Here is a 41,892-nt window from a genome sequence, read left to right as displayed (position 1 = left end):
CTCGGGACCCGGGCCTCGGCCGCGCCCTCGGTGAAGGGCGCCTCAGATCCGGTCGTGCAGCAGGTCCTCGAGAAGGTGGACGAACACGTCGTGCGCCTCGATCTGCGTCCAGTGACCGGTCCTGGGGATGATGTGGAGCGTCGCGTTCGGCAGTGTCCTCGCGAGATACGTGCTCGACTCGACGGGGACGATGATGTCGTCGCGGCCGTGGACGCACAGGGTCTTGTGCGGCAGTGAGGTGAGCTCCTCGACCGTGAAGGCCGGCGGCTTCGTGCCGGGCGCGAACATCGCGGCGTGCGAGCGCTGCACATCGGCCCGCTCGATGTAGGGCATGCGCTCGGCGACGACGCGGTCGACCACCCCGGAGAGCGTGCCCGTGTCGAAGACGAAGGACGCCAGAAGCTTCTGGAGCTGTCCGGGCGTCGGGTCGGCGTAGAAGGTGCGCAGGTGCTCAAGACCGGGCGTGATGGGCAGGTCGGGAGCGCCGCCGGATCCCATGAGGAGCATCGTGCCGACCCGCTCCGGTCGGCTCAGGGCCATGCGGAGCGCGATCATCCCGCCCATCGAGTTGCCGATGAGGTGTGCTCTGCGCACGCCGAGCTCGTCGAGCAGGGCCCACAGGTCCTCGGCCTGAGAGAGGTTGAGCGGAACGTGCAGCAGGAGCCCGCGCCGGTGCCCGAGGAGGAGACGACCGCCCGGTCCGCCGACCGCATCCTGAAGGCCGCCGGCGAACTGGCCAAGACCCACGGAGTGGCCGGCACGACCATCGCGGCCGTGTGCCGGCGCTCGGGCCTGCCCGTCAGCTCGGTCTACCGGCACTTCGAGGACAAGGACGGACTCTTCGCCGAGGTGATCCGGCACAGCTTCGCCGAATGGCTCGTGACCGTGCCCCGGTGGGAGGCCGAGGACGGAACGACCCTCGGCGAAGGCGTCCGCAAGGTCCTGGGCGGCTCGTACCAGACCCTCGGCATGGTCCCCGACTTCATGCGCGTCGGCATGCAGGTCCTCCTCGAGAAGAACGACACCTACGCCAAGACCCGCCGCGCGTTCCTCGACTGCCGCCTCCAGGTCAAGCGGATGATCTCCGCCTGGGCACGCCGCGTCCAGCAGAGCGCCCCCGCGGACCGGGCCGACGACGTCGCCACCCTCGTCGTGGCCTTCGCCGACGGCGCGGCCGTCGGCTCGCAGATCTACCCCGGCTGGGACTCCGAGGAGTACTGCTGACCGACGCCCGGCCCGTTCCCCTCTGCCGCGGGCGCGGCTGGAGCTAGCATCGGGCCACGTGATCGTATGGCTCAACGGCACCCACGGCGCGGGCAAGACGACGACCAGTCCACTGGTGCAGCAACTGATCCCGGATTCACGGGTGTTCGACGCCGAGAAGGTCGGCGAGACACTCATGGACATCACCCCGGGGCTGCCCGAGACGGACAACTTCCAGCACTGGCCGCCATGGCGGCCGCTCGTGGTCGAGACCGCCCGCCGCGTACTCGACTACACCGGCGGCACCCTGGTGATCCCCATGACCGTCCTGGTCGAGGGGTACTGGCGCGAGATCAGCGCGGGCCTCGCCCGACACGCCATCCCGGTGCGGCACTTCGTCCTCCACGCCGACCAGGAGACCCTCCGCCGGCGCATCGAGGGGGCCACTCCCGTCCCCTCGCCCTTCCGCCTGGCACAGCTCGAGCCGTACGCCGAGGCGGCCCGCACGTGGCTGCACGGCGAGGCCGAGGTCGTCGACACCACGCATCTCACACCCGCCGAGGCCGCCCTCCGGATCGCAGAGGCCCTCGAGAGCTGAACTCAAGCCGCCGCCGGTCCGGTTGTCCGTGAAATCCCCCGGAATTGTCAGTGATCGGTAACAGACGCATCCGGCGACCGCCGTTCCTCGTCCCATCAGTTGGTCGGAAGGCGACCGGTGATCGGCGAGGAACAGCGGGAAGCGGGGCGGACATGGCGCGGCACGGTGGCGGGCGGGGCTGGTACGGCAGGCTGGCCGTGGCGGCAGCCGGGGTGACGGTACTGGCCGCGGGCGTCTCGGTGTGGAGCGCTCAGGCCGGTGTCGTGGACGGCGGGTCGCCCCGGCCGACCGCGTCGGCCACACCGGGCGGCGACGTCCGACCGGTGGAGATGACCATCGTGCACGCGTCGGACAAGGGATCACACGCGGTCAACATCACCATCGACGACGGACCCGACCCCGTGTGGACGCCGCAGATGCTGGACCTGCTCCGGGAGAACGGGGTGAAGGCCACGTTCTGCATGGTCGGAACGCAGGCGCAGGCACACCCGGACCTCGTGAAGAAGGTGGTCGCGGCCGGGCACCGGCTGTGCGACCACTCCATCTCGCACGACACCACCATGGACACCAAGTCCCAGGCCTACCAGTCGAAGGAGATCCTCGACGCCGAACGCATGATCACCGAAGCGTCCGGGGGCGTGCGGCCGATGTACTACCGGGCTCCCGGCGGGGCGTTCACCCCCTACAGCCGCAAGCTGGCCGCCTCCCGGGGCATGCGTCCGCTGGGCTGGAACGTGGACTCCAAGGACTTCGAGCGGCCGGGCGCGGACGCCATCGTCGCCACCGTGGAGAGGGAACTGCCCAACGGGCCGACGATCCTGTTCCACGACGCGGGCGGCGACCGCTCCCAGACCGTCGAGGCCTTGCGCCGGATCCTTCCCTGGCTCAAGGAGCAGGGCTACGAGTTCGGCTTCCCGGTGCGCTGAGCCGCGGACCTGCCGCTCGGCCCGCGGCCGGCGGCCGGTGCGAGTAGAAATTACTCAAAATGCGGAGCCGACGGGGAGACCGGGGCTGTCCCGGCCATTGTCAGTAGCGGGGTTTATGGTCCTCGCTATGATGAATCCGAAGGCAGCGTCCGCTTACGACGACGATCCGCACGAGCGTGCTTCGACAACAACCGGGGAACGGGTGACCTTGAGAGAGGTTCTCCGGCGTCGCGTGTCCGAGGAATTCGGCCGGCACGGCCGAAGCGAACTCACCGGCGGGGTGGGAAATACGCGGCAGTCGGGTGCAGACCGGCCCAGGGACGCGCAGCACGCCTTCGAATTGGCGCTGGAAGCGTTCCACCGCCGGCGGTTCGTCGTCCTGGTGGGGGACCGGCAGGTCGAGGATCTGGACGACGAGGTGGTTCTGTCGCCGGACGAGGACATCACTTTCCTGAAGCTCGTTCCTCTGGCAGGTGGCTGATGACCTCGCAACGAAATCCGGGCCGACTGGAAGCCGTCTCCCGATTCGCCATGGAAGGCGACACGTACCGCCTGGCGCGGGAACTGATGGACGCCGCGATTCTCGGGGAAATCGGCGAAGTCGGTGAACTCGACGACACTCGCCGGCTCTCCGACACACTGCTTTCCCTGTCGGATTTCCACGCGGCGAAGCTGGCCAACGACATGGTCCACCTCTACCGGGCCACAGTGATGCGGCAGTGGGTCCGCCGCGGCTGGTCCGAGCAGGACTGCCGGGGCCGCGAGCACTCGCTGTGGGACCGCATGGTGCGGTTGAAGGAGCTGCTGATCAGCGGCCTCCCCAGCGTCCGCTCGCTGGCTGGGAGGCTGCGCGAAGTGGACGGCATCGGGCGGAGCTTCACGTTGGACACCCCCCACACCCACGAACTGTGGAGGATCATCGAGAAGGACTCCGAGCTGGCGGCAGGCGCGATGCCTTCCCCCGCGTTCATCGCGACACTGCGCCGCACCGTACGGAAGAACGGCTACCAGCCCCGCGGCATCGGGCGCCTGAGCCAGGAACAGGTCAGTGATCCTCTCCTCAACCCGGGGGAGGCCTGGACCGACCACGTGCTCGGCGAGCTTCCCGGCCTGCACGAGAGCTGGCCGCCGCTGCTCCGGCACGCGCTGACCGCGACCGCGGTACGACCGACCGCCGACTGGAACGCGAGGGCGAAGGACCTCATCGAAGAGATCGGCCCCGAGACGGTTCACACCAAGGTCGTCTCCTGGCTCGGCATGCTTGACCGGCCACGCACGGTGCCCCTAGTCCACAACGGCACCGGCACCTTCCCCGGCATGCTCGACCCGTACAACGCGGTGGCCGTACGGGGTCTGGTCTGGCTGCTCGCGCTCACCCCGGAGAGCGCCGGCTCCGCACGTGTCCTGGGGCACCTGGTGGACTTCTGCGTGCGCAAGGTCCCGGGGCTGGGGCCGCGGCACCCGAGAATCGCGAACGCGGCCGTCCACACGCTCCGCGAACTCCGGGGAGAGGCGTCCCTGGGCGAACTGGCGCGGCTCTCCGCCCGCCTGACCGCCAAGCCCACGCTGAAGCTCGTCAACGCGGCGCTCGACTCCCGGGCCACGACCATGAGCGTGTCCCGGGAGGAGATCGAGGAACTGGCCCTTCCCGGCTACGGGCTCACCGGTGTGGGCCACGGCGAACACACCCTGGGCGACACCACCGCCGTGCTCTCGGTGCGCGACGGCAAGGCCTCCCTGACGTGGCGCGGCACGACAGGCCGCGTCACGAAGACCGCGCCGGCTCCGGTACGGCGCGACCACGCCGAAGACGTCAAGGCCCTCAAGGCGGCGGTCAAGGACATCGACAAGATGCTCCCCGCCCAGAGCACCCGGCTGGAACGCCTCTACCTCTCGCGCCGCACATGGACGTTCGCCGCCTGGTGCGAGCGCTACGCCGGCCATCCACTGCTCGGCACTCTCACCCGGCGCCTGCTGTGGAGCGTCGACGGCCTCACCTGCGGATACGCCGACGGCCAGTGGCGCACCCTCGACGACAGCCCGGTGCCGGCCGCACCGGACGCGCGCGTCGAACTGTGGCACCCCGTCGCCCAGGACCCCGACGACGTCCTCGCCTGGCGGGACTGGCTGCGGCGGCACGGCATCACCCAGCCCTTCAAGCAGGCCCATCGCGAGGTGTACCGGCTCACCGGGGCGGAGCGGCAGACCCGCGACTACTCCAACCGGTTCGCCGCACACATCCTGCGCCAGCACCAGTTCAACGCCCTCGCCGCCGCACGCGGCTGGCGCAACAGACTGCGCATGGCCGTCGACGACGTCTATCCTCCCGCCACCATCGACCTGCCCGCATGGGGACTGCGCGGCGAATACTGGATCGAAGGCATCGATGACGACGTCGCGGGTTCGGGAAGCTTCCTGACCGTCCGGACCGACCAGGTCCGCTTCTATCCGCTCGACGCACCCCAGAACCTCGCCCACGCCGGCGGCGGCGCCTACACCATGCCCGGCGAGCGCGTCGATCCGCTGCCCCTCGAACGGATACCCGACCTGGTCCTCAGCGAGGTCCTCCGCGACATCGACCTCTTCGTCGGCGTCGCGAGCATCGGCAACGACCCCACCTGGCAGGACGGCGGCCCCCAAGGACGCTTCCAGCACTACTGGAACGGCTACGCCTTCGGCGAGCTGTCCCAGCCGGCACAGACCAGGAAGGAGCTGCTCGCCGCCCTGCTGCCGCGACTCGGCATCGCCGGCCGGTGCGGCATCGACGGAAGGTTCCTCACCGTCCGGGGCGCCCTGCACACCTACCGGATCCACCTCGGCTCCGGAAACATCCTCATGAGCCCCGACAACACCTACCTGTGTGTCGTCCCCGCGTCCGGCAACGCCCTTCCCGTGGGCGACACCTACCTCCCGTTCGAGGGGGACCACATGCTGGCCGTCATCCTCAGCAAGGCGATCATGCTGGCCGACGACACCGCCATCACCGACCCCGCCGTCGTCGGCCAGCTCCAGCGTGGGGAGACACGGTAGCCGCGTTCGGAGCCGGCGGTTCCCGGATCCCTCCCGCCGCCCGCCGCACCGCTCAACGGCACGCCGGCGTCCCGGCCCGCCAGCACTCCCGCAGCACCTCCACCGCCCGCGTCAGCGTCCGCGGTGTCGCCGTGAACGGCAGTCGCAGATGTCGGGTGAGGGTGGTGCGGTCGGCGGCGAAGAGCGGTCCCGGGGTCACCGCGAGTCCGCGCGCGGCGGTCCTGGCCGCGAGGTCCGTCGCCCGCGTGCCGTCCCCCAGGTGCAGCCACAGGCTCAGTCCGCCGCCCGGGACGGTGTAGCTCCACTCGGTGCCGGCCAGCAGCGCGGCCAGATGGTCACGCTGGTCGCGCAGCTGGTCGCGCCGGTTCGCGAGGAGGTCCGGGAGCGGGTCGCCGAGGAGTTCGGCGGCGATGAGCTGTTCCAGCGGCGGCGGAGCCAGTTGCGCCTGGAGCGGATTGCGCCGCAGCTGCCGTACGAGGTCCGTGTTCGCCCTGATCCAGCCCACCCGCAGACCCGTCCACAGGGTCTTGCTCGCGGAGCCGATCTGGATCACCCGCGCCCCCGCGAGGTGCGGTTCGGTGCCGGGCGGGGTCCTCAGGTCCAGGTCGCGCATCGTCTCGTCGGCGAGGACGGTCAGCCCGTGGCGGTCGCCGAGCCCGGCGACCGCCCGCCGCGTCCGCGCGTCCATGTGGGCGCCGGTGGGGTTGTGGAAGTCGGGTACCACATAGGCCAGTTGGGGGCGGTGTTGGCGCACGGCCGCGGTGAGGCGCTCGGTGTCCCAGCCGTCCGTGGCCGAGACGGGCACCGGCAGCAGACGGACGCGGCGGGCGTGCAGCAGGGCGAGCGCGCCGGGGTAGGCGGGGTTCTCCACCACGGCGGGGCGCCGGCGGTCGGTGTGGAGGTGGTCCAGGAGCAGGGTGAGGGCGGCCTGGGCGCCGGAGGTGACGAGGATCTGCTCGGGCCGGGTGGCGAGGCCGGCGCGGGTGTAGCGGTCGGCGAGCAGCTCCCGCAGCAGGGGCAGCCCGCAGGTGGCGATGCCGGAGTCGACGAGCAGCGGCGCGCTGCGTTCGGTGGCGCGGGCGAGGGCGGTGAGGTAGGCGTCGTGCGGTGCGGCGGTGACGGCGAGGGTGAGGTCGAGATTGGCGTCGGCGGCGCCGCCCCGGTCCAGGGACCAGGGGCTGGTGCGCTCCGTGAGCCGGGGAGGCAGCCGTACGGTGCTGCCGCTGCCGTGCCGGGTGTGCAGCCAGCCGTCGTCGCGCAGCACGGCCAGCGCGGAGACCACCGTGCCGCGGCTGACTCCGAGGGTCCGGGCCAGTTCCCGCTCGGACGGCAGCCGGGTGCCTACCGGGAGCCGGCCGTCGATCACGGCCTCGCGTACCGCCGCCGCCAGGGTGCGGGAGAGCGGGCCCGACCGGATGTGCCAGTCGCCGAGCGCGGCGACGAATCCAGTGTCCACACGGCCAGTATGTCTGGTCCAGTTCTCCCCAAGTGGACCAGACATGTGGCTGCCTCCGCGTTCTACGCTGCGGGCATGCACCCCGCACTCGCCGATGATCTCTCCCGGCTCTCCGAACTCCTGCAGTCCGCCCGCGACTACGCGGCCCGTGAGGTGGCGGGGCTCGCCGGGCGGCCGGTCGCCGTGTCCGGCCGGGCTCCCGAACGTGCTCCGCTGCCCGCCGAGGGCGTAGGAGGCGCCACCGCCCTCACGCGCTTCGCCGAGCGGTGGGCGCCGGGCTTCTCCGGCTCGGCGGGCCCGCGCTACCTGGGCTTCGTCACCGGAGGCGCGACCCCCGCGTCGGTCGCCGGTGACTGGCTGACCTCGGCTCTCGACCAGAACATCTCCGGCGCGGGCGGTTCGTGGGCGCAGGAGCTGGAGCGGGAGACGGTCGGCTGGCTGCGCGAGCTGTTCGGGCTGAGCGAGGCGCACAGCGGAGCGTTCGTGACGGGCGCGACCGTGTCCAACACGATCGGGCTGGCGGTCGGCCGGGAGTGGCTCGGCGAGCGGCTGGGCGTGGACGTCTCCCGGGCCGGTGCGGCGGCGCTGGGCCCGGTCGACGTCCTCTCCGGCAGCCCGCACTCCAGCATCACCAAGGCGATGTCGGTACTGGGCATCGGCCGGGACCGGCTGCGGCAGGTGCCGCTGCTGTCCGGCAACCGGGAGGCCGTGGACGTGAGCGCGCTGGAGGAGGCGCTGGCCGGGCGGGACGGCCGGCCGGCGATCGTCGTCGCGAACGCGGGCACCGTGAACACCGTCGACTTCGACGATCTGCGCGCGATCGCCGCTCTGAAGGAGCGCTACGACTTCTGGCTGCACGTGGACGCGGCGTTCGGCGGCTTCGCCGCGCTGTCCCCCGAGTACGTGTCGCTGGTCGACGGCCTCGACGCGGCCGACTCGGTCTGCGTCGACCTGCACAAGTGGCTGAACGTCCCCTACGACGCGGCCGTGCAGTTCACCCGGCGCCGCGACCTTCAGGTGGCGGTGTTCCACAACGCCTCGCCGTACCTCGGGATGCCCGTCGGCGAGCCGGACTTCCTGCACCTGACCCCCGAGAACTCGCGACGGCTGCGCGCCCTGCCGGCGTGGTTCTCGCTCATGGCCTACGGGCAGGCCGGGCACCGGGAGATCGTCGAGCGGAACGTGGCCCTGGCCCGGCGTCTCGGTGCGGGCGTCGACGCCCTGCCCGGTCTGCGCCTGCTGGCGCCGGTCCGGCTCAACGTCGTCTGCTTCACGCTCGCCGAGGACCCGACCACGGAACGGGTGGGCGCGCTGGCGCAGGCGGTCGCCGAGTCCGGGGAGGCGTACGTGACGCCGACGGTGTACGGCGGGGTGCCCGGACTGCGGGCCGCGTTCAGCAACTGGCGCACCACCGAGGACGACACCGCGCGCGTGCTGGACGTGCTGGCGGCGGCCTCGGGCTGACCGCGGCCCGGCGGTCCTGCCCGCCGCCGGAAATGACCGGGGTGACGGCGGTCGGGGGCCGTCACCCCACCGGCACCACCCGGCCACGTCGCTCATTCACCTTGGGAGACCACATGGAAGCATTCGTCATCGGCGCTACGGGATACATAGGCGGCGCCGTCGTGGATCATCTGCTCGAGCGAGGCCACGACGTGGTGGGCCTGGCCAGGTCCACGGCATCCGCGCAGGCCCTGGAGGCGGCCGGGGTGAAGGTTCAGCCGGGTGAGGTCGGCCGCCCTTCGGAGTGGGTGGCACGAGCGGTCCAGGCCGACGCCGTCGTGTTCGCGTGGCTGGACCCCGTTCCGGACAGGTTCCGGGAGGTGGACACCGCCGCGGTCCGTTCGGTCCTGCAGGCGATGCAGGGCACGAACAAGGCCTTTCTGTACGTGACCGGCTCACTCGGCACCGGGAACACCGGGCCCGAGGTGGAAGTCGACGAGTCGACCCCCGACGATCCGCCCGCGTTCCTCTCCTGGCGGTCGGCGCTCGAAGGCGAGATCCGGCGGGCCGCCGAATCGGGGGTCCGCAGCGCGGTGGTCCGCGCGCCCATGGTGTACGGGCGCGCGAGCGGCTTCGTCGCGACCTCGCTGCTGGCCGACTACCACAGCAGTGGCCGGGTGCACTACGTCGGCGACGGGGACAACCTGCTTGCCTTCGTGCACGTGGACGATCTCGCCGCCCTGTGTGTCGGTGCGCTCGAACGTGCCCCCGCCGGTTCTCTCTATCTGGCGGGCAACGGAGAGAGCATGTCCTACCGGGATTTCTCCGTCATGGCGAGCCGTGCGCTCGGTGGCGGCGGGGAAACAGCCTCCCTGCCGGTCGAAGTGGCGTCCCAGGCGCTGGGTCCTTTCGCCGAGGCGCTGACCTACTCCCAGCGGCTGTCCAGCGCGGCGGCACGCGAGCAGCTGGGCTGGAGTCCGAAGATGCACGACGTCGCGGAGGAACTGAGACTGCTGAGGCAGCGGCTCGTCTGACGCCGTAGCCCCGCGCGGCATCCGGACACACCCGGATGCTCACCGGCCGGTGCGTGACATACCCCTGGGGGACACACCTTGCCATGGCGATCGCGATCGCCATGGCAAGGGCGCGGCGGGCTGTGACGAGGAGTGCCCGCGCCGGGGCCGCGGGTCAGTCGCTGTCGGCGGCGCGCGGGTGATCCATGCGGGACAGCCAGGCGGTGAGCAGTGTTTCGAGTGCTGCGGCCTCGGCGGGTGTCAGCGCGTCCAGCAGGCGGCGTTCGTTGCGCATGTGCTCGGTGAACGCCTGGTCGATCAGTTCGCGTCCGGGGGCGGTGAGGGCGACGATCCGTCCCCGCTGGTCGTCCTCGGACCGGCGGCGGGTGACGAGTCCGGCTCGCTCCAGACGGTCGATCCTCTTCGTCATGGCGCCGGTGGTGACCATGGTGTGCGCGGCGAGTTCGCCGGGCGCTCGTTGGTAGGGCTCACCGGCGCGGCGCAGCGCGCACAGGACGTCGAACTCCCCTTCGCTGAGGCCGTAGCGGGCGTAGACGAGGCGGAGTTCCCCGGTGAGCTGGTCGGCCAGCCGGTGAAGCCGGCCGATCACGCCCTGGGGGGAGACGTCGAGGTCGGGTCGTTCGCGGCGCCAGTCGGCCTGGATGCGGGCCACTCGGTCCAGCTCACTGTCTTCCATGGAAGACAATATAGCTTCCATGGAAGTAGAATGTCTTCCATGGAAGCTAATGTGCGCTGGGTCGCACTGACCGCGATCGCACCGGTCGCCTGGGGAGCCAACTACTACGTCACGCACGAGTTCCTCCCCGCGGACCGCCCCCTCTACGGCGCCGCCGTACGAGCGCTGCCGGCCGGCCTTTTCCTGCTGCTCCTGCGCCGGCGACGGCCCCGGGGCGTGTGGTGGTGGCGATCCGCCGTGCTGGGGACACTCAACGTGAGTGTCTTCTTCGTCCTCGTCTACGCCGCCTCCCAACTCCTTCCCACGAGCGTCGCCTCGACCGTCATGGCGGTGTCCCCGCTGACGATGATGCTCGTGGCGTGGCTGCTGATGTCCGAGCGTCCGAGGACCGCTCATCTGGCCGGCGCCGCGATCGGGCTCGTCGGCGTGTGTCTCATGCTGCTCACGGGAGCCTCCCGGGTGAGCGTGCCGGGTGTCCTCGCGGCGGTGGCCGCCATGCTGGTGTCGTCGTTCGGCCACATACTGACCAAGCGGTGGAACGCCGATGTCGACGTGCTGGCCTCGACCTCCTGGCAGCTGACCGCCGGCGGCCTCTTCCTCCTTCCGGTCGCCGCAGCCGTGGAGGGGGCTCCGCCCGCGCTGTCCACGCCCGGGTTGCTCGCCTTCGGCTACGTCGCTCTGGTCGCCACCGCGCTGGCGTTCGCCGCCTGGTTCACGGGACTGCGGCACCTGCCCGCGGGAACCGTGGGGCTGATCGGCCTGCTCAATCCCGTGACCGGCGTGCTGCTGGGCATCGCCGTCGCCGGGGAGGCGCTGACCGTCCAGCAGTCGTGCGGGCTGGCACTGGTCCTGGCCGGCGTCGTCCTCGGCCGGCCCGCCCGCGCGAGCCGGCGTGGCAGCGGTCGGGCACCCGTCGATCCGGCACCCGAAGCGCGTCCCGCGCGAGAGCCATCTGCGCCGGGCCGTCGGTGAAGAGGCCCGTCACGCCGGCGAGAAGAAGTGAGGTGGGCTATCCCTCATGCGGAATAGCCCACGGTGGCGAGATGTCGCTCCGGGGATGAACGAGACACTCACCACCCGTCGATTGGAACACGAGCAGGGGTGGTGAGCGATGAGCAACCGGTACTCCATTACGCCGACGATCCCGGTCCCGGCCTGCCGAATGTGAACGAGGCGGAACGGTGAGGGGTGGGCACACCCCCGCGTGTGAGGCCGGCATACGTGTGGCGCGGAACGCAGCTATGAGACACCCGTCGACACCCAGACGGTCACCACTTTGAGGTCCGGGTCGACCTGGGCGCCGATCGGCGACTGGTCGACGACGATTCCCTTCCCCCAGAGGGCTTCGTCCTTCGTCTTCTCCGTGAGCTTCCACCCGCCGGCCTCGGCGCAGGCGCGCACCGAGTCGATGTGGTGCAGCTTGAACCACGGCACCGAGATCTTCCCGTCCTGCGAGACCTTGGGTTTGGTGCAGTCCTTCACCGGCATCGTGAGCGAGGTGTCGCCCATCACGACATCGCCGTGCGAGGGGGACGCCGACGCCGACGCCGCGGGTTGCGAAGCAGTCTTGTCGGGACCGACGTCTTCCGGATCGTTGCCCTTCTCCCCGTTGCCCAGCGTCAGCACCGTCAGCCCGCCGAGCACGAGCACGGCAGTGACCGACGCCCCCCACACCACGGCCTTGCGGCGTGGCGGCGACGAGGGGCGGTGCGGGGCCTGCGGTGCGAGCCCATCGGGGGGCGTCCCCTGATAGGGGTTGTGGTGCATGGCCATCGGCGCCGGACCGCCGGCAGCCGGCCCGGCGGCTCCTTGCGAGGGGTACGCAGACGCCGCGAAGGTGGGCATGTAAGGAGCCCCCACCGTTGGCGGGGGACCGAAGGAAACGTTGCCCTGCCCGACGCCGGGCTGCCCGGGGGAATCCGCCGGTCGGGCGGGGGCAGGGGAACCGGCCGGCCCGATCTCCGCGAGCAGCGCCTGGACCGCCTCGCGCATGGCGTCGGCGGACTGGTGCCGCTGCGCGGGGTCCTTGGCCAGAGCCGTGGCGATCAGCCGGTCGACGGACGCGGGCACGGACGCGTTGACCTGGGAAGGCACCGGCGCGGGCGCCTGCACATGCTGGTAGGCGATGGTGAGCGGCGCGTCACCGTCGAACGGCAACCTGCCCGTGACCATCTCGAAGAGCATGCAGCCGACCGAGTACAGGTCGGAGCGCTCGTCCACCTGCCGGCCCATGGCCTGCTCGGGGGAGAGGTACTGAGGAGTCCCGACGACCATCCCGGTCTGCGTCATGGAGCCGAGCCCGCTCTCCATCGCCCGGGCGATCCCGAAGTCCATCACCTTCACCACGTTGCGCCGGGTGATCATCACGTTGGCCGGCTTGATGTCCCGGTGGATCAGCCCTCTCGCGTGGCTCTCCGAGAGGGCGGCCAGGACCTCACTCGTGATCTGCAGGGCCAGCGGTACGGGCATCGCCCCGCTCCCGGCCACATGCTGGTCGAGGAGTTCCCGCAGCGAACAGCCCTCGACGTACTCCATGACGATGTACGGCTCGGCCGCACCCTGGCCCGAGTGCTCGCCCGAGTCGAACACCGAGACGATGTTGGTGTGGTTGAGGCGGGCGACCGCCTTGGCCTCTCTGATGAACCGCAGCCGGAACGCCTGCTGTCCCGCCAGGTCCGAGCGGAGCAGCTTGACAGCCACCGGCCGGTCGAGGACGGTGTCGTGACCGAGATACACCGTGGCCATGCCGCCTTCTCCGAGAAGGCTCTGCAGGACGTAGCGCCCGTCACCCACGGCGCGCCCGTCAGCGCTGGCCAAAGTGTGCTCATCCCGACCGGTCATTCGGTACCGCCCCTTCACCGTGTAACGCCCCCGCTGCGGGCGGCAGTGCCGGCCGGCCCCCGCTCGTCGACGGCGGCGCCGCGCACTACGATGTCAGGGCCGCGGCGACCACGCGCGGCCACAGCTGCGGATGCCTGGCCACCATTCACAGGCCATGCTCATCCAACGCGTTGCCGAACATCCGATCATGAGTAATCAATACTCGTTTCGGCGGCGGACACGCCGCCAGGGACGCCGTACCGGCCTCGTCGGACTGTCGGCCGCGCCGGGCCGCGCCGGTGGTCCCACCACGGCCGGCGGGCGGGGGACCGCCTTCCCTTCCTACCCGGTGGTGATGGCGGCCGTTGGGCGTTGGATGCACCTCCGTCCCGTGGACCTCCAACGGGCAGGCTTGCCCGTCCGGGCGGTATGAAGGGGGCAAGGGCAGGGCCGGCCCGGGAGCGGGGAAGCCGGCGGAGGCATCCACCAGGCTGCCGACCGCCCGCGGTCGGCCGCACGAGTACTCGCTACTCAAGCCCCGCCGCCGGCCGGCCGAAGTGGTGCGCGGCGGCCGTACCGAGGCCGCCACACCTGCCCCGGGAGCGGCGAGGCGCGCGGTCCTGCGTGTGCCGGGTACACCGCTCGACCCGAACGCCCCCGGCCGGGCGTCGGCGCTCCGCGCCGGGTCCGGCGCCAGGACGGCCGAGCCGGCGCCCGCCACCGCCGCGGGGCGGGCCGGGACGGACCTCGGTGCCCGGATCGCCTCAGCCGGGTCGGCCCTGCCGGGGCCGGTGCGCCATGGAGACGTGCGTACCCTCAACGGCGCAGGTCCGAGGGGGCGTGGGCCGCCACCGGAACCCCCGCCGAACACGGCCGCGGCAGGGCCACCATCGACGCGCTGTCCGCCGGACACGGCCCCCGGGCAGAGGCCGGGGCGGTCCACCCATGGGGTCACCGTCGGCGCCACCGCCTGACCCGGCACAGCAAGCGCCGTCAGCCGTACCGACACCAGGTCCGCGACGGCTCCGCCGCACCCGCGGCCGGCACCTTCACCCCGGGACACCCCGGGTACTGGCCGTGAAGGAGACCGCCATGCACAGACTCCTGCACATCGCGGCTTCCCCGCGCGGGACGGCGTCGCAGTCCCGGTTCCTGGCCGACGTCTTCACGGACGGCTACCGGGAGGCTCACCCCGATGCGGACGTGGACCGCTTCAACCTCTGGGACGGCACGCTTCCGTCTTTCGGCCCGACCGCGACCGCGGCCCACATGGCCCTCCTCGCCGGTTCCCGGCCGCAGGGCGCGCCGGCCCGTACCTGGGCGGCCTGCGCGAGACGTTCGACCGTTTCGGCAGCTACGACCGGCATGTATTCAGCGTTCCGATGTGGAACGGCGGTATTCCCCGCATTCTCAAGGCAGTTCATCGACGTGATCGCCCAGCCCGGCCTGGTCTTCGACATCCGTCCCGAGTGCGGTTGCACCGGGCTGCTGAGAGTGAAGAAGGCCGGCGTGGTGTACACCAGCGCCGGCTGTGGACCGGGCCGCGACCATGCCTTCGGCAACGACTCCCAGACCGCCCTTTTCGACGACTGGCTGCGCTGGACCGGCATCGACGACGTCACGGCCATCCACCTCCGTATCCGCCCGACCGTGCCCGGCGGCATCGAGGACCGCCGCGCTGCCGCGGCGTCGGCCAGGCAGGCGGGCAGGACGTTCTGTCTACTTCTCCAGATCGACACGCATGGTCATGAACTCCATGGATGCCGACATCACGGTGCTGTTCGGGAACAGAGCCACCCCCGCGGTCGTCGCGTCCGCCCAGCCGCAGATGACGTTCCCGTTCTCGGCGAGCGACGCCGGCATGCACTCCACCGAGCCGCCGAGCCGTCCGGGATCGCTGACCGGCTGCGCCTCGGGCACGCCCTGGTCGAAGTCCCACTTGATGTGTTCCAGCATGCCGCGCCACAGGTGTTCACGGCGCTTGGTGGTGGCCTCGGGCACATGATCGACCGCGACGACCAGAACGGCGTCGTCGCTCCCCCAGTCGGAGTACGCGGCCGACACGAGGTTCATGCCGTCGCGCATCTCGCCCGGGTCGACGTCACTTGCCGGGTTCTTGCCCGACACCTTGGACAGTCCGCCTGCCATCGACGCGTCGATCACCTGCCTGGACGGGCCCGAAGCCGAGGCGGAAGGCGAGGCGGAGGCGGAGGCTTTGCCGGAGTCCGTCGCGCTGGGCCGGGCGGGAGCAGTGGTCGGGTCCACGGTGCTCGCCGACGCGGCGGGCGACTTCACGGGCTTCGAGCCCTTGAGATCACCCCCTTGGCACCCGGTCAGCAGCACAAGCCCCAACGCCGCCGCCGTGACAGCGGGAACACGCGATACGCGCATGACAAACCCCCTTTTGGCCCCTGGCGGTCAGGCCGCCGACGCAGGACAGACACACTTGCCAGCGGCCCGCGGAAACGACCCGCGGATCAGCTGCGGCGCCCTCCTTCAGCGGGACGCCGGCTCGACCGCCGTTGGCCGGAAATCTACGCACGCCCACTGGGAAGCGGCTGGAAACGGGGTTGCAGGCGCTGATGTGGAAGGCGTGTGCGGGGGCGGCCTCCGGTGGGCCGCCCCCGCTGGGAGGTTGCTTCAGCCGAGCGCCTTGAAACCGCGCAGCCGCAAGGAGTTGCCCACGACGAAGACGGAGGAGAACGCCATCGCCGCTCCGGCGATCATCGGGTTGAGCAGCCCGGCCGCCGCCAGGGGCAGCGCCGCCACGTTGTAGGCGAAGGCCCAGAACAGGTTCGACCTGATGGTGCCGAGCGTCTTGCGGGAGAGCCGGATCGCGTCGGCCGCGGCGCGCAGGTCCCCCCGGACCAGAGTGAGGTCACCGGCCTCGATGGCCGCGTCGGTGCCCGTGCCCATGGCGAGGCCCAGGTCGGCCTGCGCCAGCGCGGCGGCGTCGTTGACTCCGTCACCGACCATCGCGACCGAAAGGCCGTCGGCCTGAAGCCGCTTGACGACGCTGACCTTGTCCTCGGGCATGACCTCGGCGATCACCTCGTCGATGCCGACTTCCGCGGCGACCGCGTCGGCGACCGCCCGGTTGTCGCCGGTGAGCAGCACCGGCTTGAGGCCGAGTGCCCGCAAGCGGGCGATGGCCTGTGCGCTGCTGTCCTTGACCGCGTCGGCCACTTCGAGCACCGCCCGGGCCTCGCCGTCCCACGCGACGGCGATGGCGGTGCGGCCCGCGGCTTCGGCGGCCGCCTTGGCGCGCGCCAGCTCGACCGGCATCACCAGGGCCCACTCGTCGAGAAGCCTCTCGCGTCCCACGAGGACCGCGTGCCCCTCTACGACACCCTGGACTCCGAGCCCGGGAACGTTGGCGAAGTCCTCGGGTGCCGGCAGCGTGCCGACCCGGTCGGCGGCGCCGGTCGCGACCGCCTGGGCGACGGGGTGTTCCGAGGCGTGCTCCAGCGCGCCCGCCAGCCGCAGGACGTCGGCCTCGTCCGTGCCCTCGGTGGTGTGCACACCCAGCAGGGTCATACGGCCCGTGGTGACCGTGCCGGTCTTGTCCAGGACGATCGTGTCGATCTTGCGGGTGCTCTCCAGCACCTCCGGTCCCTTGATGAGGATGCCCAGCTGGGCGCCCCGGCCGGTGCCCACCATGAGTGCGGTGGGGGTGGCCAGACCCAGGGCACAGGGGCAGGCGATGATCAGTACGGCCACCGCCGAGGTGAAGGCGGCGGACAGCTCGGCGCCGTTGCCGAGCCAGAAGCCGAGAGTCCCCACCGCCAGGCTGATGACGACCGGCACGAAGACGGCGGAGATCCGGTCCGCGAGCCGCTGTGCGGCCGCCTTGCCGTTCTGCGCGTCCTCGACCAGGCGTGCCATGCGGGCGAGTTGGGTGTCGGCGCCGACGCGGGAGGCCTCGACGACCAGGCGTCCGCCGACGTTGACGGTGGCTCCGGTGACCGCGTCGCCGATCCCCACCTCGACGGGCACGGACTCGCCCGTGAGCATCGAGGCGTCCACGGCCGAGGCGCCCTCGACGACCGTGCCGTCGGTGGCGATCTTCTCGCCGGGCCGGACCAGGAAGCGGTCGTGGACCTGCAGTTCGCTGATCGGTATGCGTTCCTCGCGCCCGTCGCGCAGGACCGTGACGTCCTTGGCGCCCAGCTCCATCAGCGCCCGCAGCGCGGCGCCCGCCTTGCGCTTGGACCGGGCCTCGAAGTACCGGCCCGCCAGGATGAACGCGGTCACCCCGGCGGCGGCCTCGAGATAGATGTTCCCCGAGCCGTCGGTGCGGGCGATGGTCAGTTCGAAGGCATGGGTCATGCCCGGGGTGCCTGCGGTACCGAAGAACAGCGCCCACAAGGACCACAGGAACGCCGCCGCCGTGCCCACCGAGATCAGCGTGTCCATGGTGGCGGCGCCGTGCCGGAGATTGGTCCAGGCCGCGCGGTGGAAGGGCCAGGCCGCGTACGTGACCACGGGCGCGGCCAGGGTGAGCGACAACCACTGCCAGTACTCGAACTGCCAGGCCGGGACCATGGCCAGGGCGATCACCGGGACGGCGAGCACGACGGCGGTGGTCAACCGCTGCCGCAGCGGACGCAGCTCGTCCGTCTCAGCGGCGTCCTCGGCACCCTCGCCGTCCCGCGGTGTGCCGGAGTCGCGCGGGGGAGCGGGCTCCTTCGCGGTGTAGCCGACGGCCTCCACGGTGGCGATCAGGTCCGGCACGGTCACCTCGGCCGAGTAGACGACCTTGGCCTTCTCGGTCGCGTAGTTGACGGTGGCGGTGACCCCGTCCATGCGGTTGAGCTTCTTCTCGATGCGCGCCGCACAGGAGGCGCAGGTCATCCCGCCGATGGCGAGTTCGATCTCGGCGTTGTCGGAAACCGAGGTGGTCATCACTCCTCCTGGAGGAAAGTTGAGGGGGCGCCAGGCCCGCTGGACCGGGGCGAGGTCCAGCGGGTGAGAGCGGATCGGCGCTCTCCGCCCGGCCGTCCGGCCGGCGGTCACACCGCCCGGACGGCCAGGTGTCAGGCCGCCCGGCCGGTCAGCTCGTAGCCGGCTTCGTCGACGACGGCCGCCAGCTTCTGGTCGTCGGGCTCGGTCGAGGTGGTGACCGTGACGAGGCCCGCCTTGACGTCCACCTCCACCCCGACCACGCCGTCGAGCACCCCGATCTCGCGGGTGAGGGTGGTCTCGCAGTGGCCGCACGTCATGCCGGACACCTTGTAGACCGTCGCGACCGCGGTGCCCTCGACGGCGACGGTGGAAGCGGCGCTGGTGGAGCAGCTGCCGTCCGAAGTACAGCAGGAACCCATGACACATTCCTTTCAGGTCGATCCATACCCTGGGGGGGTATGGATTATGCTGGCATCGTATACCCCCTCCCCGTATGCTGAGCAACCCGCAACGGGTACCGGTACCCCCTATGGGTATCACTCTCGGTCCCTCTCTAGGAGCCTGTGAATGAACGTCCTGTGGAAACTCGGCGCCTTCGCCGCCGCGTCGGCGGCGGTCTTCGGAACCGCGTACGGGGTCGGCGGTGCCGTCGCCCCGATGGCGGACGACACGGCCGCGCACCCCGCCCACTCAGCCCATTCCGAAAGCGCGGCGCCGGAGCGGGGTGGAGGGCACGGCGGCCACGCGGGCCACGGCGAGGCCGAAGCGTCGGCCGTGCCCGGTGGCCTGCAGGTCGCCGATGGCGGCTACAGTCTCGATCTGCGCAGCCCGCGCCTGGCCGCCGGCCGTAAAGGTGATCTCCGCTTCGTCGTCCGTGACGCGAAGGGCCGGCCGGTCACCGCGTACGAGCGGGCGCACGGCAAGGAACTCCACCTGATCGTCGCTTCCCGCGACCTGAACACCTACCGGCATCTGCACCCCCGTCGTGCCGCCGACGGCACGTGGAGCACCCCCGTCGACCTTCCCGCCGCGGGCGGCTACCGGGTGTTCGCCGACTTCCAGCCCGCGAACCGGTCCAAGGGGCTCACCCTCGGCGCCGACCTGGCCGTCTCCGGCGCCTACCGGCCGGCCGAGGTGCCCGAAGCGTCGTCCATCGCCACCGTCGACGGCTACACCGTGAGGCTGAAGGGCGACCTGCGGGCAGGCGCGGAAAGCCGTCTCACTCTCACCGTCGACCGCGGCGGCCGGGAGGTCACCGACCTCCAGCCCTACCTCGGCGCCTACGGGCACCTCGTCGCGCTGCGTTCCGGAGACCTGGCGTACCTGCACGTCCACCCCGACGGCGAACCCGGGGACGGCGCCACGAAGTCCGGCCCCGACGTCTCCTTCAGCACCACCGCACCCAGCGCCGGCACCTACCGGCTCTTCTTCGACTTCAAGCACGGTGACACCGTGCGCACCGCGGCCTTCACCGTCCGGGTCGGTACGCCTGCCGAGTCGCGGACGGCTCCGTCCGGTGACTCCACCGGCGGGCACGAGGACGACGGTCACCGGCACTGACCGTCGGCGGGAGCCGGAGGCTCCGGGGCGCTGCGCCTCTGTGCGGGCCGCCCGGCTCGATCGGTGCGGTACCCCTTTGCTTAGGTACCCCTAGGGGGTATACATTGTCGTCGGCTAGATACCCCCCAGGGGTATGCAACTCAGTGGAAGGCAGAGCAATGTCAACCGTCAATCCGCGGCGCTGGTGGGCCCTCGTGGTGCTCGCAGCCGCTCAGTTCATGGTCATCATGGACACTTCGATCATCGGTGTGGCGCTCCCCGAAATGCAGCGTGACCTGGACTTCTCCCAGGGTGATCTGCAGTGGGTGTTCAACGCCTACGTCGTCGCCTTCGGCGGGCTGCTGCTGCTGGGAGGCCGCCTGTCGGACCTGCTGGGAGCGCGGCGCGTCTTCGTCAGCGGCTGGGTCGTCCTCACCGCCGGCTCGGTGGTGGCCGCGGCCGCCACGACGGCCTGGGTGGAGATCGCGGGCCGTGCCGTCCAGGGCGTCGGCGGCGCGCTCATCGCGCCCGCCTCGATGACGCTGCTGATGATGCTCTTCGGGCACGACCCCAAGGAACTGGGCAAGGCGCTCGCGCTCTACGGCGCCGCGGCACCGGCGGGCGGTACGGCCGGTGTCTTCCTCGGAGGCGTCTTCACCGAGTGGGCGAGCTGGCCCTGGGTGTTCATCATCTACATCCCCATCGGCGTCGCCACCCTGGCCGCCACCGGACTGCTGCCCGCCGTGGCCGGCAACCGCGGCTCGGTCGACCTGCTCGGCGCGGTGGCGGTCACCGGCGGCCTGGCGCTGGCGGTCTTCGCCACCGTCCGCGCCCCCGAGGTCGGCTGGGGCGACACCCAGACCGTCCTGGGGCTCCTCGGCGCGGCCGTCCTGCTGGCCGGTTTCCTCCTCATCCAGAAGACGGTCCGCACCCCCCTCATGCCGCTGGGTATCTGGCGCGTCCCCGGGCTGGGCATCTCGAACGTGGGAATGACCCTGATGGGAGCCGCCTGGATCCCGATGTGGTACTTCCTGAACCTCTACCTCCAGCAGGTCCTCGGATTCGGGGCCTTCGCGTCCGGCGCCGCGCTGCTGCCCATGACCGGGCTGCTGATGATCTTCATGACCCTCATCACCGCCCGGCTGCTGGGCCGGTTCGGCCCCAAGCCGCTCATCGTCGGCGGCCTGTTCGTCCTGGCCGCGGGCCTGGTCTGGCTGTCGGCCGCGGAACCGACCGGAACCTTCGCGGTCGACGTCCTGCCCGCGTCGCTCGTCGCCGCGACCGGCATGTCCCTGGCCTACATCCCGCTCATGATGTCGGCCATGTCCGGCGCCCCGCAGGAGCAGGCCGGTCTCGCCTCCGGCATCGTCAACACCACCTATCAGGTGGGTTCCGCTCTCGGCCTGGCGGCCCTGACGGCACTGGCCACCTCCAAGGGAGCGGACCGGACCGGCGACCCCGCGGCCCTCACCAACGGGTTCAGCGCCGCCTTCCTCGGCGCTGCCGCGGTCGCCGCCGTCGGCGGACTGCTCACCGCCGCCTTCATGCGCGGCAAGCCCGGCGCCGCCCACCAGGAGCCGGCCGCCGCGCCGAGCGAGTCGGCGAGGGCCTGACGGCCTCACGCGGTGGATGAGGTCCAAGGGCCGGCGGAGCTGATCCGCTGGCCCCTGGCGCGCAGGCCGGTACCGGGAACCCCTGGTACCGGCCTGAGTCATGACCGTGAGTCATGACCCGGTGAGCGCGCGGACCGCGAGCCGCGCTGGGCCCTCGTCCGCACGGCCGATCCCACAACCGCCGCGCGCGCCACGGCGGACACCGTCCCGCCCGCGGTGAGCCCGCGGAGAGCGTCGACAAGCCCTGCCCGGAGACCGGGCAGGGCTTGTCGACGTGATCGCCGCGCTCGCCCTTCTCTAGCAGAGCGAGGCCTCCAGCAGTTGCCGGAGGTGACGGCGCCCGGGTATGCCGAGCTTCTGGTAGACGCGGTAGAGGGTGTTGCTCACGGTCCGCGGCGACAGGACCAGCTGTTCCGCGATCTCCTTGTCCGACAGCCCCTCGGCCGCGAGTCCGGCGATGGTCCGCTCCCTGGTCGACAGGGACGCCGGCTGGTCCAGGAAGCGCAGCGCGGGGGTCTGCACCGGGTCGCAGGCGCCGAGATGGGCACGGGCCGCCGCCACCGCGGCGGCAGCGGCACCGCTGTCCCCGGTCCTTCGGCGCATGCGGCTGATCTCGGCGTACGCCTCCGCCGCGTAGAGTTCCGCGCCGGCCGCGGCGAAGGAGCGCGCGACGGACTTCATCAACGCGTGATCGCCGGTGGCCAGCGCCTGCGCGTACTGCAAGCGAGCCTGCAGATACGGCCCTTGCACGGCGACGGACCACTGTGCGCGCGTGTCCGACGCCAGGCCGATGCGCGCCATCTCGTGCACGGTGATCGCCACATCGGTGCCGGCCCCCTGTGCCTGGGCATCACGTATCGCGTTCTGCAGCAGCGCCAGAGCCGTGGCCTGGTCCCCGCGGGACATGGCGCGGTGTGCGCGCACGATGGCGAGATGCGTGTAGTGCCCGGCCGGCAGGGTGTCGAGCCGGACGTGAGGAGCCTTCCGCTGGCTGTCCGGGAGGCAGTTGGACGCCAGTTCGGCGTAGATACCGGCACGCGCGTGCCACTGTTCCCACCCCACCTGATAGGCGGGGGAGAGGACGAAGTGGGCGAGGGCCCTGCGCACCAGCCCTCGCTCGTAGAGCGTGAAGCCGAGCGCGAGACCCCTCTGGGTGTCCGTGCGGAAGGACATCCTGCGCGCGGCGTCGCCGTATTCCCGTTCGAGTATGTCCTGGGCGCCGCGCAGATCCCCCGACAGGTGCAGTGCGCCGGCCCGCAGCTCTTCCAGGGAGTCCACGTGCGGTGCCCACACGTCGTCGTCGCTCCGCAGCGCACGTGCGGCGTCCTCGTACAGCGCCAGGGCGTCCAGCGGTCGCCCCAGATGGCACAGAGCGGACATGGCGAGCACCGCGGCCTCGACGCGCGTGGCGGGACCGGCGGTGGTCAGCAGCGGAGAACAGCGGTGCAGGCAGTCCAGGTAACGCCCCTGGAAATAGTCCGACATGCCCGCCAGCAATTCCTTCGCCGGCCCCTGCATCTCGTCGATGGCCGCCTCGGCCTGGGCGTAGTCGCAGCCCAGGATCCAGGCGCGAGCCTGCCACGGCTGAAGCGCCCGCCCGACCTCGACGTCGTCCTTCTCGACCGCCTCGAGACACAGTTTGTGCAGTTCGTCGAGCGACGCGCTGGCCAGGAGCGCCTGGCCGTACAGGTCGGCGGCGCTCGCCGACCGGTAAGTGCGCCAGGCGACCCGTGCCAAGTGTGTGGCGGCCGGCAGGTCGTGGCGGCTGAGCGCATACCCGCACGCCTGGAGCAGCCGGCCTTCCGACGGGGTCTGCCCGCTCTGCTGCTCCCAGCTGACGATCCGCACGTATTCGTCCGGCTGTCTCTCGCTCTCCGGCAGTGCCGTCTTCCAGGAAGCGAGCAGCTGCTTCCGGCGCAGCGGGCCTGTCTCCTGACGCAGCACGTGGCCGAGCAACGGATCCGCGACAGTGATGTGCGCCTGTGCGTCACCCACGTGCGTGGTGATGAGCCGTCTGTCCTCGAGCGACACGAGAACGTCCGGGTCGACGAGCTCCTCGACGGCCGTGAGCCGGGCCGGTTCTGCCAGGGCAATGAGTTCGAGAGCTTCCCTCGGTGCCGTTTCGAGTACCGCGAGGCGCGCGTCCGCGAGCTTTCTGAGTACGACCGACTCAGGAATCACCACGCTGGAATCACCGAAAATGGAAGCAGGACGCTCGTTCTGGAGGGCACGGATGATTTCTCGGAGCACCGAAGGGTTTCCGGCGGACAGGTCGGCGAGCCGCGCCGCACACTGTTGCGAAATCCGTTGCCCGGAGAAATAGCCGGCCAACCGCCGTGCCGTGGAGGCGTCGAGCGGTCCTACATGGATGGTGTGCAGGTAAGGACTGCGGCACAGGGCGTCGCCGGCTCCCGTGCCCCCGGCGTCCAGGTTGACCTCCGCGAGCAGCCGGACGTGCTGACGGCACACGGCCTGCAGGAGCACCGGCACCGCAGCCGGATCGAGCAGGTGAGCGTTGTCGACGCGGAGCAGAAGGCGCAGGCGGACGGCCCGGGCGATCGTCTTCTCGAGGAAGCCGGCCGCCTCAGGAGTGCGCAGCACCTCCTGCAGCGCGGGATCGACGTCCACGGCATCCTGTCCGTGAAGCGAGACGATCTCGTCCGCCAGCCGGGACTTGCCGATCCCTGTGACCCCCGTCAGGAGGACCCCGGCCGGTCGGCTGGTGGCGCCGAGCACCCGGCAGGCTTTGTCGAGTTCGAGTTCACGGCCCGCAAGGGGCGTCGCTTCGTCGATCAGTAAAGTGTTCTGGAGTTTGGTCTGCTGATCGGTGGATGAACTGAAGGCGTGTGGGATCATCTTCTTCCGCAGAGTTCTGTGCGGGTGCCCCAGTGGACACGTACCAGATCGGGTTCCGCTCTGCCCGCCGACGGCGCGCCCGCGGAGCAATTTCCTAACGCGAGGACCCGGGTGGGTGAATCAGTCCTGCGTATGCGGCGCCGATGCCGCTCTGCATATCGCCTCCCCCGAACGAATGCTTCAAGCGTGAAATTGGTGAAAGAAGCCCACTGGTTGTGGTCGCAAGCGTGCCTGTCGATTGAAGTCGCCGGAGACATCACGGCTGAGCCGTACGAGGACAGGGTTGCCCAGACCCTGCGTCGCTGTGCCTCTCGGGCCGCCCAGAGTGACCATGCTGGGCGATATCCCGCTACGCTGCGGCATGGACGATAGGGGACCGTCGTCCACTTAGGCAAGGCGAAGGACTCCGGCCGGGCCCTGAGAACCTCCCTGCGGGGCGACCGGGAGAGCTGACTTTCTGGCACCTTTCGCCTGGTCAGGCGGCCTGCGGGGCCGCCCGGGGGCGCGCTCGGGCCTTTTGGCTTCGTGACCGCTGCGTCGGCCGGAGGACGAGCTTCAGCCCTTGACCGCGTGCCCGCCGGCGTCCGTACCGGCCCGGTCCCCAGGCGGGCCGCCGTCGGCGCAGCCTACGGCCGTCTGGGAAACGACTGGGAACCGTCTCCCGTTCTTTCCAGTCATCTGCAAGAGCGGCTGTCTACCGTGCGCGTACCGACCGCCGACAACGGGGGAGAACACATGCTCACAACGCGACTCGGACCTGAGCGGCGCCTTGCCCACGCCGCCGGTCCGGGTGCGCTGTCCCGGTGCTACGTCACCGGCAGCGCCTGTCACAGCAGGGTCAAGTCACACCAGCGCGGCGCCGCCGGGCAGGTGAGCGTACGTCGTCCGGTTCCGGGTGCCCGCTCGGCCGGTGTCGTGCGTGCCGGCCCCCGCAGGGGTGAGTGACACCGTCAACCTATGCATCTGCCGCCCAGGGCAGATGTTCTCCACCGGAGCCCACCGGTCGCGGGCGGCGTTCGCCCACACGCCCGCCCGCGCCCCGCAGCTGCGGTCCTGACGGCGAAACACCACACGTGTCACAGGTGTGCCACTCGGGCTCTGCCTCTACATGTTCGCGCACGGCCGGCTGCCGCACCTCCCTGTGCGCGCCCGCCGCCGACGCGGCTCCCGTTCGGCCTGTTCGCTTCCGCTCCGCCGGCGCACCCGGCAGCCGCGCCGACGGCACGGGATACACCTGCTTCAAACCTCCCAGCACGACTCGAATATGGAACAGAACATTCCGCGGGATGAGCGGGTTCGTTGAGTAACGATTACCTCTCCCGTTCTGTCGCACGCGAGCATATGGTCTGTTCAGCGCTGCAAGAGTTTCGCGAAAATTCACAGCGCGGCTTCATCGTCTTTTCGAGTCCATTGCTGGGGGGAGTGAGTGATCCGGTGAAGTCAGATGCGGAAACTCGGTCCATCTGCTCGGGTGGCCTCGGGGACGGTGGGGAATCGCCGCTTCACTGCCTGGTCGTCATAGGCGACACACCACTGGCTGCCGATTTCCTGGAATCCGGCGGAATCCCGCAGAACTGGCGTGTGCGGAGCGTCGACGCGCCGCAGGGCGACCTCGCCCTGTGCATCGACGCACTGACGGACTTCCTGATGCGCGCCGACAGCCCCGACCGTGGGGTACTGCTCGGAGCGGACCAGGCCGCGCACGCGGCGTTCGAGATCGCGGACCGCCACCCCGAGCGGGTGGCGGCGGTGGTGGCCCTGCTTCCCGGCGGGGAAGCGGCCGCCGCGGCCGGATCCCTGGAGCCCCCGTGTCCGGCGCTCGTCCTGTCCCTCGACGAGGAACAGGACCGCATGGAATCGGCCGTGGCCGACCATCTGTGCGAGCTGGGCCGGCCGGCCGTCGTACCGGGTACCTACCCGGTGCGGCTTCCGCCCCTGACCGCGATGCTGCTCCACGACGCCGAGGCCATGCGGCAACGCGCCGAACTGGGGCCCGTGCACCGCCTGGAGACCGCCGACGCGACCACCACATGGATCGTCACCGGACATCAGGCGGCACGCGAGGTCCTCGCGTCCCCCCACTTGAGAGGCGACGTCGAGATCACACCGGGCTTCCGGGCCCAGTGCCCCGAACTGGCCGCCGAGCATCGAGGAGGCGCCGACACGATCAGCGTCGACGCTCGTGAACACCGGCGGCTGAGGGAACTCATCGGCCGGCACCTCACGGCGGAGCACGTCGCCCGTCTGCGGGAACGCGTTCAGCGCTGCGTCGACGGCCTCCTGGACGGCCTGCCGACCTCCGAGGAGATCGACTTCGTCCGCCGTGTCGCGGTGCCGCTGCCGGTACTCGCGCTGTGCGAGCTGTTCGGTGTCCCGGAAGCCGACCGCGACTACCTCCACGACTGGCTGGTACGGCGGCTGTCCACCCCGCCGCCCGGCGCGCACGAGGACGTGGACGCCTACCTGCGCCGGCTGATCGAAGCCGGCCGGAAACGGCCCGGCGACGACTTCATCGGATGGGCGGTCGCCGCGGAAGGCGACCGGCTCGCCGAGGACGATCTCGTGTCCGCGGCCCGGCTCCTGCTGGTGTCCGGGACCCGGCCGACGACCACCCTGCTCGCCAACGGAGTGGCCGCCCTGCTCCGGCACCCCGGCCAGTGGCAGCGGCTCGTCGGCGATCCGGGAACAGCTGGGGACGCGGCCGAGGAACTGCTGCGGTTCGTGACGCCCTATCCACTCGGCCTGCCACGCCGAGCACGGTGCCCGGTCGACGAGGGCGGTGTGCGGATCCCGGAAGGACAGCTCGTCGCGGCCTCGCTGATGGCGGCCAACCGTGATCCGAGCGTCTTCGCGGACCCCGATGTCCTCGATATCGGCCGGGCCGAAAAATCCCACGCCGCATTCGGTCACGAGCATCACCAATGCCTTGGTGAGCCATTGGCCAGGGCGCTGACGAGCACAACGCTGGAAGCACTGGCACGCCGTTTTCCCGCGATGGCTCTTTCCCTGGACGGGAGAGGCCTGCAATACAGAAAAAACCGGGTGCGCTACCTGCTCGAGCTCATGGTAGTCCTCGAGCCGCGTTCATAGCGTCGATGCCCAGGCATCACGGATTGCCATATCGGGACAGGAGTTTCAACGCGTGGAAGCCAGCACCATTCCGGAACTCATGGCGTACTGCCAGGCGGATCCGGTCTTCTTCGAGCCGCCCTGGCACATGAAGGACGAGGACAGCCTTTTCGCGGCGTCCGGCCGTGCTCTTCCGGACGGCTGGCGCCGGCGGGAGAACGGGCTGTGGGTGGTCGCCGAACCCGTGGGCGCCGAACTGCCGGACCAGGGCTGGAAGATCCATGTGTCGGCGACCGATTCCGACGCCGAAACGGTCGTCGACCTGGTCATGGACTTCTGCCTGTCCCGGGGCCTGACGTTCAAGTTCCTGCGGAGCAAGGCCGCGATGCGGATGCTCAACAACAAGTACGCCAGCCGGGGCAGCAGCGGCAAACTCCTGACGCTCTACCCCCACGACGAGGAGCAGCTCGCCTCCGTGCTGCCCGCGCTGGCCGATCTGCTCGAGGGTTTCACCGGCCCCTACATCCTCAGCGACGTCCGGTACGAGGACGCCCCCGTGTATGTGCGCTACGGGGCCTTCGTACCCATGACCTACCTGTCGCCGAGCGGTGAGCAGGTGTACGCCGTCCGCACCCCCGACGGCCGGCTGGTACCGGACAAGCGCGACCCCGTGTTCACCGTGCCGGAGTGGGTGGAGGTGCCCGAGGTGCTCCGGGCGTCGGTCGAGCGGCGCACCGCCGGCGGGGACGAGTTCCCGTACCGGGTCGAGAAGCCCCTGCACTTCTCCAACGGCGGCGGGGTGTACCTGGCCCGGGAGAAGGACTCCGACCGTTATGTCGTGCTGATCGAGGCGCGCCCCCACGCGGGTGTCGACCGTGACGGCCAGGACGCCGTGACGCGGCTGAAGCGGGAACGCGACATGCTGCTGCGGCTGGAGGGCCTCGACTGCGTACCCCGGGTTCTCGACCACTTGGTGATCTGGGAGCACCACTTCCTCGTCCAGGAGTACATCGAGGGCGAGACCCTGCTGAACGAGGTCTTCGACCGCTACCCGCTGATCAGTCCCGATCCCTCCGACGAGTGGCTCGCCGAGTACACCGCATGGGCTACGGACGTCCTGGCGAAGGTGGACCGTGCGCTGATGTCGGTGCACGCCAAGGGAGTCCGGTTCGCCGACCTCCATCCCGCGAACATCATCCTGCGGCCCGACGGCCGGGTCGCACTGATCGACTTCGAGATCGCGTCGGACCTGACCGACACCCAGGCGCCTCCCCTGGGCGCCCCCGGGTTCACCGCCCCCGGCGGCATGTCCGGCCGCGACGCCGACCACTACGCCCTGGACTGCCTCCGGCAGTGGATGTTCCTTCCGATCAGCCCGCTGCAGGAGCGCGACCCCGTCAAGTACGCCACCCTGACCGACGTCGTCACCGAGCACTTCCCCGTCCCCAAGGGGTTCGGGTCGCGGCTCGTCCGCCGCCTCGGCGCCGGACACGGACCGTTCGGACCGGATCTGCCGGCCCGTATGTTCGCGGCGCAGGAACCGCACTGGCCGACCATCCGCGACTCCCTCGTCGCCGGGATCCACGCGAGCGCCTCACCGGACCGCAAGGACCGTCTGTTCCCCGGCGACCCGCAGCAGTTCGGGACCGGGGGCATCAACGTCGCCTCCGGCGCCGCCGGCGTCCTGTGGGCCCTGCACCAGGTCGGCTCCGCCGTACCGGACCACTACGTGGACTGGCTCGTGGACGCCGCTCGCCGGGCCGACAACCCGCGCCCGGGCCTGATGGACGGCCTGCACGGAGTGGCAGCGACCCTGCAGGCGCTCGGACGCCACGACGACGCCCGGGACATGCTCGGCCGCGCCCGTGCGGCGCAGGACCGCCTGGCGGCTCCCGGACTGCACGGCGGGATCGCGGGAGCGGGCCTGAGCCTGCTGAACTTCGCCCGGATCACCGGTGACGAGAGCCTGCGCGAGGAAGCGCTGGAGATGGGCGAGACACTGGCGTCCCAGCTCGGCGCCGCCGGATCGCCGATGTTCCCGCCGCAGGGCAGGGTCGGCCTCGAACACGGGCTGACCGGTGTGGCCCACTACTTCCTCCGGCTGCACGACGACACGGGCGAGGAGCGCTACCTCGACCTGGCCCGGACCGCACTCCAGCGGGAGGTCGAGCGCGGGCAGTTCAACAAGGACGGCGGTTTCAACCTCTTCTACAGCAACCGCTACCTCCTCTACCTGGGGCCCGGCAGCGGAGGTCTCGCCGTCGTCCTCGCCGACTACTTGACCAGACGCGACGAACCCGGCTTCGCCGAGGTCGTCGCCGGTGTCCGGCGTGCGTGCCGCGCGGCGTTCGTGCGTCATCCGGCGCTGCTCATGGGGCGTGCCGGCCTGATCGTGACCCTCGCCCTGCTGGGGCAGGACGAGGACCGGCCGGTCATCCGCGAACACATCCGCAGACTCTCCTGGCACGCACTGTCCCACGAAGGACACCTGGCTTTCCCCGGCAACCAGCTCCTGCGCCTGTCCATGGACCTGGACAGCGGCTCCGCGGGAGTCCTCGTTGCCCTAGGCGTCGCGTTCGACCAGAACGCGTCGATCATCCCATTCCTCGATCTGCGGAACACCGCAGTCGGGGAGCAAGGAAGGAGGTGACCAATATGGCCAACGTTCTCCAGCTCCAGTCCCTCGCCGAGGAACTGTCCGCGCACCCGTGCAGCAGCATCGTGACGTCCTACAAGACCACCTGCTGACGGGCCCGGGGCACCGGGAGCCGATCGCGGCTCCCGGTGCCACCGGATGTGCCCTGCCGGGCTTTCGTCGCACCGCCGGTCATGGCCCTGCGGAGTCTGGAACGGCCTGACGGCAGCGGAGCCGATCCCCGTAGCAGCCGCACCGCACACGTGTCTCACGTGTCCGTCCACCTCAGGGACCGCTTTGAACCCACCACACGCCGGCCGCGCCACAGCGTCGGACACACCCGGAACGTCGGAGAACCCCCCCGCGCCTTCCGCCGACACAACGCCCACCTGGCGTGTCATGCTCGGCCACATGCGGCCGACCTGGCCGCAGCTGCTTCTCGGCGGAGCGCTGAACCTGCTCACGGCCGCGGCCGGCCTGGCCGTTCCCCTCGCCGCCGAGCGGCTGATCGACGGCCTCGCCTCCGGGCGGCCGCCGTGGGACGTGCTCCTGGTGATGGGGGCGCTGGTCACCTTCACCGCACTGGTCGGGCCGCTCGGCGCGTACACGCTGCGGCGTGCCGCCGAGTCGATCGTGCTGACCGCACGGCGTCGCCTGACGTCCCATCTGCTGCGGCTGCGCATCTCGGAGTTCGACCGTACCGAGCCCGGCGACCTGATATCCAGGGTCACGTCCGACACCACCATGCTGCGGCAGGTCACCACCGACTCGCTCGTCGGCACCGCCACGGGGGCCCTCACCCTCGTGGCCACCACGACTCTGATGTGCCTGCTCGACCTGCTGCTCACGGCGGTGACCCTGGTGGTCCTGCTCGTCGCCGGCTGGATCGTCCGCTCGGTGATGTCCCGCGTCAACGAGGCCGGCATGGCGTCCCAGGAGTCGGTGGGCCTCGTGGGAGCCAGTGTGGAGCGCGCGCTGGGCGCGCTGCGCACGGTGAAGGCGTCCGGAGCGGAGGAATCCGAGGAGGAAGCCGTCCACCAGGCCGCCGAGGACGCGTGGAGCGCCAGCGTCCGCGCGGCCAAATGGCTCGCGATGGCGGGCAACGTGGCGGAGATGGCCATGCAGGTGGCCTTCTTCACCGTCCTCGCCGTGGGCGGCGTGCGCGTGGCCTCCGGAGCGCTGGAGGCCAGCAGGCTCATCGCCTTCCTGATGTACGTCTTCTACCTCGTCCCCGCCATCCAGCAGCTCGTGTCGGGAGTGAGCCAGTACAACCTCGGAGCCGCGGCGGTGAAACGCATCCGGGCCGCGGAGGCGCTGCGCGCCGAGCCGCGGAGCACCGGCGGCGACCGGTCCGGCAGCGCCGAACCGGCCGAACTGTCCTTCCAGGGCGTCCACTTCCGCTACGCACCCGAACTCCCGCCGGTGCACCGCGGACTGACCTTCACCGTCCCTCCCCGCGGTATGACCGCGTTCGTCGGCCCGTCGGGGGCCGGCAAGACCACCGTCTTCTCCCTGATCGAGCGCTTCTACGAGCCGACGGCCGGCAGCATCCTCCTGGACGGCCGGGACATCGCCGAGTGGGACATCGGCGAACTGCGCTCGGCCATCGGATACGTCGAGCAGGACGCGCCCGTCCTCTCGGGCTCCCTGCGCGACAACCTGCTGCTCGGCAGCCGGGACGCCACCGACGACGCGGTGCGGCAGGTCCTGCGCACGGCACGCCTGGACGACCTCGTCGAACGCCTGCCGCAGGGCCTCGACTCACTGGTCGGCCACCGCGGCACCAGGCTGTCGGGCGGGCAACGCCAGCGTGTCGCCATCGCCCGCGCGCTGCTGCGCAGGCCCAGGCTGCTGCTCCTCGACGAGGCGACCTCCCAGCTCGACGCCGTGAACGAGGCGGCGCTGCGGGACACGGTGGCGGACATCTCCCGGACGACCACTGTCCTGGTCGTGGCCCACCGGCTGTCCACCATCGCCATGGCCGACCGGATCGTCGTCCTCGACAGCGGCACCGTTCAAGCGGTCGGCACCCACCAGGAACTGGTGGCCACCAGCCCGCTCTACGCCGAACTCGCCACCACCCAGTTCCTCGAGGCCGCGCGGTGATCACCCCCGGCAGTCGCCACCCCGCCGCCGCCCGAGAGCTCCAGCCGTAAGGAAAGGTTCGCCAGATGCAGAGCAACAGCCCGGATGTCCCGCGTCGGCCGGAAACCGAGGACCTCACCGAGGCCCTGGGCGCCGAAGTCTGCCCCGCCGGGTTCCCTGTCATCGGCGCGCGGATGCTCAGAGACCCCGCCGCACTCGGCACCCTGCGCGACGCCGGCATGGCCCGCGTCAGTCTCGGAGGCGGTGAGAACGGCTGGATGGTCGCCGGTCACGACGCCGCCACCGAACTGCTCGTGGAGCCGGGCCTGCGCGGCGAGCACCCGCTGGCGCAGACCATGCGGACCGCGGCCGACGAGGAGGTGTGCGACGAGGAGATGCTCTTCTTCCTGCCGACGGAGGAGCACGTCAGGCTGCGCCGCCTGATCTCGCGCCAGCTCACGCACCGGCGGGTGGGCGGACTCGTCCCGCGCATCCAGCAGGAGGCCGACCGGCTGCTGGCCGAGGTCCCGCACTCCGAACCGGTCGACCTGGTCCAGTCGTTCTGCCGTCCCTTCCCGGTGGCGGTGCTCTGCGAGCTGCTCGGCATTCCGATGTCCGAGCGCCGCTACATCAGGAACTACGTCTACGGCTGGGTCGCCGAGTACGGCGAGGCCAGCTCGGTGACCAAGAGCGCCGGCATCGAACTGGCCGACTACCTGCGGGAGCTGGTCGCCGAGCGCAGAAAGGCCCCCGGAGACGACCTGATCAGCGCGATGGTCAGCGGCGACGAGGCCGAGACGCTGGAAGAGGACGTCCTGTCCGCCGTGCGGCTGCTGCTGATCGCGGGACACCGGCCGATGACCCGTCTGCTCACCGAGGGAGTGGAGCTGCTGCTGGGCGAGCGCGACCGGTGGGACCGGCTCCGCCGCGACCCCGACTGGCTGGAGCCGGTGATCGAGGAACTGCTCCGCTACGTCACACCCACCACCCTGGCGTCCCGGTACGCGAAGGAGGAGGTCGAGGTCGGGGGCGTCACCCTGGCCCCCGGAACCGGTCTGCACTGCGCCCTGGCCGGCGCCAACCGCGACCCCGCCCGCTTCGAGAACCCCGACACCTTCGACCCGGACCGGGCCGAGAACCGGCATGTCGCCTTCGGCCTCGGCCACAAGCACTGCCTGGGCGCGGCACTCACCCGCGCGGAGGTGCGCGTCGCCCTGGAGACGTTGCTGACGCGCTTCCCGCACATGGTTCTCGCCGACCTACGGCTGCCCGGTGAGCCGGAGAGAAGGCAGCTCCCGGTGGTTCTCCAGCCCGGCACGTGCCCGGTGCGGCACTGACCGGCAGCCACAGCGCGCACTGAGAGGAAGCAGAGCCATGGACGCCTTGCGCATACCGGACCACCCCCTCGAGATCATCTGGGACATCACCTACGCGTGTCCCCTGCGATGTGTTCACTGCTACTCGGAGTCCGGGCGCCGGCCGATCCGCCAGCTCGCCCCCGCCGACATGCTGCGCGTCGCGGACGCCGTCATCGAGATGGCCCCGCACGCGGTCTGCCTGGCCGGGGGAGAGGCTCTCCTCGCCCGCGGGGTCTTCGACGTCGCCGACCGGTTCTCCGAGGCGGGGGTGCCGGTCTCGCTCTTCACCAGTGGATGGTCCCTGAAGCAGGAGACGGCGGAGGCGGTCCTGAAGACCTTCGCCAGTGTGACCGTGAGCGTGGACGGCGCGTCCGCCGACGTACACGACCGGATCCGGGGCCGACGGGGTTCGTTCGCCCGCGCGATGGACGCCCTGGCACTGCTCGACCGCCTCGCCCGGGAGCGGTCGGACGCCGGCGGCTCCCGTCCCGACCTGGGCATCGACTGGGTCGTGGTGCGCAGCAACTTCCACCAGATCGAAGAGCTCGTCACCGGCATCGCGCCGCGCTTCCCGGCCCTGGACCACATCTCGTTCGGCGCCGTGGTCCCCGAGGGCCTCGCCAGCCGGCGGGACTTCGCCGATCACGAGCTGCTGTCCGACGACCAGGTCCGGCTGCTGGGCAGCCGGCAGTACGCCGAGCGACTGCAGGCACTGGCCCCGCCCACCGTCAAGATCAGCACCACCGACAACCTGGCACTGCAGATGCATCCCGATCTGATCGAGCGCGGCGTCTTCCTGCCCATCCTGCAGATCGAACCGGACGGCCTGGTACGCGGCATGGCGGCCTACGAGGGCACGGTCGGTGACGTGCTCACCGATCCCCCCGCGGAGCTGTGGCGGCGTGCGGTGGAACGCTGGCACGATCCGTTCGTCGTGGAGACCCTGAAGCCGGTGCGGACCATGAGCCAGTGGGCGGAGGCGACGCGCGCGATCGACTACCACTTCGCGTCCGAGACCGATCGCCGCCGCATCGACGAGCGCCCCGCCTACGAGCCGGGCTGAGCACGCGCCGGGTGCGGCCCCTCCGCCGTGGCCCGATCGAGAGCCACCGTCCTCCGGGGCACGACATGATCAGGCTTCTGAACAGCGGAAATACAGATGGCCGGCCGGAATGTCAGGGTTAGAATCGCCGCTCATGGCCTACGATCCTGCTGCCTTGCGCTGCGTGCCGGGTGACGCCGAGTCACTTGTACGCATCGTGCGGGGCTACCGGCGGCTGCATGATGTGCGGGACCTCGCCGCTCGAATGGCCGACGCACGCAAGCCCCATCACCTCCTGCCGCTCTTCGCGCATGTGCCGGTGACGCGTGACTCCTGGGCTGAATTTCTCGCCTGCCTGGCTCAGGAGTTGCTCCTCCGCGAGGTCCGCTGGAGCGACCGTCCGGTCGTGATGGAATGCATGCGGTCACTGCGGCAGCTCGGACATCCCCTGGCGTTCCTGCCGGCGAAGCTCACCAGGACCGAACGCCGGGCGACTCCCCCCAGGCTCCCGTACACGTCATCAGCGATGTGGCGTGACTGTCCGCCGCCCGACAGGTTCATTCCGGATCCGCCGCCCGAGGCCGGCGGGCGCCGCCTCGGGAAGCCCGTACCGTGTCGTGATACCGCCACGGCTGAGCAGGTGGCAGCGATCGGAGCCGTCGTGAAGCACTGGAACGGGATCCCCCGAGTGCTCCTCCTGCAAGCGGCAGAGCCTTTGAACGTGGAGGAACTCGTCCCCGTCGGTGTGAACCGCCTTCTGACCGACGGCTTCAGGACAGCCAGTGGGGTGCGGGCTGAATTGCACCTTGTGTATGAGATTCTGCTGGACGCGACCTACCGGGAGGGCTCCTACGAGCCGGGGATCGCGGGAGCGTATGGGCGGGCCGCCGTCTGGCGGTCCATCGCGGGCATGATCCACGCGCCCCTGGACACTCCCGTCCTACGCGTGAACGAACTCGCGGCCCGGTGGAGTTGGCTTTCGTTCAGGCTGCCTGACCTGTATCAGGACCTGCACGTGGCCGTCGGCGCGCTCAGCCCGCGAGGTCGGCATCTGAGCCTCCTGTTCGGCCACGACACAGATTGAGTCGTGGCAGGCGGCGAAGCCGCCTGCCACCTCGGCCCGTCAGCGGGACGGATCGAGTACGACGACCAGGCCGCGCCCCGGACGGGCGCCCGTGCCGGATCCGGCGTGCTCCTCGGGGGTGGCCAGGCGCATGCGGGGGAAGCGCCGCACCAGGGTGGCCAGGGCCGTGCGGACCTCGGCCCTGACGAGGCCCGCACCCAGGCAGTGCCGGAACCCGAGGCCGAAGGCGACGTGCTGGCCGGCCGGTCGCCGCGGATCGAAGCGGTCGGGGTCGGGAAAGCGTCCGGGGTCTCGGTTCGCGCTCGTCACCGAGCAGTACGCGCGGCTGCCGGCGGGCAGGACGGCGCCGCCGATCTCGACCTCCTCACGCGCGTACCGGAAGGCGACCGAGGCCGGTGAGACATAGCGCAGGAGTTCTTCCACGACCCGCTCCAGCAGTTCCGGTTCGGCGACCAGGGCGTCCCAGTGGCCGCGCTCCCGCAGCAGCAGCGCGAGCCCGTCCGTCAGCAGGTGGGCCACCGGCCGGGGGCCCACGACGATCAGCAGCCGCGCCGCCGCCAGCACGGCGGAGTGGGCCACATCGGCGCCCTCGTCACGGCACAGGTCGCTGATCAGGTCGTCGCCGGGGTCGAGCCGCCGCCGCTCGATCAGACCGGCAAGGTAGTCGGCCACGGAGAGGTCCGGATCTTCGCGCCCGGCCTCCGGGGCGGGAAGGCCGGGGTAGCCCTCGAACACGAGGTCGTGGATGCGGTGATGGCCTTCCTCCGGAACACCCAGCAGCGCGCACAGGGCGGCCACGGGATAAGGACGGGCGAACGCCGCCCCCAGATCCACGGCGGTGTCGGTGGGCAGAGCGTCCAGCAACGAGTCGGCGATCGGCTGGATGCGTTCGGTGAGCTTGTCGATCCGGCGCGGGCCGAGCGACTTCGCCAGGATGTGCCGCAACTGGGTGTGCTCGTCCGTCCCGAGGTAGAACAACTGCTGCTCGTCCATGACCTGGTCGTCGGTGAGCGCGTCGAAGGCGGCCATGCTCAGGGAGGGACTGCCGGGGCACTCGCCGCGCATCCGGGGGTCGGTCAGGACCCGGGCCGCGGTGTCGTAGTCGGTCACCAGCCAGCCGGGCGCCGCGCCGTTCAGGGCGATGTGGTGCAGTCCGCCGTCCTCCTGGAAGGTCCGCAGCACGGAGACATCGCGGAGCGAGGCCCCGCCGAGAAAGAGCGGTTGCCCGTCGGAGCGGCGGGAACCGGACGGGGCCGAGGTCCCGGCAGTGCGGTCGCCTGCGCCAGGAGTGCTCACAAAGGAGTCCTTTCCTCGAGGGAGTACGCGGAGGGATGTGCGGTCATCAGTCCGGACATCGGTAAGAGCTACACGAGCGCCGCTTGAGGCGTCCACGAGACGTCGCGAGTTGAGTAACCATTGCTCCGTTGATGCCTCTTCGCCGGTGATGTAATGAATTCGGCGTGACAAGGTGCCGGTTACGCCCTCAACGGCTTGATCATCCCCCGAGTCGCCGTTGAGACCGCCCTCGCAAGAATCCCCGTGGCCCCTTGCGAGGGCGGTGTCACCACCCGGCTCCCCGTGCGCGGGGACGCTCTCGCCCGGCGGACGTGCCCGATTCCGCCCAGGTCACGTGGGTCACGTGGTGGCCGGGTCCGCCCGTCGTCCCTCAGCGGGGCGCGTGGAGGCGATCGCGCACGAAAACGGGTTCACGGCGTTGGTGATACCGATGGGGAAACCGGCATTTTCGGATCCTTGTTCGCGGACAGGTGTCCGGCGGTGAATTCCAGGGCGATCATCGGGGATCCCGTACGAGGCCGCCGGGGGAGTGGACCGGCAAAGGGCCGGGCGGCCGGACCGGCACTCGGCGCAGGTGCCGCAGTTGATGTGCCAGGGGATGACCACCAGCTGTCCGGGCGTCACACGGCGAACGTCGTCGCCGACGTCGAGCACTTCGGCCACGCATTCATGACCCAGGGGAAAGGGCGGCCGGAATGGCGTCGCCCCGGACAGGATCAAGTGGTCGAGGTCGCACGTCGAACTCGCCATGCGGCGGACCAGCGCCTCGATCCCGCTCCGCAGGACGGGAGCCGGAACGTCGCACCATTCCGGTTTCCTGGTTCCCGCGAAGGTCAGCTGCTGCATCGGCTGCCCGCGGACCCGGCCTGGAAGACTCCGCCGGCACGGTCCGACGGCCAGGCACCGTCATCCCGCCCCGGCACGGGCACCGCACCCGTCCCTCACTCCCCGGGGCGCGGGTGCCGGGCGCGCAGCTCGCGGATCAGTGCTCGTACCGCCGCGGTGGCCGCGAGCTGGGGCGTGGTGACGTAGCCGATCCGGCGGGTGGGCCGCTCCGGCCCGAGATCGGTGATCTCCGTCGTGGCCGGCGCTCCGGTGAGGGAGAGCGCGGGCATGATCGCCATCCCCAGACCGCTGCCCACCATGGACAGGACCGCCCCGTCGTCCTCGGCCCGAACGGTGGCGGTGGGGATCCAGTCCTGGGCCGCCCACCACTCACGGGTGTAGGACGAGCAGTTCTCCAGCCAGTCGACCAGCGGCAGCGACCGGGGGTCGGGATGCCCGGCCGGATGCACCAGTGCGTACGGCTCCTCGAAGAGCACGTCCCCGACCAGGTGCGCCAACACCGGCGAACCGGTGCCGGTGATGGTGATCCCGATGTCGGCCTTTCCTGCGGCCACCTCCCCGGCCGTCCCGGGACCGACCTCCCGTACGACCGTGACGGACGCCTCGATCCCGGGGTGCCGGGCGGTCAGCCGCCCCAGCACGGCCGGCAGCAGATGCAGGGCCGCGCCGCGGAAGGCGGCGATGCGCAGCGGCCCGCCGACCTGATCGGCCGCCCCCTGCCCGGAACCTCGCGTCTCGACGACGAGAGCGTCCATCATCCGCAGGATCCGGCGCGCGTGGGCGGCGGCCCGCTCACCGGCCGCGGTCGGCCTGGCCCCGTACCGCCCCCGCTCGAAGAGCACGACGCCCAGCTTGCGTTCGATGCCGCGCAACGCGTGCGAGACGGCCGACTGCGTGGTGCCGAGCCGGACGGCGGCCGCCGAGACGCCGCCCTCCTCCGCGACCGCCACCACGGTCCGCAACTCCTGCGGTGCGAGATCGACTGCGCTCATTCGCGTGGTCCTCACCTGGTGCTATGAAGGCGGCTCAGGCAAGCGCCCGTCCCATGAGCGCAACCCTCTGCCCGGTCCGCGCATTCCTTCCTACGGTGCCGACCATGACCGACACCGCGCTCACCGTGCACCAGACCGCCAGACCCACCGGCTTTCCCACCCCCGACCACTTCCGCTTCGTGGAAGCGCCGATTCCGCAGCCTGATCCCGGCACGGCTCTGGTCGAGAACCTCTACTGGTCCGTGGACCCCTACCACCGCGAGATGATGGACGGCGACTTCGCGCTGAACGCCCCGCTGGAGGGCCGCACCCTCGGCCGGGTCATCGCCTCCCGCACCCCGTCGCTCCCCGAGGGGGAGATCGTCCACCACCGCCACGGCTGGCGCACCCACTCCGTGGTCCGGCCCGACGACGTCCGGCGCCTGCCCCGCATCGACGGGGTGCCGCTGTCCACCCACCTGAGCCTGCTCGGCGGAACGGGCCTGACCGCCTATGTCGCCCTCACCCGGATAGCCCGGCTGCGCGAGGGCGAGGACCTGTTCGTCTCCGCGGCGGCGGGCGCGGTCGGCACGGCGACCGCCCGCATCGCCCGGCTGCTGGGCGCCGGCCGGCTGATCGGCAGCGCGGGCTCGGCGGAGAAGGTCCGCTACCTGACCGAGCGGGTCGGATACGACGCGGCCTTCGACTACCGCTCCGGCCCGGCCGCCGGCCTCCTCGGCGAGGCCGCGCCCGACGGCATCGACGTCTTCGTCGACAACGTCGGCGGCGAGCAGCTCGGCGCGGCCATCGGTGCGCTGCGCGGGCGAGGGCGGGTGGTGCGGGTCGGCACGATCGGCCAGTACAACACTCCGGACGCTCCGCCTGTGGTGTTCGACCACGCCGACGTCGTGGAGAAGAGCCTGCGGATCGAGGGGTTCCATGTGCGCGACTACGCCGATGTGCAGGAGGAACTGTACGAGTTCGCCGTGCCGCACCTGCTGACGGGGACGCTGGTCCCCGATGAGACCACGCTGGTCGGATTCGAGCGGATCGTCGAGGCGTTCCTGCTGATGCTGCGCGGCGGAAACCTCGGCAAGACCATCGTTCAGGCCAGGCGTTCCGGCGGCGCCGGATATGAGCAGTGATTACTCAGCCGCCACCCAAGGGGATTTTATAACGTTTCCGGCAACCGTTGCGGCGGCTTTACCGCTTACGATCTGAATCCACGGGAAGGGGCAGGCGTTGAGCGCCGTCGAGAATCTTCCGATTTTCCGTGAGGTGGCGGGACATCACCAGCCGGCTCCTTTCCTTATCACCTCGGACATGTTCGGCGGGCTGCCGATCGAGCTGGCTGGGGCGGAAATATCCGATCTCGTCGGCAAGCCTGTCGCCGAGCCACACGTGCACGATGTCCCCGAGCTCTACCTCCTCGTCTCGGCCCGGCCCGGCGAGGCGGAGATCACCATCGAGGTCGAGGATTCGGAGTACACCGTCACCTCGCCCGCTGTATTCCGTGTGCCTGCCGGAAAGCGTCACCGGTTCGTCACCAGAAGAGCCGCTCCCGGCAGTTACTGCTTCGGCATCTTCCTGCTGGGAGAAGACGGCGCATGAAAGGCAGCGGCGGCTCGGTCACCGCTTACAATGACGGTTTCTCGCAGGCGTCGGAGATGCTTCGCCTGCACCTGAACGAGAACCCTTTCGGCCCCCCGCGGTCAGCGATGAGAGCGGCCCGGGAACTGCTGGAGAACGACCTCTGTGTCTACCCCGACAGCGAGAACGCCGAGCTGCGGGCCAAGATCGCGGGGCATGCCGGGGTGACGCCGGACATGGTGGTCGCCGGCAACGGCGTGGACGAGCTGGTCCTGATGACGGTGCTGGCCGCGGCCGGAGCGGACGGGAGGGTTCTGACCACCCGCTCCACCTTCCCCGGATACCTCAGCGCCGCGGCCGTCTGCGGCGCCGCCGTCCGCGAGATCGACAGCGGTCCCCGCGGGATCGACGCCGACGCGGTCGTCGACGCCGTTGCCCGCCACCCCTCGGACCTGCTGTTCGTGTGCAATCCGCACAACCCGACCGGCACGCTGCTCGGCCGGGCCGACATCATCCGCATCGCCGACGCCGCTGAGCGGACCGGAACACTCGCCGTGTTCGACGAGGCCTACATGGACTTCGTGGCGGACGACGGCGCCTCGGCGCTCGGCCTGGTCCGAAGCGGCCGCCGGGCGATGGTGCTCCGCACCTTCTCCAAGGCCTGGGGACTGGCCGCGGTCCGGGTCGGGTACGCGATCGGCCCGGCCGTGGTCGCCGCGCGCGTCCGGCAGAGCCGGCAGGCCGTGCCGTTCAGCACGAACCGGCCGGGACAGGCGGCAGCCCTGCGTGCGCTGGACGACCCCGGCCACCTCGTCGAGGTGCGCCGGCGTACCGCCCACGCCCGCGAGGTGCTCCACGCCGGCCTGGCGGAACTCGGCCTGAACGTCGTGCCGTCCGTCACCAACTTCGTCTTCGTGGAACTGGGCCCGCACCGGGAGCAGGCCGCCGCCTTGCTCGCCGCCGACCACGGGATCCTCGTCCGCGACCTCGCGGCCTTCGGCGCTCCCGGATGCCTCCGGGTGTCCGTCGGCACACCCGCGCAGTGCGAGCGCTTCTGCGCCGCGCTCCGCGAGGTCATCGCGGTGCTCGACGGCGCCGACGCCCCGGCCGGCCGCACCTGATCATTCCCGGCACTCCGCGGAGAGCGCCGGCAAAGGAGAGAGATGAACAGCCCTCACTGGCACGGACCCAGCCCGACCCTCGAGCCTCTGAGCATTCCGGCTCTCTTCAACGGCTTCACCGGCTCCCACGTGGTCCTCGCCCTGGAGGAACTCGGCGTGTGGGACCGCATGAAGGACGGTGCGCAGCCCCTGGAACGGCTCGCCGAGGACACCGGCTGCGGAGTCGTGAAGCTCTCCTCGCTGCTGCGGACCATGGCGCTCCTCGGCTACGTCGTGGTGCATGAGGGCAAGGCCGGGCTCACCGACGCCGGCCGGGAACTGGTCGACAACATCGGCTTCTTCGTCTGGGGAGTGGGCGGTTACGGCCCGGTGCTGACGGACCTCGCCGACCTCGCCACCGGGCGGAAGTCCTTCGGCGCCGAGGTCCACCGCGACGAACGACGCATCGCCATCGGCGCCGGACGCGTGGACCGTTCCCTCATGCGACCGGTCGAGGAGGACGTACTGTCCGGCATCGAGTACTCCTCGGTCGCGGACCTGGGCTGCGGGGACGCCACCCGCCTGATCCGGCTGTGCGCCGGTGACCGGGACCGGGTGGGCCTCGGCATCGACATCAGCCGCTCCGCCACCGACCTCGCGACCAAGCGGGTCGCGGAGGCGGGCCTGGCGGACCGGATCGACATCGTCTGCAAGGAT

31 protein-coding genes and 1 pseudogene (1 of these 32 cut by a window edge) are annotated in these 41,892 nt (G+C 70.8%); 21 read left to right on the top strand and 11 right to left on the bottom strand.

Annotated elements, in window-relative coordinates; translation table 11 throughout:
* Nucleotides 1-42: 42 nt before the first annotated feature.
* Nucleotides 43-747, bottom strand: coding sequence for an alpha/beta hydrolase (locus AB0G63_RS19140; RefSeq protein WP_360751395.1), 705 nt, complete (start codon nt 745-747; stop codon nt 43-45).
* On the opposite strand from AB0G63_RS19140, the gene AB0G63_RS19135 reads away from it, so the two are divergent.
* From AB0G63_RS19135 to AB0G63_RS19115, 5 genes are all read left to right on the top strand, one after another.
* Nucleotides 652-1,224, top strand: coding sequence for a TetR/AcrR family transcriptional regulator (locus tag AB0G63_RS19135; protein WP_360751393.1), 573 nt, complete (start codon nt 652-654; stop codon nt 1,222-1,224). The genes AB0G63_RS19140 and AB0G63_RS19135 overlap by 96 nt on opposite strands.
* Nucleotides 1,225-1,282: 58 nt before the next feature.
* Nucleotides 1,283-1,801 carry an AAA family ATPase gene (locus AB0G63_RS19130; RefSeq protein WP_360751391.1) on the top strand — a complete coding sequence of 173 codons (519 nt, stop codon included), beginning with the start codon at nt 1,283-1,285 and terminating at the stop codon, nt 1,799-1,801.
* 152 nt (nt 1,802-1,953) lie between these two features.
* A complete protein-coding gene (locus tag AB0G63_RS19125) occupies nt 1,954-2,727 on the top strand; it encodes a polysaccharide deacetylase family protein (RefSeq protein ID WP_360751388.1) in 774 nt (257 codons plus the stop codon).
* A gap of 127 nt (nt 2,728-2,854) precedes the next feature.
* On the top strand, nt 2,855-3,208 hold the full coding sequence (locus AB0G63_RS19120; protein ID WP_360751386.1) for a hypothetical protein: 354 nt from the start codon (nt 2,855-2,857) through the stop codon (nt 3,206-3,208).
* Complete coding sequence (locus AB0G63_RS19115) at nt 3,208-5,757, top strand: DUF4132 domain-containing protein (protein WP_360751384.1); 2,550 nt, start codon at nt 3,208-3,210, stop codon at nt 5,755-5,757. Before AB0G63_RS19120 ends, AB0G63_RS19115 begins: the two co-directional genes overlap by 1 nt.
* Nucleotides 5,758-5,809: 52 nt before the next feature.
* Here AB0G63_RS19115 and AB0G63_RS19110 read toward each other — a convergent pair whose 3' ends face one another.
* Nucleotides 5,810-7,213 (bottom strand): PLP-dependent aminotransferase family protein, encoded by a 1,404-nt coding sequence (locus AB0G63_RS19110; RefSeq protein ID WP_360751382.1) that lies wholly within the window; start codon nt 7,211-7,213, stop codon nt 5,810-5,812.
* Between the two features lie 75 nt (nt 7,214-7,288).
* Here AB0G63_RS19110 and AB0G63_RS19105 point away from each other — a divergent pair, with 75 nt between their 5' ends.
* Together AB0G63_RS19105 and AB0G63_RS19100 are read left to right on the top strand one after the other, a co-directional pair.
* Entirely contained in the window at nt 7,289-8,677 is a 1,389-nt protein-coding gene (locus tag AB0G63_RS19105; protein WP_360751379.1) for an aminotransferase class I/II-fold pyridoxal phosphate-dependent enzyme, read from the top strand.
* A 113-nt stretch (nt 8,678-8,790) separates the two neighbouring features.
* On the top strand, nt 8,791-9,690 hold the full coding sequence (locus AB0G63_RS19100) for an NAD-dependent epimerase/dehydratase family protein (RefSeq protein ID WP_360751376.1): 900 nt from the start codon (nt 8,791-8,793) through the stop codon (nt 9,688-9,690).
* Nucleotides 9,691-9,844: 154 nt separating this feature from the next.
* Here AB0G63_RS19100 and AB0G63_RS19095 read toward each other — a convergent pair whose 3' ends face one another.
* Nucleotides 9,845-10,366 (bottom strand): MarR family transcriptional regulator, encoded by a 522-nt coding sequence (locus tag AB0G63_RS19095; protein ID WP_360751373.1) that lies wholly within the window; start codon nt 10,364-10,366, stop codon nt 9,845-9,847.
* A gap of 39 nt (nt 10,367-10,405) precedes the next feature.
* Here AB0G63_RS19095 and AB0G63_RS19090 point away from each other — a divergent pair, with 39 nt between their 5' ends.
* Complete coding sequence (locus tag AB0G63_RS19090; protein WP_360751371.1) at nt 10,406-11,338, top strand: EamA family transporter; 933 nt, start codon at nt 10,406-10,408, stop codon at nt 11,336-11,338.
* 267 nt (nt 11,339-11,605) lie between these two features.
* Here AB0G63_RS19090 and AB0G63_RS19085 read toward each other — a convergent pair whose 3' ends face one another.
* A complete protein-coding gene (locus AB0G63_RS19085; protein ID WP_360751368.1) occupies nt 11,606-13,207 on the bottom strand; it encodes a protein kinase in 1,602 nt (533 codons plus the stop codon).
* A gap of 408 nt (nt 13,208-13,615) precedes the next feature.
* On the opposite strand from AB0G63_RS19085, the pseudogene AB0G63_RS19080 reads away from it, so the two are divergent.
* A pseudogene (locus tag AB0G63_RS19080) lies at nt 13,616-14,863 on the top strand (NAD(P)H-dependent oxidoreductase); the annotation flags it as partial.
* Between the two features lie 42 nt (nt 14,864-14,905).
* Here the strand turns inward: AB0G63_RS19080 and AB0G63_RS19075 are convergent.
* From AB0G63_RS19075 to AB0G63_RS19065, 3 genes are all read right to left on the bottom strand, one after another.
* The gene (locus tag AB0G63_RS19075) at nt 14,906-15,334 is read right to left on the bottom strand and encodes a hypothetical protein (RefSeq protein ID WP_360751365.1); all 429 of its coding nucleotides are present in this window, start codon (nt 15,332-15,334) and stop codon (nt 14,906-14,908) included.
* Between the two features lie 492 nt (nt 15,335-15,826).
* Complete coding sequence (locus AB0G63_RS19070) at nt 15,827-18,091, bottom strand: heavy metal translocating P-type ATPase (protein ID WP_360751363.1); 2,265 nt, start codon at nt 18,089-18,091, stop codon at nt 15,827-15,829.
* A gap of 131 nt (nt 18,092-18,222) precedes the next feature.
* On the bottom strand, nt 18,223-18,510 hold the full coding sequence (locus AB0G63_RS19065) for a heavy-metal-associated domain-containing protein (RefSeq protein WP_324788324.1): 288 nt from the start codon (nt 18,508-18,510) through the stop codon (nt 18,223-18,225).
* 148 nt (nt 18,511-18,658) lie between these two features.
* On the opposite strand from AB0G63_RS19065, the gene AB0G63_RS19060 reads away from it, so the two are divergent.
* Both AB0G63_RS19060 and AB0G63_RS19055 read left to right on the top strand, forming a co-directional pair.
* Entirely contained in the window at nt 18,659-19,651 is a 993-nt protein-coding gene (locus tag AB0G63_RS19060) for a hypothetical protein (RefSeq protein WP_360751360.1), read from the top strand.
* A gap of 158 nt (nt 19,652-19,809) precedes the next feature.
* Nucleotides 19,810-21,243, top strand: coding sequence for an MFS transporter (locus AB0G63_RS19055; protein ID WP_360751357.1), 1,434 nt, complete (start codon nt 19,810-19,812; stop codon nt 21,241-21,243).
* 297 nt (nt 21,244-21,540) lie between these two features.
* Here the strand turns inward: AB0G63_RS19055 and AB0G63_RS19050 are convergent, their stop codons facing one another.
* On the bottom strand, nt 21,541-24,099 hold the full coding sequence (locus AB0G63_RS19050) for a LuxR C-terminal-related transcriptional regulator (RefSeq protein WP_360751355.1): 2,559 nt from the start codon (nt 24,097-24,099) through the stop codon (nt 21,541-21,543).
* Nucleotides 24,100-25,398: 1,299 nt separating this feature from the next.
* Between AB0G63_RS19050 and AB0G63_RS19045 the strand changes: the two genes are divergently transcribed.
* From AB0G63_RS19045 to AB0G63_RS19020, 6 genes are all read left to right on the top strand, one after another.
* Nucleotides 25,399-27,189 (top strand): cytochrome P450, encoded by a 1,791-nt coding sequence (locus AB0G63_RS19045; RefSeq protein WP_360751353.1) that lies wholly within the window; start codon nt 25,399-25,401, stop codon nt 27,187-27,189.
* 52 nt (nt 27,190-27,241) lie between these two features.
* Nucleotides 27,242-29,818 carry a class III lanthionine synthetase LanKC gene (lanKC, locus tag AB0G63_RS19040; RefSeq protein ID WP_360751350.1) on the top strand — a complete coding sequence of 859 codons (2,577 nt, stop codon included), beginning with the start codon at nt 27,242-27,244 and terminating at the stop codon, nt 29,816-29,818.
* Nucleotides 29,819-30,214: 396 nt separating this feature from the next.
* Nucleotides 30,215-31,909: an ABC transporter ATP-binding protein gene (locus AB0G63_RS19035; RefSeq protein ID WP_360751348.1), complete on the top strand. Its 1,695-nt coding sequence runs from the start codon at nt 30,215-30,217 to the stop codon at nt 31,907-31,909.
* Nucleotides 31,910-31,974: 65 nt separating this feature from the next.
* Entirely contained in the window at nt 31,975-33,225 is a 1,251-nt protein-coding gene (locus AB0G63_RS19030) for a cytochrome P450 (RefSeq protein WP_360751344.1), read from the top strand.
* Between the two features lie 37 nt (nt 33,226-33,262).
* Nucleotides 33,263-34,309: a radical SAM protein gene (locus tag AB0G63_RS19025; protein WP_360751341.1), complete on the top strand. Its 1,047-nt coding sequence runs from the start codon at nt 33,263-33,265 to the stop codon at nt 34,307-34,309.
* A 133-nt stretch (nt 34,310-34,442) separates the two neighbouring features.
* Nucleotides 34,443-35,372: a DUF6183 family protein gene (locus tag AB0G63_RS19020; RefSeq protein ID WP_360751339.1), complete on the top strand. Its 930-nt coding sequence runs from the start codon at nt 34,443-34,445 to the stop codon at nt 35,370-35,372.
* Between the two features lie 39 nt (nt 35,373-35,411).
* On the opposite strand, the gene AB0G63_RS19015 is transcribed toward AB0G63_RS19020, so the two are convergent.
* The 3 genes from AB0G63_RS19015 to AB0G63_RS19005 form a co-directional block, all read right to left on the bottom strand.
* The gene (locus tag AB0G63_RS19015) at nt 35,412-36,554 is read right to left on the bottom strand and encodes a cytochrome P450 (protein ID WP_360751336.1); all 1,143 of its coding nucleotides are present in this window, start codon (nt 36,552-36,554) and stop codon (nt 35,412-35,414) included.
* 453 nt (nt 36,555-37,007) lie between these two features.
* Nucleotides 37,008-37,514, bottom strand: a complete 507-nt coding sequence (locus tag AB0G63_RS19010; RefSeq protein WP_360751334.1) for an alcohol dehydrogenase catalytic domain-containing protein — start codon at nt 37,512-37,514, stop codon at nt 37,008-37,010.
* A gap of 95 nt (nt 37,515-37,609) precedes the next feature.
* A complete protein-coding gene (locus AB0G63_RS19005; RefSeq protein WP_360751333.1) occupies nt 37,610-38,506 on the bottom strand; it encodes a LysR family transcriptional regulator in 897 nt (298 codons plus the stop codon).
* Between the two features lie 104 nt (nt 38,507-38,610).
* On the opposite strand from AB0G63_RS19005, the gene AB0G63_RS19000 reads away from it, so the two are divergent.
* The 4 genes from AB0G63_RS19000 to AB0G63_RS18985 form a co-directional block, all read left to right on the top strand.
* On the top strand, nt 38,611-39,630 hold the full coding sequence (locus AB0G63_RS19000) for an NADP-dependent oxidoreductase (RefSeq protein ID WP_360751330.1): 1,020 nt from the start codon (nt 38,611-38,613) through the stop codon (nt 39,628-39,630).
* 97 nt (nt 39,631-39,727) lie between these two features.
* A complete protein-coding gene (locus AB0G63_RS18995; protein WP_360751328.1) occupies nt 39,728-40,096 on the top strand; it encodes a cupin domain-containing protein in 369 nt (122 codons plus the stop codon).
* Nucleotides 40,093-41,196, top strand: coding sequence for a histidinol-phosphate transaminase (locus AB0G63_RS18990; RefSeq protein WP_360751325.1), 1,104 nt, complete (start codon nt 40,093-40,095; stop codon nt 41,194-41,196). Before AB0G63_RS18995 ends, AB0G63_RS18990 begins: the two co-directional genes overlap by 4 nt.
* Before the next feature lie 42 nt (nt 41,197-41,238).
* A protein-coding gene (locus AB0G63_RS18985; protein WP_360751322.1) for a hypothetical protein crosses the window boundary here: on the top strand, nt 41,239-41,892 show its 5' portion. It continues 384 nt past the right edge of the window; 654 of the gene's 1,038 nt are visible here — the first part of the coding sequence; the start codon lies at nt 41,239-41,241; the stop codon falls past the right edge of the window.

This window comes from Streptomyces sp. NPDC020996, from assembly GCF_040641355.1.
GTDB lineage: Bacteria > Actinomycetota > Actinomycetes > Streptomycetales > Streptomycetaceae > Streptomyces.
This window is presented reverse-complemented; position numbering and strand designations above follow the sequence as displayed.

Coding starts and splice junctions, on each gene's coding strand:
- AB0G63_RS19125 (WP_360751388.1), top strand. CDS start 1,954: ATGGCGCGGCACGGTGGCGGGCGGGGCTGGTACGGCAGGCTGGCCGTG.
- AB0G63_RS19120 (WP_360751386.1), top strand. CDS start 2,855: ATGATGAATCCGAAGGCAGCGTCCGCTTACGACGACGATCCGCACGAG.
- AB0G63_RS19115 (WP_360751384.1), top strand. CDS start 3,208: ATGACCTCGCAACGAAATCCGGGCCGACTGGAAGCCGTCTCCCGATTC.
- AB0G63_RS19105 (WP_360751379.1), top strand. CDS start 7,289: ATGCACCCCGCACTCGCCGATGATCTCTCCCGGCTCTCCGAACTCCTG.
- AB0G63_RS19100 (WP_360751376.1), top strand. CDS start 8,791: ATGGAAGCATTCGTCATCGGCGCTACGGGATACATAGGCGGCGCCGTC.
- AB0G63_RS19095 (WP_360751373.1), bottom strand. CDS start 10,366: ATGGAAGACAGTGAGCTGGACCGAGTGGCCCGCATCCAGGCCGACTGG.
- AB0G63_RS19090 (WP_360751371.1), top strand. CDS start 10,406: ATGGAAGCTAATGTGCGCTGGGTCGCACTGACCGCGATCGCACCGGTC.
- AB0G63_RS19085 (WP_360751368.1), bottom strand. CDS start 13,207: ATGACCGGTCGGGATGAGCACACTTTGGCCAGCGCTGACGGGCGCGCC.
- AB0G63_RS19075 (WP_360751365.1), bottom strand. CDS start 15,334: ATGGCAGGCGGACTGTCCAAGGTGTCGGGCAAGAACCCGGCAAGTGAC.
- AB0G63_RS19070 (WP_360751363.1), bottom strand. CDS start 18,091: ATGACCACCTCGGTTTCCGACAACGCCGAGATCGAACTCGCCATCGGC.
- AB0G63_RS19065 (WP_324788324.1), bottom strand. CDS start 18,510: ATGGGTTCCTGCTGTACTTCGGACGGCAGCTGCTCCACCAGCGCCGCT.
- AB0G63_RS19060 (WP_360751360.1), top strand. CDS start 18,659: ATGAACGTCCTGTGGAAACTCGGCGCCTTCGCCGCCGCGTCGGCGGCG.
- AB0G63_RS19055 (WP_360751357.1), top strand. CDS start 19,810: ATGTCAACCGTCAATCCGCGGCGCTGGTGGGCCCTCGTGGTGCTCGCA.
- AB0G63_RS19050 (WP_360751355.1), bottom strand. CDS start 24,099: ATGATCCCACACGCCTTCAGTTCATCCACCGATCAGCAGACCAAACTC.
- AB0G63_RS19035 (WP_360751348.1), top strand. CDS start 30,215: ATGCGGCCGACCTGGCCGCAGCTGCTTCTCGGCGGAGCGCTGAACCTG.
- AB0G63_RS19030 (WP_360751344.1), top strand. CDS start 31,975: ATGCAGAGCAACAGCCCGGATGTCCCGCGTCGGCCGGAAACCGAGGAC.
- AB0G63_RS19025 (WP_360751341.1), top strand. CDS start 33,263: ATGGACGCCTTGCGCATACCGGACCACCCCCTCGAGATCATCTGGGAC.
- AB0G63_RS19020 (WP_360751339.1), top strand. CDS start 34,443: ATGGCCTACGATCCTGCTGCCTTGCGCTGCGTGCCGGGTGACGCCGAG.
- AB0G63_RS19010 (WP_360751334.1), bottom strand. CDS start 37,514: ATGCAGCAGCTGACCTTCGCGGGAACCAGGAAACCGGAATGGTGCGAC.
- AB0G63_RS19005 (WP_360751333.1), bottom strand. CDS start 38,506: ATGAGCGCAGTCGATCTCGCACCGCAGGAGTTGCGGACCGTGGTGGCG.
- AB0G63_RS19000 (WP_360751330.1), top strand. CDS start 38,611: ATGACCGACACCGCGCTCACCGTGCACCAGACCGCCAGACCCACCGGC.
- AB0G63_RS18990 (WP_360751325.1), top strand. CDS start 40,093: ATGAAAGGCAGCGGCGGCTCGGTCACCGCTTACAATGACGGTTTCTCG.